The sequence below is a fragment of the Paraburkholderia sediminicola genome (assembly GCF_046027355.1).
Taxonomy (GTDB): domain Bacteria; phylum Pseudomonadota; class Gammaproteobacteria; order Burkholderiales; family Burkholderiaceae; genus Paraburkholderia; species Paraburkholderia sediminicola_B.
Genome location: NZ_JAQQEK010000017.1, coordinates 56533 through 114203, shown reverse-complemented (window position 1 = coordinate 114203; position 57671 = coordinate 56533). Strand labels below are relative to the sequence as shown.

At 63.0% G+C, this 57671-nt stretch carries 52 protein-coding genes (2 of these 52 only partly in view); 30 read left to right on the top strand and 22 right to left on the bottom strand.

The window, feature by feature from the left end; genetic code table 11:
• Nucleotides 1-14: the final stretch of a hypothetical protein gene (locus tag PQR42_RS26830; RefSeq protein WP_408207552.1), read on the top strand. Its footprint begins 946 nt before the window's first position; only the last 14 of its 960 coding nucleotides appear in the window; its start codon lies off the left edge, out of view; the stop codon is at nt 12-14.
• Nucleotides 15-75: 61 nt separating this feature from the next.
• Here the strand turns inward: PQR42_RS26830 and PQR42_RS26825 are convergent, their stop codons facing one another.
• Together PQR42_RS26825 and PQR42_RS26820 are read right to left on the bottom strand one after the other, a co-directional pair.
• A complete protein-coding gene (locus PQR42_RS26825; RefSeq protein ID WP_408388211.1) occupies nt 76-1161 on the bottom strand; it encodes a TIGR03118 family protein in 1086 nt (361 codons plus the stop codon).
• A 121-nt stretch (nt 1162-1282) separates the two neighbouring features.
• Entirely contained in the window at nt 1283-2686 is a 1404-nt protein-coding gene (locus tag PQR42_RS26820) for an aminotransferase-like domain-containing protein (RefSeq protein ID WP_408388209.1), read from the bottom strand.
• A gap of 294 nt (nt 2687-2980) precedes the next feature.
• Between PQR42_RS26820 and PQR42_RS26815 the strand changes: the two genes are divergently transcribed.
• The 4 genes from PQR42_RS26815 to PQR42_RS26800 all read left to right on the top strand — a co-directional run bounded on the left by PQR42_RS26815 (nt 2981) and on the right by PQR42_RS26800 (nt 7721).
• Complete coding sequence (locus PQR42_RS26815) at nt 2981-4411, top strand: amino acid permease (protein WP_408388207.1); 1431 nt, start codon at nt 2981-2983, stop codon at nt 4409-4411.
• A complete protein-coding gene (locus PQR42_RS26810; RefSeq protein WP_408493983.1) occupies nt 4411-5640 on the top strand; it encodes an NAD(P)/FAD-dependent oxidoreductase in 1230 nt (409 codons plus the stop codon). The genes PQR42_RS26815 and PQR42_RS26810 overlap by 1 nt, the downstream gene beginning before the upstream one ends.
• A gap of 133 nt (nt 5641-5773) precedes the next feature.
• Nucleotides 5774-6925 (top strand): branched-chain amino acid ABC transporter substrate-binding protein, encoded by a 1152-nt coding sequence (locus PQR42_RS26805; RefSeq protein ID WP_408207542.1) that lies wholly within the window; start codon nt 5774-5776, stop codon nt 6923-6925.
• A gap of 181 nt (nt 6926-7106) precedes the next feature.
• Nucleotides 7107-7721, top strand: a complete 615-nt coding sequence (locus PQR42_RS26800; RefSeq protein WP_408388203.1) for an HAD family hydrolase — start codon at nt 7107-7109, stop codon at nt 7719-7721.
• Between the two features lie 21 nt (nt 7722-7742).
• On the opposite strand, the gene PQR42_RS26795 is transcribed toward PQR42_RS26800, so the two are convergent.
• Nucleotides 7743-8651, bottom strand: coding sequence for a LysR family transcriptional regulator (locus tag PQR42_RS26795; RefSeq protein WP_408388201.1), 909 nt, complete (start codon nt 8649-8651; stop codon nt 7743-7745).
• A 160-nt stretch (nt 8652-8811) separates the two neighbouring features.
• Between PQR42_RS26795 and PQR42_RS26790 the strand changes: the two genes are divergently transcribed.
• From PQR42_RS26790 to PQR42_RS26765, 6 genes are all read left to right on the top strand, one after another.
• A complete protein-coding gene (locus PQR42_RS26790) occupies nt 8812-9147 on the top strand; it encodes an ArsR/SmtB family transcription factor (RefSeq protein ID WP_408207536.1) in 336 nt (111 codons plus the stop codon).
• On the top strand, nt 9144-9593 hold the full coding sequence (locus tag PQR42_RS26785) for an SRPBCC family protein (protein WP_408388199.1): 450 nt from the start codon (nt 9144-9146) through the stop codon (nt 9591-9593). The genes PQR42_RS26790 and PQR42_RS26785 overlap by 4 nt, the downstream gene beginning before the upstream one ends.
• A gap of 39 nt (nt 9594-9632) precedes the next feature.
• Nucleotides 9633-10271 carry a glutathione S-transferase family protein gene (locus PQR42_RS26780; RefSeq protein WP_408388197.1) on the top strand — a complete coding sequence of 213 codons (639 nt, stop codon included), beginning with the start codon at nt 9633-9635 and terminating at the stop codon, nt 10269-10271.
• 9 nt (nt 10272-10280) lie between these two features.
• Nucleotides 10281-10520, top strand: coding sequence for a hypothetical protein (locus tag PQR42_RS26775; protein WP_408388195.1), 240 nt, complete (start codon nt 10281-10283; stop codon nt 10518-10520).
• Nucleotides 10521-10611: 91 nt separating this feature from the next.
• Nucleotides 10612-11610 (top strand): aldo/keto reductase, encoded by a 999-nt coding sequence (locus tag PQR42_RS26770; protein ID WP_408388193.1) that lies wholly within the window; start codon nt 10612-10614, stop codon nt 11608-11610.
• A 592-nt stretch (nt 11611-12202) separates the two neighbouring features.
• The gene (locus PQR42_RS26765) at nt 12203-14386 is read left to right on the top strand and encodes a M1 family metallopeptidase (RefSeq protein ID WP_408207526.1); all 2184 of its coding nucleotides are present in this window, start codon (nt 12203-12205) and stop codon (nt 14384-14386) included.
• Between the two features lie 101 nt (nt 14387-14487).
• On the opposite strand, the gene PQR42_RS26760 is transcribed toward PQR42_RS26765, so the two are convergent.
• On the bottom strand, nt 14488-15234 hold the full coding sequence (locus PQR42_RS26760; protein WP_408388191.1) for an SDR family NAD(P)-dependent oxidoreductase: 747 nt from the start codon (nt 15232-15234) through the stop codon (nt 14488-14490).
• Between the two features lie 383 nt (nt 15235-15617).
• Between PQR42_RS26760 and PQR42_RS26755 the strand changes: the two genes are divergently transcribed.
• The 4 genes from PQR42_RS26755 to PQR42_RS26740 all read left to right on the top strand — a co-directional run bounded on the left by PQR42_RS26755 (nt 15618) and on the right by PQR42_RS26740 (nt 19425).
• Nucleotides 15618-16562, top strand: coding sequence for a metallophosphoesterase family protein (locus PQR42_RS26755; RefSeq protein ID WP_408207522.1), 945 nt, complete (start codon nt 15618-15620; stop codon nt 16560-16562).
• 33 nt (nt 16563-16595) lie between these two features.
• Nucleotides 16596-16940 (top strand): cupredoxin domain-containing protein, encoded by a 345-nt coding sequence (locus PQR42_RS26750; RefSeq protein WP_408207520.1) that lies wholly within the window; start codon nt 16596-16598, stop codon nt 16938-16940.
• Nucleotides 16941-17591: 651 nt separating this feature from the next.
• Complete coding sequence (locus tag PQR42_RS26745; protein ID WP_408388189.1) at nt 17592-18320, top strand: hypothetical protein; 729 nt, start codon at nt 17592-17594, stop codon at nt 18318-18320.
• 40 nt (nt 18321-18360) lie between these two features.
• Nucleotides 18361-19425 (top strand): GGDEF domain-containing protein, encoded by a 1065-nt coding sequence (locus PQR42_RS26740; protein WP_408388187.1) that lies wholly within the window; start codon nt 18361-18363, stop codon nt 19423-19425.
• Between the two features lie 9 nt (nt 19426-19434).
• Here PQR42_RS26740 and PQR42_RS26735 read toward each other — a convergent pair whose 3' ends face one another.
• Nucleotides 19435-19860, bottom strand: coding sequence for a DUF1289 domain-containing protein (locus PQR42_RS26735; protein ID WP_408388184.1), 426 nt, complete (start codon nt 19858-19860; stop codon nt 19435-19437).
• Between the two features lie 27 nt (nt 19861-19887).
• Here PQR42_RS26735 and PQR42_RS26730 point away from each other — a divergent pair, with 27 nt between their 5' ends.
• On the top strand, nt 19888-20742 hold the full coding sequence (locus PQR42_RS26730; RefSeq protein ID WP_408388181.1) for a phytochelatin synthase family protein: 855 nt from the start codon (nt 19888-19890) through the stop codon (nt 20740-20742).
• A gap of 109 nt (nt 20743-20851) precedes the next feature.
• On the opposite strand, the gene PQR42_RS26725 is transcribed toward PQR42_RS26730, so the two are convergent.
• From PQR42_RS26725 to PQR42_RS26700, 6 genes are all read right to left on the bottom strand, one after another.
• Nucleotides 20852-21514, bottom strand: a complete 663-nt coding sequence (locus tag PQR42_RS26725; RefSeq protein WP_408388179.1) for a glutathione S-transferase family protein — start codon at nt 21512-21514, stop codon at nt 20852-20854.
• A 276-nt stretch (nt 21515-21790) separates the two neighbouring features.
• Complete coding sequence (locus PQR42_RS26720) at nt 21791-23218, bottom strand: DUF1254 domain-containing protein (protein ID WP_408388178.1); 1428 nt, start codon at nt 23216-23218, stop codon at nt 21791-21793.
• A gap of 169 nt (nt 23219-23387) precedes the next feature.
• Nucleotides 23388-23777 carry a VOC family protein gene (locus tag PQR42_RS26715; RefSeq protein ID WP_408388176.1) on the bottom strand — a complete coding sequence of 130 codons (390 nt, stop codon included), beginning with the start codon at nt 23775-23777 and terminating at the stop codon, nt 23388-23390.
• 87 nt (nt 23778-23864) lie between these two features.
• Entirely contained in the window at nt 23865-25454 is a 1590-nt protein-coding gene (gene glgA, locus PQR42_RS26710; RefSeq protein WP_408388296.1) for a glycogen synthase GlgA, read from the bottom strand.
• A 316-nt stretch (nt 25455-25770) separates the two neighbouring features.
• Nucleotides 25771-27243 (bottom strand): sodium:solute symporter family protein, encoded by a 1473-nt coding sequence (locus PQR42_RS26705; protein ID WP_408207504.1) that lies wholly within the window; start codon nt 27241-27243, stop codon nt 25771-25773.
• A complete protein-coding gene (locus tag PQR42_RS26700) occupies nt 27240-27455 on the bottom strand; it encodes a DUF3311 domain-containing protein (RefSeq protein WP_116144978.1) in 216 nt (71 codons plus the stop codon). Before PQR42_RS26700 ends, PQR42_RS26705 begins: the two co-directional genes overlap by 4 nt.
• 362 nt (nt 27456-27817) lie before the next feature.
• On the opposite strand from PQR42_RS26700, the gene PQR42_RS26695 reads away from it, so the two are divergent.
• Nucleotides 27818-28495, top strand: a complete 678-nt coding sequence (locus tag PQR42_RS26695) for a MarC family protein (RefSeq protein WP_408388174.1) — start codon at nt 27818-27820, stop codon at nt 28493-28495.
• A gap of 25 nt (nt 28496-28520) precedes the next feature.
• Nucleotides 28521-29354, top strand: a complete 834-nt coding sequence (locus PQR42_RS26690) for a class II glutamine amidotransferase (protein WP_408388172.1) — start codon at nt 28521-28523, stop codon at nt 29352-29354.
• Between the two features lie 9 nt (nt 29355-29363).
• On the opposite strand, the gene PQR42_RS26685 is transcribed toward PQR42_RS26690, so the two are convergent.
• Entirely contained in the window at nt 29364-31112 is a 1749-nt protein-coding gene (locus tag PQR42_RS26685) for a cobaltochelatase CobT-related protein (RefSeq protein ID WP_408388294.1), read from the bottom strand.
• A gap of 5 nt (nt 31113-31117) precedes the next feature.
• Complete coding sequence (locus PQR42_RS26680) at nt 31118-32347, bottom strand: AAA family ATPase (protein WP_408388170.1); 1230 nt, start codon at nt 32345-32347, stop codon at nt 31118-31120.
• A 299-nt stretch (nt 32348-32646) separates the two neighbouring features.
• On the opposite strand from PQR42_RS26680, the gene PQR42_RS26675 reads away from it, so the two are divergent.
• A complete protein-coding gene (locus PQR42_RS26675; protein ID WP_494478186.1) occupies nt 32647-33753 on the top strand; it encodes a porin in 1107 nt (368 codons plus the stop codon).
• 89 nt (nt 33754-33842) lie between these two features.
• On the opposite strand, the gene PQR42_RS26670 is transcribed toward PQR42_RS26675, so the two are convergent.
• The gene (locus PQR42_RS26670) at nt 33843-36212 is read right to left on the bottom strand and encodes an FdhF/YdeP family oxidoreductase (protein WP_408388168.1); all 2370 of its coding nucleotides are present in this window, start codon (nt 36210-36212) and stop codon (nt 33843-33845) included.
• Between the two features lie 134 nt (nt 36213-36346).
• Nucleotides 36347-36544, bottom strand: coding sequence for a hypothetical protein (locus PQR42_RS26665; protein ID WP_408388166.1), 198 nt, complete (start codon nt 36542-36544; stop codon nt 36347-36349).
• A 196-nt stretch (nt 36545-36740) separates the two neighbouring features.
• Here PQR42_RS26665 and PQR42_RS26660 point away from each other — a divergent pair, with 196 nt between their 5' ends.
• The 5 genes from PQR42_RS26660 to PQR42_RS26640 all read left to right on the top strand — a co-directional run bounded on the left by PQR42_RS26660 (nt 36741) and on the right by PQR42_RS26640 (nt 40971).
• Nucleotides 36741-36986 (top strand): DUF6723 family protein, encoded by a 246-nt coding sequence (locus PQR42_RS26660; RefSeq protein WP_168790408.1) that lies wholly within the window; start codon nt 36741-36743, stop codon nt 36984-36986.
• Nucleotides 36987-37243: 257 nt separating this feature from the next.
• On the top strand, nt 37244-37504 hold the full coding sequence (locus PQR42_RS26655) for a hypothetical protein (RefSeq protein ID WP_408388164.1): 261 nt from the start codon (nt 37244-37246) through the stop codon (nt 37502-37504).
• Nucleotides 37505-37719: 215 nt separating this feature from the next.
• Nucleotides 37720-38265, top strand: a complete 546-nt coding sequence (locus PQR42_RS26650) for a cupin domain-containing protein (protein ID WP_408388162.1) — start codon at nt 37720-37722, stop codon at nt 38263-38265.
• Nucleotides 38266-38525: 260 nt separating this feature from the next.
• Complete coding sequence (tkt, locus tag PQR42_RS26645; RefSeq protein ID WP_408493976.1) at nt 38526-40610, top strand: transketolase; 2085 nt, start codon at nt 38526-38528, stop codon at nt 40608-40610.
• 19 nt (nt 40611-40629) lie between these two features.
• A complete protein-coding gene (locus PQR42_RS26640; protein WP_408388300.1) occupies nt 40630-40971 on the top strand; it encodes a hypothetical protein in 342 nt (113 codons plus the stop codon).
• Between the two features lie 113 nt (nt 40972-41084).
• Here PQR42_RS26640 and zapE read toward each other — a convergent pair whose 3' ends face one another.
• The 4 genes from zapE to PQR42_RS26620 all read right to left on the bottom strand — a co-directional run bounded on the left by zapE (nt 41085) and on the right by PQR42_RS26620 (nt 46495).
• On the bottom strand, nt 41085-42188 hold the full coding sequence (gene zapE, locus PQR42_RS26635) for a cell division protein ZapE (RefSeq protein WP_408388158.1): 1104 nt from the start codon (nt 42186-42188) through the stop codon (nt 41085-41087).
• Nucleotides 42189-42316: 128 nt separating this feature from the next.
• On the bottom strand, nt 42317-44647 hold the full coding sequence (locus PQR42_RS26630; protein ID WP_408388156.1) for a PAS domain S-box protein: 2331 nt from the start codon (nt 44645-44647) through the stop codon (nt 42317-42319).
• Between the two features lie 4 nt (nt 44648-44651).
• Complete coding sequence (locus tag PQR42_RS26625; protein ID WP_408388154.1) at nt 44652-45455, bottom strand: alpha/beta fold hydrolase; 804 nt, start codon at nt 45453-45455, stop codon at nt 44652-44654.
• 137 nt (nt 45456-45592) lie between these two features.
• Nucleotides 45593-46495 (bottom strand): YihY/virulence factor BrkB family protein, encoded by a 903-nt coding sequence (locus PQR42_RS26620; RefSeq protein ID WP_408388152.1) that lies wholly within the window; start codon nt 46493-46495, stop codon nt 45593-45595.
• A 248-nt stretch (nt 46496-46743) separates the two neighbouring features.
• On the opposite strand from PQR42_RS26620, the gene PQR42_RS26615 reads away from it, so the two are divergent.
• The 3 genes from PQR42_RS26615 to PQR42_RS26605 all read left to right on the top strand — a co-directional run bounded on the left by PQR42_RS26615 (nt 46744) and on the right by PQR42_RS26605 (nt 50398).
• Nucleotides 46744-47895: a ligase-associated DNA damage response exonuclease gene (locus PQR42_RS26615; RefSeq protein ID WP_408388150.1), complete on the top strand. Its 1152-nt coding sequence runs from the start codon at nt 46744-46746 to the stop codon at nt 47893-47895.
• The gene (locus tag PQR42_RS26610) at nt 47892-49568 is read left to right on the top strand and encodes an ATP-dependent DNA ligase (RefSeq protein WP_408388148.1); all 1677 of its coding nucleotides are present in this window, start codon (nt 47892-47894) and stop codon (nt 49566-49568) included. Before PQR42_RS26615 ends, PQR42_RS26610 begins: the two co-directional genes overlap by 4 nt.
• A 371-nt stretch (nt 49569-49939) precedes the next feature.
• Nucleotides 49940-50398: a response regulator gene (locus tag PQR42_RS26605; protein ID WP_408207665.1), complete on the top strand. Its 459-nt coding sequence runs from the start codon at nt 49940-49942 to the stop codon at nt 50396-50398.
• A gap of 256 nt (nt 50399-50654) precedes the next feature.
• Here PQR42_RS26605 and PQR42_RS26600 read toward each other — a convergent pair whose 3' ends face one another.
• Nucleotides 50655-51059, bottom strand: a complete 405-nt coding sequence (locus PQR42_RS26600) for a PRC-barrel domain-containing protein (protein WP_408207474.1) — start codon at nt 51057-51059, stop codon at nt 50655-50657.
• Nucleotides 51060-51327: 268 nt separating this feature from the next.
• On the opposite strand from PQR42_RS26600, the gene glgX reads away from it, so the two are divergent.
• The 3 genes from glgX to PQR42_RS26585 all read left to right on the top strand — a co-directional run bounded on the left by glgX (nt 51328) and on the right by PQR42_RS26585 (nt 56082).
• Nucleotides 51328-53544 (top strand): glycogen debranching protein GlgX, encoded by a 2217-nt coding sequence (gene glgX / locus PQR42_RS26595; protein ID WP_408388146.1) that lies wholly within the window; start codon nt 51328-51330, stop codon nt 53542-53544.
• Between the two features lie 148 nt (nt 53545-53692).
• The gene (locus PQR42_RS26590; RefSeq protein ID WP_408493973.1) at nt 53693-53872 is read left to right on the top strand and encodes a DUF2934 domain-containing protein; all 180 of its coding nucleotides are present in this window, start codon (nt 53693-53695) and stop codon (nt 53870-53872) included.
• Nucleotides 53873-54048: 176 nt separating this feature from the next.
• Complete coding sequence (locus tag PQR42_RS26585; RefSeq protein ID WP_408388144.1) at nt 54049-56082, top strand: AI-2E family transporter; 2034 nt, start codon at nt 54049-54051, stop codon at nt 56080-56082.
• A gap of 148 nt (nt 56083-56230) precedes the next feature.
• Here PQR42_RS26585 and PQR42_RS26580 read toward each other — a convergent pair whose 3' ends face one another.
• The gene (locus tag PQR42_RS26580; RefSeq protein WP_408207466.1) at nt 56231-56413 is read right to left on the bottom strand and encodes a hypothetical protein; all 183 of its coding nucleotides are present in this window, start codon (nt 56411-56413) and stop codon (nt 56231-56233) included.
• A 28-nt stretch (nt 56414-56441) separates the two neighbouring features.
• A protein-coding gene (locus tag PQR42_RS26575; RefSeq protein ID WP_408388142.1) for an FAD-dependent oxidoreductase crosses the window boundary here: on the bottom strand, nt 56442-57671 show its 3' portion. It continues 330 nt past the right edge of the window; the window shows 1230 of its 1560 coding nt (coding positions 331-1560); its start codon lies beyond the right edge, outside the window; its stop codon occupies nt 56442-56444.

Below are 57671 nucleotides of genomic sequence, written 5' to 3'. Positions count from 1 at the left end.
GCTGCGCGGCGTGAAGAGCTAGCCGCGTCAGTCACATACGCATTGCGGTGAGCGCCCGCACCGCTCGTGAGTTCGTCACATCTTCACGTCGATACGACCATAGACGCCATTCGTTTCGTCATTCGGTCCGGCGGCGAAAAACAGCGTGTTCACCGGCTGATTGCTCAGTCCATTGCCGAACGCGATTCCCCACAGGCCGTGCTGCACGAATGACGTGTTGTCGGGCAGATTGATGGCGCCGAGAGACGCGCCGCTCGCCGGATCGAAGGCATTGATCGTGCCGTCACCGAAGTTGCCGATCAGCACGTCGCCACTGAACCGTCCAAAATTGGCCGGCGCCTGCGTGACGCCCCACGGCGCATTCAGCACGCCCCCGGAGGCGAAACGCTGCAACAGGTTGCCCGCCGTATCGTAGACATCGACGAAACCGAGGCCCGCGCCGTCGACATTGTCGTGCGCCTCCGCGTCCTGTTTTGCGTAGGTCACGAAGAGCTTCGCGCCGATTGCCTGAATGCCGAACGGCGCAAAGCCTGCCGGAATCGACGTGTCCTGAAACTTGCCCGGTGTTGAAACCTTCGCGAAGGTCTTGTCGAAGACGTCGATTCTGTTGTTGTGAAAGTCGGCGGCGTAGAGGAAGTTGGCGCCGCCGTTGCTGGCCAGCGCGAGGCCCTTGTAGACCGCGGCGCTGCTGCCGCTGTCGAATACGACGAAGGCGGTGGTGGGCGCGACAGCTGGCGCCCACGCGGTGATCGTGCCGCCTTCGCCGGCAAAGATAAATGCGCCCACGCCGGATTTAGCGCCTTGGGTCACGACGAAGTCCGTCGTGCCGTTGAACACGATGCCGGTCGGATTCGCTGGCCCATTGACTCCATTCGGAATGCTGACGACAAGCGATTGTGGCGTGCCGTTGCCGTCATAGAGCGTCGCCAGCGAGGTGGCGTTGTCCGCTACCCAGACGAAACCCTTCGGATTGAACGCAACGCCCCACGCGTTTTTCAGATTCGGGTCCGTATGCGCCGCCGCGACCGCGCCGTCCGATACGAGTGCCGTCGACGTAAACGATTGGTTATTGACCGAATCTGAACCGCCACACGCCACGACGAGACTCACCAATGCCGCGCCGCCCACGACGACGCCCAATGCCTTAAGCACAGATTTCATGGCCGCACCTCTCTGACATGACCGATGGTCATTGCGCCTATTGAACGCACGGCGTTGCGGCTTTATTCCTTCGGCAGAGAAGTTTTTTTGATCCGGATGGGGCGGCCGGTTGGGCGACGCGTCATATCGTGCCGAACAGCGCGCGCGGACGATCCTTGAGCGTGCCGGTCAACAGCCGCAGCGCGCTCACGAGCTGATCGCGGCTGGTCGCGCAGGCGAGGTTGATCCGTACCCCGTGCTCGATCTCCGAGCGGTCCACGGCGAACGCCGACGAGGGCATCACCACGACGCCGCGCGCCTTCGCATTGGCCGCGAAGTCGTCAGCGCGCCACGGCGGCGGCAACTTCAGCCACACGAACATGCAGGCCGGATCGGTCTGCAATAACTCCTGCGGCAACAACTCGCGCGCGAGGTCCTGGCGCGCGCGAATCTCGGCGAGCTGCGCGTCCATGATGTGGCGCGCGGTGCCGTCCTCGATCCAGATCGACGCGATCAGCATCGACATCGGCGCGGGCATCCATGCAGTGGTGCGCACGGCTTCCGCGCATAGCGCGGCGCTGTCAGGTGGACTCAGCAGATAGCCAAGACGCAGGCCGGGGGCGAGGATCTTCGACGTGGCCGCGAGGTGGAAGGTGAGTTCCGGGCACAGGCTCGCGATCGTCGGCAGACGTTGCGAGACGAGCGGGCCATACACGTCGTCCTCGATGATCGCCACGCCGTGCCGGCGCGCAATATCGACGAGCGCCATGCGGCGTTCGAGACTCATGGTCGTGACAGTCGGGTTCTGCAGGTTCGGCACCGTGAAAATCGCCTTCACCGGCATGCGGCGGCAGGCGCGCTCCACCTCGTCGGTCAGCAGGCCGTCGCGATCGCTAGGAATACCGACGATCTCGAACTGGAACACCGGCGCGAGCGCTTTGAGGCCGTAGTAGGTGAGTTGATCGGCGAGGATCACGCCGTCGGTGCCGATCAGGCTGTTCAGCACCGCATACAAGCCATGCTGCGCGCCGCTCGTGACGACCACGTGATCGGCCGCCGGGGCAAAGCCGGGCGCGGCCATCCAGCGCGCGCCGGCCGCGCGTGCCCACGCGGGCCCTTGCGGCGGCTGGTACTCCTGCAATTGCGGGTAGCGCGGATCGCGCGGCAAATCGGCCAGCGTGCGAGCGAGGCAGTTCAGGAACTCGCCCGTGGCCGGACGGTTGACGGTCAGATCGATCGCGGCGTTGCTCGTGGCCTGCGCCGGTTCCACGCTCGGCATCGCGCCACCGGTCACGAGCGAGCCGCGCCGTTTGCTGCCGATCACCAGCCCGCGCAGCTGCAATTCCTTGTACGCCCGCGAAACCGTCGACACGTTGATGCCCAGTTCGGTGGCCAGTTGCCGTTGCGGCGGCAGCCGGCTGCCAGGCGGATAGATGCCGCTGCGAATCTCGCTTTCGATCGAACTGGACACCTCGATATAGGTGGAGCGTTTCGCCTGCTCGGGCGCGCCAGGGGCGGAGCGGGCGGCGTCTTTGTCAGAAGCCATAAGATCAGGTGTCTCCATACAAAACCGGCTTTGTCCGCAATTGTGCGGAGGTTTGCCGATTCTATACCACACATGCCTGACTGCAAGCCTTCAACCGATTGCCCTCGCGACCACCGCGCGCTGGCAAGGAGCGCACCCGCGGCCATCCAGGGAAAATGCCAGGGCCACACAATGCGCGTTTTAATTGCACACAAAAAAATATTGTGTGATTCTAGGTGTCATCATTTGTCTGGTGGCGCGAATCAGGAGGCGTCGCCGGACTGTGTCCAGCAATCTGTCAGCAGGAGTTGTCCGATGAGCTTTCCCCCGTCCTCCGCACCCGACACCACGCCGAAACTCGGCGCCGCGCTGCGTCAGCGGCACGTCACGATGATCGCGCTCGGCGGCATCATCGGCGCGGGCCTTTTCGTCGGCAGCAGCGCGACGCTCGCCACCGTCGGGCCGGCCGCGTGCGTGTCGTATCTCGTGGCCGGCATCGTCGTGCTGATGGTCATGCGCATGCTCGGCGAAATGGCGCTGGCGGTGCCCGGCGTCGGCTCGTTCACCGAATACGCGCGCATTGGCCTCGGCAACTGGGCGGGTTTCACCAGCGGCTGGCTGTATTGGTACTTCTGGGTGATCGTCGTCGCGGTCGAGGCCGTGGCGGGCGCGGCGATCCTGCAGCGTTGGATTCCCGCGCCGGTGTGGATGATCGGCCTGGTGCTGCTCTCCGTGATGACGTTGATCAATCTGCTCTCGGTGAAATCGTATGGCGAATTCGAGTTCTGGTTCGCGTCGATCAAGGTCGCGGCGATCATCGTCTTTATCGCCATCGGCGCGGCGTATGTGTTCGGCTTCGGCCATACCGGCAGCGCGGTGGCGAATCTGAGCAGCCATCGCGGCTTCATGCCGTTCGGGGCCATGTCCATTTTCGCGGCTGTGCCGACAGTGATTTTCGCGGTGGGCGGCGCGGAGATCGCCACCATCGCCGCGGCCGAATCGGATGATCCGGCCAAAAGCGTCGCGGCCATGACGCGCTCGGTGATTCTGCGGGTCATCACGTTCTACGTCGGGTCGATGTTCCTGATTGCGTGCATCGTGCCGTGGGGCAGCATCGTCACCGGCCACTCGCCGTTCGTCGCCGCGCTCGAAACCATGCGGATTCCCGGCTCGGCCGACATCATGAACGCCATCGTGCTGGTCGCCGTGCTCTCCGCGCTGAATTCGGGCTTGTATGTGTCGTCGCGGATTCTGTTCCGTCTCGCCGAACGGGGCGATGCGCCGAAGTCGCTGCTGAAGCTGACCCCGCACAAAGTGCCGCGGCTCGCCGTGCTGCTGAGCAGTGTGGTCGGCTATGTGGCGATCGTCGCGGCCATTGTGTCGCCGCAGGGCGTGTTCCTGTTCCTCGTGAACGCGTCGGGCGCCGTGATGCTGTTCGTTTATCTCGCGACGGCGCTCGCGCAAATCCGCATCCGCCGGCGCATCGAGGCCACCGAGCCGCAACGGCTCACGCTGAAGATGTGGCTGTTTCCGTGGCTTTCGTATGCGGTGGTGGCGGCGATCGTCGGCGTGCTCGTCGCGATGGGCTCCGATCCGTCGCTGCGCCCGCAATTGATGGCGAGCGCGGCGAGTCTCGCGGTGGCGTCGGCGGCTTATATGCTGGTGGCGAAACGTCAGCACAGCGGCGGCACCGCCACGGGCTATCGGTCGCAGATCGGCCAGGAAGCATTTGAAGGGCGCAAGTGATGCCGGAGATTGCCATCATCGGTGCGGGATTCATCGGCCTCGCGAGCGCTGCGGCGTTGATGCGCGACGGCCATCGGGTCACGCTGTTCGATCCGGCCGGCGTGGGGCAGGGCGCGTCGTTCGGCAATGCCGGGACCTTCGCGCACTATGCGTGCATTCCGGTCAACAACCCGTCCGTGTTCCGTGATTTGCCGCGCTTTCTGCTCTCGAACCAAAGTCCGTTCAGATTGCGTTGGGGGTATCTGCCGCATCTCGCGCCGTGGCTCGCGCGCTTCATGATGAGCTCGCTGCCGCGCCGCTACGAGACGAGCGCGGGTGCGCTCGCCGCGCTGCTGGATTGCGCGCAGGACGGCTACGCGCCGCTGCTCGCCAATGCGGAGCTGGCGCGTTTCGTCCGGCCGCGCGAGTGTCTCTATCTGTATTCGAACACGGCTTCTTTCGACGGCGCGCGTCCCGCCCTCGATCTGCGGCAAAAGCTGGGCGTCGCTTTCGATGTACTCGACGGCGCCGCCATTCGCGCACTTGAACCGGGGCTGGCGCCGATCTTCGAGCGCGGCGTGCTGTTCAGCAATAGCTGGCACTTTTCCGATCCGCAAGGCTTTCTGCAGACGCTTTACGAGCAACTCGCCGCGCAGGGTCTGAAGCTCGAACGTTCGACAGTCGATGCGGTGCAACCCGGCGCGGACGGCGCGAGCCTGACCGTCGGCGGCGTGGCGCGGCGCTTCGATTACGTGGTGGTGGCGACTGGTGCGCGTTCGGCCCATTTCGCCAGCCAGTGCGGCGACCCGGTTCCGCTCGACACCGAGCGCGGCTATCACGTGCGCTTTCCCGGCGCGCAGCACCTGGTATCGCGGCCGGTCGGTTGGGCCGAGCGCGGCTTCTACATGACGCCGATGAGCGACGGCTTGCGCGTGGCAGGCACGGTCGAACTCGCCGGCTTTGGCGACACGCGCAACCGCTCGCTGCTCGACCTGCTGACGTTTTCATCGAAGCGGGCGTTGCCCGCACTCGAAACACCGGATAGCAACTGGCTTGGCTTTCGTCCCACGTTGCCCGACGGCGTGCCGGTGCTCGCGCGCTCACGCGCGAGTGAGCGCGTGATTTACGCATTCGGCCATCAGCATCTGGGTTTGACGCTCGCCGGCGTGAGCGGACGCATCGTCGCCGATCTGATCGCACGGCGTGCGCCGCCGCTCGATCTCGCGCCATACGCGGCCACGCGCTTTTGATTGCAATAGGGGACGGGTTCGGAGTTTTTTCAGGCTTTAACGCAAGCATCGCAGAGCGGTTTCGACGCGTCGCGCATCGGATCGGCCAACCTGCACACACACGCGCGACGTCACATCTCGCAAGGAGCGCATCATGAATCGCCGCTATTGGCTGTTGAGTGCCACTGTCTGTGCACTCGCCACGTATATGCCGTTGTCGTGGGCCGCCGACCCCCAGATCGTCAAGATCGGTTTCGTCGGACCGTTGACGGGGCCGGTTGCCCGCGTCGGCAAGGACTTGCAGTACGGCGCGCAGTTGGCGCTCGATGAAGAGAACGCGAAGAACCCGGTGATCGGCGGCAAGCCGGTCAAGTTCGTGCTCGACGTGCAGGACGATCAGGCCGATCCGCGCGTGGCGATTCAGGTCGCGCAGAAACTGGTCGACGACGGCGTGGTCGGCGTGATCGGCCATTACAACTCGGGCTGCAGCATTCCGGCGTCGACGGTGTATCACCAGGCGAACGTGGCGATGATCACACCGGGCTCGACCAATCCGCAATTGACCAAGCAAGGCTTCAAGAACGTGTTTCGTACGATGGGTCACGACGGTATCGGCGGCGTCGTGGCGGGGCATTTCGTGGTCGAGCAGATGAAGGCGAAGCGCATTGCCATCATCGACGATCGCACCGCTTTCGGGCAAGGGCTGGCCGATGCGTTCGAGAAGGGCGTCAAGGAAGCGAACGGCAACATCGTCGATCGGGAATTCACCAACGACAAGGCGATCGATTTTCGCGCCATTCTGACCACGCTCAAGAGCAAGAACGTCGACCTGATTTTCTTCGGCGGCCTGGATGAGCAAGGCGCGATGCTGGTCAAGCAGATGCGATCGCTGGGCATGTCCACACAACTGTTCGGCGCCGGCGCGCTGAAGAGCAACGCGTTCCTGCAGATCGCCGGCACAGCGGGCAACGGGACGCAGGATCTCGAGCCGGGACCGGCGCTCGACAAGCTGCCTGCCGCGCAGGCGTTCGGCAAGCGCTACAAGGCGCGTTTCAATCAGGATGTCGAACTGTACGCGCCGTTTTCCTATGACGCGGCGCTTGCCATGCTGAAAGCGATTCACTCCGCCGACTCGCTCGATCGCGCGAAGATCGTCGACAGCCTCGCCAAGGTCACGGTCACGGGCGTCACCGGCAATATCACCTTCGATCCGTATGGCGACTTGATCAAGCCGCCGTACACCTTGTTCCAGGTTGAGCAAGGCCAATGGAAAAGCGTCAAGACGGTAGGTGGTAGCGGCGCATGATGGCCGGTCCGGAAGCAGCCCCTATTTGGCTGCTTCGCTGAGGTCTGAGAAAAAACCGTGACGCCGGCCGTTGCCGGCACTCATGGTTTTGTCGAGGCACAATAGAAACAGGCAACCGTACGGCGTCATCGCGCCGCGCGGTTGCTTTATTTCTGAAAGCTTTCGACGCGAGGCCGACAGCATGACCGCATCCATCACGCTGGTTCTGTTCGACATGGAAGGTGTTCTGACTCACTACGACCGCGCCGCACGCGTCGATCATCTGGCGGCGACCGCGGGGTGCTCCGCGGACACCGTGCGTCACGCGATCTGGGGATCAGGACTCGAGGCGCGTGCGGACGCTGGCGAGATCAGCGATGACGAGTATCTGCACGAACTGGGATTGCTGTTGAACTACCCGGTCAGCCGTGACGACTGGCTGGCTGCGCGCCACGCGTCGATTACACCAAACCAGGAAGCGCTCGCGCTGGCCGCCAAAGTCGCCGAGCGGCACCGCATCGCGGTGTTGACGAACAATTGCCGCTTGTTGACCGATCACATCGCTTATCTGAATCCGCCTGTCGCGCGGCTGTTCGGCTCGCAGGTTTACTCGTCGGCGGCGTTCGGTGCCGCGAAACCGGCGGCGCAAACTTATCTGCGTTGTCTGGAGCAACTCGGCGTGCCCGCCGCCCAAACGCTTTTCATTGACGACACGGCCGCCAACGTGAACGGCGCGATCGATGCGGGACTGCAAGGGCACATGTTCGTCAGCGTTGGCGCATTGTCGGACGAACTGCAGTGTCGTGGCTTGATATAGGGGAGCCGGTGGCTCTCGCGTTCACTCCCCGCTGAGGTCCGGATCCTGCTGCACCAGTTCGTGCACCCACTCGCTGAACACCCGCACGGACATGCTCGAACGACGGTGCGGATAAAGGATCGAGAGCGGCAGCGGTGCGCAATGGCAGTCGCGCAGAATTTCACGCAGCGCACCGGATTCGATCGCCTTCGCCACCATGAAACGCGGCGTCTGGATCAGGCCTAAGCCTTCCACGGCGGACGCAACATAGACCAGGCCTTCGTTGACCGCGAGCTTGCCTTCGATCGGTCTTCTGATGAGCGCGCCGTCCGCTTCGAACTCCATCGGATAGACGCGCCCTGTGCGCGCGGAAAAATAATTCACCGCGTGATGCCGGTCGAGATCGTCGGGCGTGGTAGGTTCGCCCATCTGCTCGAGATAGGCGGGCGCGGCGCAGATCGTCATGCGCACGCTGCCGAGCGAGCGTGCCACCAGGTTCGAATCGTCGAGTACGCCGATGCGGATCACGCAATCGACGCCTTCCTGCACGAGATCCACGTTGCGATCAGCCAGTCCCAACTTCACCGTGATGTCGGGATAGCGCGCGTTGAAATCGCGCATCACGGGAACCAGCACGTGAGCCGCGAACGTGGCGGACGTGTCGACGCGGACCGTGCCGCGCGGACTCTGGCGTTTGCTCGATAGCGCCGACTCGGCGTCGGAGACCTCGGCGAGAATGCGTGCGCAGTATTCGTAGTAAAGCGCGCCGTCGTCGGTGACCTGCACGCGGCGCGTCGTGCGGTTGAGCAGGCGCACGCCGAGATGGCTCTCCAGATTCTGCACGACCGTCGACACGGAGGCACGCGGCATTTCCAGCGAATCGGCCGCTTTCGAAAAACTGGACGCGTCCACGACGCGCTTGAACACTGCCATGCCTTGAAGAAGGTCCATACGGTGCTGTCCTCTGGAAGCTGAGCGAAGACCTACTCGCGAATCGTTGGAATGATAGCCGCGACGCGTCGATGACGGACAGTGCGACGCGGCCTACGGGTTCACGGAGTCGGCTGCAAAAAACCTTGACTCCCGGATCTCAAGGCCTATAGTTCACCATATGGCAAAGTCTCCAGTCAGTCAACTCGATCGTACGTTTTCCGCCCTCGTGGATCCCACGCGGCGGGCCATCCTCGCGCGTCTCGAGCGCGAGCCCGGTCTGTCGGTCACGGAAATCGCGCGTCCGTTGCCGCTCAAACTGCCCGCCGTCATGAAGCACCTCGACGTGCTGAGCGACGCGGGTCTGGTGGCGCGCACGAAAAACGGCCGAACCGTCTCAGTCGAACTGGTCGCCGGGCCGATGGAGGAAGCGATGGCGTGGTTGCGACGCTACGAACGCTTCTGGTCCGCGAGTCTCGACCGGCTCGCCGATTTTGTTGAGAGGAACGAGGAATGAACGAAAAGCCCAGCCTGACCATCGTGCGGCGCATCAAGGCGCCACCTGCAAGAGTCTACGCAGCATGGACGCGGCCCGAACTGATGGCGCGCTGGTGGGGACCGGACGCCGGGCCGGTGCTGAGCGCCGAAGCCGATCCGCGCGTGGGCGGCCGCTTTCGCGTGGTGTTTCAGACGCTGGATGGCGAAACGCACGACTGCCGCGGCGAGTACCAGGAAGTCGAAGCGGACCGCAAGCTCGTCTTCACGTGGGAGTGGGTCACGCTGCCTGAGCGCCGGTCGCTGGTGACAATCCGGTTTCGTCCGATCGAAGAGGGCACCGAACTGTATTTCACTCACGCGCAGTTCTTCGACGAGGCCGCACGCGACGGTCATCAAACCGGCTGGAACGGTGCATTCGAGAAGCTGGACGCACTGATTGCCGAGCTGGAAAACGAAGCCGAATGAAGCACATTCCACCGAAGTCAACGCATACTGAGGTCGACCATGAAGCTTTACTATGCTGAAACGTTGTCTCCCAGAAAATCCTGCGCACTGGCCAAATATTTAGGCTTGCCAATCGACTACGCCTTTGTCGATCTGGGCAAAGGCGAGCAAACCCGGCCGGACTATCTGGCGATCAATCCGAACGGCAAGGTGCCTTGTCTCGTCGACGGCGAGAAGGTCATCTGGGAGGCCGACGCGATCCTGTGCCATCTCGCGCAGCGCGCGGAATCCCCGCTCTGGCCGCGGGGCGCGCAGCAGCAGATCGACATCGTGCGCTGGTTCAGCTGGAATAGCCAGCATCTGCTCCGGCATGCCGGCGCGCTTTACTTCGAGTATCTGATCAAGCCGCGGGTCGGACTCGGCGACCCCGACCCTGCGAAAGTCGCGGAAGCGCAAGGTTTTTTTCGCAAACATGCAGGCGTGCTCAACCAGCATCTGAAGGGGCGCAAGTGGCTGCTGGGCGATGACATGTCGGTCGCGGATTTCTCGGTCGGCATCGCGCTGCCGTATGCAAAAGGCGCGGCGATGCCGGTTGAAGAGTTTCCGGAGGTGGTGCGCTGGCACGATCAGTTGAACGCGATCGACGCATGGCGCGACCCGTTTCCCGCGCGGCAGGAACGCGCCGCGGCGAACGCCTAAGGAGGAGTCATGTGCTGCGCGATAGTTGCACTCACGATGACCTTGCTGGCCAGTTGGCGCAGCGTCTCGGGCTCGCTTGCCGGCCGCGTCGGATGGCTGCGCCGGGTCGCGATCGTGATTATCGCGATCGGCGCGGTCGCGGGGTCCGCCACGGCTGCCGATCAGTTCGCGGTGGCGGGTGGCGGACAACCATCGTCGTTGATCGCGCGGCTGGGTAGCATGCCGATTTGCGGGCACTTTATCCGCTAGTGCGCGTTGCGTCTTGCGCGGCTTCAACGTGCTGTGCCGATTTGCCGTATCGTACGGAGTCATCGTACTGCGCTCGAATCGAGGGCACGTCATGGCACTTTCGTCGAAAACCACTTTAGAGCTTTCCGCCAGACGCCGTTTTCTGCGCACGGCTCGCAGTACCGCAATCGGCTTGTCGGCGTCGCTCGCATTGCCGCGATTGGCGGCGGGTCAAGCGCCAACGCTCCCTCAGTCGCAAACCGAATCCACCACCGCGCCGCTGCCGCGAATGGCGCAACGCGTGATTCCCGCCACGGGCGAACGCCTGCCCGTGGTCGGCTGCGGCACCTGGCGCACCTTCGATGTCGGCAACGATCCCGCCGGCCGCGCGCAACTCGCCGACGTGCTGCGCATCCTGTTCGAAGCCGGTGGTTCGGTGATCGATTCATCGCCGATGTACGGCTCGTCCGAAGCCGTCGCCGGCGCGCTGCTCACGCAACTGAACGTGCACAACCTAGCCTTCGTCGCCACCAAGGTCTGGACCGAAGGACGCGAGGCGGGCATCACGCAGATGGAAGAATCGCTGCGCCGCTTTCAGCAGCCGCGTATCGATCTGATGCAGGTTCACAACCTGCTCGACTGGCGCACGCAACTCGCCACGCTGTGTGACTGGAAAGCGCGCGGCCGGATTCGCTATATCGGCATCACGCACTACACGTCGAGTGCTTTCTGCGACGTCGCGGCGGTCATGCGCAGCGACAAGCCCGACTTCGTGCAGATCAACTACGCAGCGGACGACCGCGCCGCCGAGGCGCGCATCTTGCCGCTCGCGGCGGAGTTGGGCATCGGCGTTGTGATCAATCAGCCCTTCGGCGGCGGCGGCCTGCTGGCACGCGTCGGCAAAACGCCGCTGCCTGCGTGGGCTGCGGACATCGGCTGCACGAGTTGGGCGCAGATTCTTCTGAAGTTCGTGCTCGCGCAGCCGGCGGTGACGGTGGTGATTCCAGGCACCGGGCGTCCGCAATACATGGCGGACAACGTTCGGGCCGGTTCGGGCCCGTTACCCGACAAGGCGATGTGCGCACGAATCGTGGCAGCGGTGAATGGCTAGTCGATCGTTTGCATATTATTCGCGCTAATTCCTTTGTGAACTCTCCAGCTAGTTAAAATTATTACCTCGTTGGAGGTTATTCGCTCGCGCCATTGCGCCATAACACAATACTGCGCAAAGAAAAATAAAGTTTCCCGTAGTCGGGAAAGATATTGCGATTTTTAGAGGATTAACTCAGTCCCATTACTGCAGCCATTCGGTTTGCATACGCAAAACACAAGTGAAAGAAAGATTGTGAAAGGAAGTTGACACGGGAACGTTTGCCAAACTAGGCTACGCACTGTCGTCAAAAACTGACCTCGGTTTAATCCACCTGCCCGGAGACGCAGGTAAGCCGCCGCTTTGCCGGTCAGCCGGACGATCGAATGAAGGCCGGAATTAATGGCCCAGGCTGTCGCTGTGAAAGCATTGTAATAAACGTGTGTCGCAATTCTAAAATCAGCCAAAAGTGCTGAGGCGCCAACACGTTCCTATATTCTCGCTAGCAATTCGGTGCTAGTGCGGGAGACCTTTTTCGCTGAAAAAAGAGAAAACCAGCTGAAGCACTCATCGCACTTTCTTTAATGCCGATATTGTCAGTCGAGGATTAATCATGCGTATAAATTTCCGATTGCAGATGCAGTGCCTCGCACTCGCCGGAATTGCGGTTCTGGCGGGATGCGGTGGCAGCGACGGCTCGTCGTCCTTGACGAGCAAATCCGGGCAGGCGCCCGCGGCCGCGTCAAGCGCCTCCGAAGTAGCGCTGGCCCCGCCCGCCGCGCCGGTCGTGGCGGACACATCGATCAACAAGACGGTGCCGCCGGTCGAGTTGCCCGACACGGTCACGCCGATCAACTACAGGCTGTGGTTCCGGCCGAACCCCGCGTTGTCTTCGTTCGACGGCCGCGCCGACGTGCAGATCAAGGTGCTGAAGGCCGTCAACGCGATCACGATCGCCGGGCACCGGGTCAAGTTCACCAACGGCACGATCACGCTTCAGCCGGGCAACATCCCGCTGATCGCCACGCCGCAAGACGACGGCGATTTCTATCAACTGCGCCCCGTGAGCGGACAGATCGCCGCCGGCAACTACTCGCTGCACATGGAGTGGAGCGGCATCATCAACTTCAAGACTTATGACGATCCGGTCGCCAAGACCGGCGGCAGTTGCGGCGACGATCCCTATCCGGGTTGCTCCGCGGCCGAAGGCGTGTTCCGCGTCGATCTGAAGTCGACCGACGGCACGACGAGCGGCGCGATCCTCACGCAAGGCGAGTCGAATCTGGCGCGGCAGTGGTTCCCGGGTTGGGACGAGCCGGCTTTCCGGCCCACCTACGAGGTGAGCGCCGAGGTCCCACAGAATTGGAACGTCGTCTCGAACGCGGCCGAGAAACCGGCGGTGAACGTGGATAGCGGCTACAAGCTGGTGTCGTTCGAGAAGACGCCGCCCATGCCGTCGTATCTGCTGTTCTTCGGCGGCGGCCAGTTCGACATTCTCGAAGACGACTTCGCGAGCCCGCTGCCCGATGGCAAGGGATTGCATCTGCGCATCTTCACGCCGCCCGGCATGCGTGACTGGGCCAAGCCGGCGATGCAACAGACCAAGCAGGCGCTCGATTACTACTATCGCTACACCGGCATTCCGTTGCCGCTCACCAAGTTCGACACGATCGCGGCCAACGACGCGTTCAAGGAACAGAAGGACCTGAACTTCGGCGGCATGGAGAACTGGGGCGCGATTCTCGAATTCGCCGACGACATTCTGCCGGCGCCGGGAACAACCATGTCCGACTACGGCGTGACGGTGCTCACGCACGAAGCCGCGCACCAATGGTTCGGCGATCTCGTCACACTCGACTGGTGGGACGACGTCTGGCTGAACGAGTCGTTCGCGACGTTCTTCGAGAACAAGACCAAGGTGCGTTTCTTCCCGGACCGCTTCAGCTGGGTCGACGACGTGAAGAACAAGTACGCCGTGATCAATGCGGATCTGAAGTCCACCGCGTTCCCGGTGCAGCCGAACTTCAACGGCTGGGCGTCGAACGACTTCGTGCTGAGCGCGAGCGCCTTCACGTACGACAAGGGCGGTCACGTGCTGAAGATGCTGGAGAACTACCTCGGCGAAGAAGTGATGCGCAAGGGGCTGCAGTCGTATCTCGCAGACTATTCGTTTGGCAACGTTACGCCCAAGCGTCTGTGGGACGAACTGGCGAAGGCGAGCGGCCAGCCGATGGTGGCAATCGGCGACAGTTTCGTGCGGCAAACAGGCGTGCCGCTGATCTCGCTCGACACGCAGTGCGATCTGACGACCAATCAGACCGTGGTCACGCTGAAGCAGTCGCCGTTCCCGAATCAGAATCAGTATCCGGGCACGCAGTGGACCATTCCGTTGACGCTCGCGTATGGCGACGGCCTGACTTCGCGCAAGACGCTGGCGATGAAGGACACGCAAACGCAGGTGCGTCTGAACGGCTGTTCCGCGGTGCTCGCGGATCCGAGCGGTCTCGACTACTACGTGACCAACTACAGCAACAACGCGTGGAGCCAGTTGCTCGCGCAGGGTAATGCGCTGAAGGATCCGGTCCTGCTGACCAGTCTGCAACTCGAGGCGAAGCTGCTGGTGAACAACGGTCTCGCGGACCCGTCGCGCGTCACCAGTATCGGCTCGCTGAGTCCGGCGGCCACACCGCTCGCACGTCAATTGCTGATGACGGCGCCGACGACGCAATCGCAGCGTCCGACGATCCGCTATCAGGGTAAGTTCAAACTGAAGCCACAGGCGCAGCAGGGCCAATAAGCGGCAGTGTGGGGTAGTTCGGCGGCCCGCATCGTGATGCAGCGATGCGGGCCGCTGTTTCAATGGCACTTCATGTGCCGCAGTGGAGCGAGCCGCCGCGATCAGCCGGCGGTCTTGCCGCCGTCGACGGTCACGATCTGCCCCGTGATGAACGACGCCGCATCCAATGCCAGGAACACGATGGCGCGCGCCACGTCATCCGGCTTGCCGATGCGGCCGAGCGGCACCTTCGCGGCGAGCGCGGCCTTGTTCTCCGGCGTGCCGGTGAAGCGGTCGAGCATGCCGGTGTCGGTCGGCCCCGGCGCGACGGCGTTGACCCGCACGCCAATGGACGCCACTTCGAGCGCCGCCGACTTGGTCATGCCTTCCACCGCATGCTTGCTGCCCGCATACACGGAAGCGAAGGCCGCGCCTTCATGACCGTAAGTCGACGAAACGTTCACCACGCTGCCGCTCTTTTGCGCCGACATCACGCGCAGTTCGTGCTTCATGCTGAGCAGCGTGCCGAGCACGTTGGTGTCGAACGTCGCGGCGTAGCTCTCGACTGTCTGGCTGGTGATCGCGCCGGGCTGGCCTTCGGTGCCGGCGTTGTTGACGGCGGCGTCGATGCGGCCGAAGCGCGCGACCGTCTGGTCGACGAGGCTCGCGACTTCCTCGTCGCGGCGCACGTCGGCCTGGACGAAGTGCGCATCCGCGCCGAGTTCGCGCAGTTCTTTTTCGAGCGACTTGCCTTCGGCTTCACGACGGCCGGAGACGACGAGACGGGCGCCGGTTTCGGCGAAAGCGAGGGCAGTGGCGCGGCCGATGCCGGTGAGTGCGCCGGTAATCAGAATGACGGGTTGGCTCATTTTCAACTCCTGGATGGTATGTATTTGCGGTATGGGGCGGAGGCAGGCGACGTCCGGCTAAGCGGGTTGCGATCTGCCTCAAATCCTTGCCTTGAGTGCAATTTAGTGGCTCGCGAGTCTAAGTAAAAAGACTTTATAAGCTGGCCAACATGCCTGGCAGGCATGGAGAGGGGTTAGTCGACGCAGGCGCCCGACACCGGGCCGGGCGTTGGTGCAGCGACCTGAGCCCTCTGCCAATCCGCCAACACCGCAAGACGATTCATCTGCCGATTGATTGAAGCTGGAATAAAACCGGCGCCGGCTCAGTCATGCCTGACGAACCGACTCGCGAGGGCCGCCGGATGATCCACGGCTCGGCTGCGACTCTTTATCGTGAGGTCAACATGTCGTCAGATCAATCATTCGACGCGTCGCGGCGCGGCGCACTGAAGTGTCTTGCATTCGGTGGCTTGGGCACCGTGTTCGTTCTTTCCGGCGGCATTCTCACGCCGGTGGAGCTGGCACTCGCCGCCGACCAGAAGTCATCCGCTGCTACGGCGGGTGTGCCGCTTTTCCTGCAGATCAGCGACTCGCATATCGGCTTTAACAAGGAAGCCAATCCGGACGTGGCGGGCACGCTGAAGCAGACCATCGAGTACGTCAACGCGATGCCGGTCAAGCCCGCGTTGACCATTCATACCGGCGATATCACGCACCTGTCCAAGCCCGCGGAGTTCGATCTCGCGGCCCAGTTGATGTCCGGCCTGAACATCACCGAACTGCACACCGTGCCCGGCGAGCACGACGTGACGGACGGCCCCGGAACCGAATACTTCAGCCGCTTCGGCAAGGCCTCGGACAACAAGGGCTATTACAGCTTCGACCATCAGGGCGTGCATTTCGTCGGGTTGGTCAACGTGATGCATTTCAAACCGAACGGCTTGGGCGGCCTCGGCGACGAACAGCTCGAATGGCTCGAAAACGATTTGAAGGGGCGCTCGTCCAGCACGCCGATCGTCGTGTTCGCGCACATGCCGATGTGGACGATCTACGAGCCGTGGGGCTGGGGCACCGGCGATGCGGGCCAGGCGATGAGCTATCTGAAACGCTTCGGTTCGGTGACGGTACTGAACGGCCACATTCATCAGATCGTGTCGAAAGTGGAGGGCAACATCACTTTCCACACGGCTCGCTCGACGGCTTATCCGCAGCCGACCGCGGGCAACGGCCCGGGCCCCGGACCGTTGACGGTGGCGAGCGACCAGCTGCCGAAAATGCTCGGCGTGACCAGCATCAAGATCGCGCGGCATCCGCTTAAGGCCACGCTCGACGACACGACGCTGGTTTGATAGCCAGCACTTTTTTATCGCAGGAGATCAGTTATGCAAACTAAAAAAATTCGCCGCGTATTGTTGGCGTTGGCCGCAAGTTCGGCGTTGCTCGCGGCATCGTCCGGGTTTTCCGTGGCGCGGGCGGAGACGCCGAACGCGGTCGTCATCAAGAACTTCATGTTCTCGCCGATGGAGCTCACGGTCAAAGCCGGTTCGACCGTGACCTGGAAGAATCTCGACGGCGAACCGCATACCGTCGTGAATGACGCAGGCATGTTTCGCTCTGCCGCGCTCGACCAGAACGACACGTACCAGTTCAAGTTCGACAAGCCGGGCGTGTACAAGGTGTTTTGCGGCATCCACCCGAATATGAAGGAGACCATTACCGTGCAGTGAGCGTCGTAGGAGACCAATCTAGAGACTGCGGTGGCCAGGGCGCTCACGCATTGCATGCAGCTTCGCTGCGTGTGTTGCCTGTGGCGCCTTCGGCGCATGCAGCAAGGGATCCGATGTCGGGGCATTTGATCAGCAGCGGGCCCCGACGGCATGGCGACGACGTCCGCCACCAAGCGTTTATTAGCATGGCCGATCCGGCCAGAGAACCGGCGGTTTTGGACAGCCGGACAGAGGCGAACCCTCAAAACCGATCCACAGGTCCAGCGCGAGCGCCAGGAACGTCACTTGCGTTTAAAGCGCAACCTTCGAAGCATCAAACACCCTGCGGTGCTCGGGCGTGGTTGTTGCATGATTGACGGCCACCCGCGGCCACTTGCTCGATGCCCGCTGCTCACACCCTGTACGGCTTGACCGACGCACTGCGAAGCTCGCCCGCACTGCGCGCGACTACACGCGGCGTGGAACGTTTTACCTGTTTCTTCCGCGCAAAACCGCCTCGCAAAGACGACGTTTAAAGCGCAGCATTGCCGTGTTGTGGTTGTCGCGCGATGAGCGGGGTACATTCTTCGAGCGGCTTTGCATGGACCTGCAAAATCGTGTGAATAAAGTCGGGCCCACAGGTCAGACGTAAGGATTCCGGAGAGTATTGCGATGTACAACGATACAGACTCGCCAAAATCGGTGCTCGATGGCCAGGATGCCGGCGGCCAGACGAGCGGTCTGTCAATTTCCGCCACGCCGCCGAGGTTCGGACGCCTCGCCATGTGCGTGGCCGCGGCCAGCGCGCTAGTCATCGGTGTGATGGGTACGGTGGCATATGGCGTCTGGTTCAATCACGATCAGCAGGCGTACGCCGAAGCCATGGTCGGCGCGCGGCGAGCGCTCGGCAATAGCGCGTCGGCGAGTGCGGCAGTGATGGCGAAAACCGCGAGCGTGACGGCGTTGCCGGCAGCGGCCGTGCTGGCCAAGCCGCCGCAATCGTTGCCGGCAACGGCTGCGCGCGGTGCGACGGTCGCGGCATCGGCAGCCGTCGTGGATCCGGAAGCGGGCGGGCAGTTCGCGTCCTGGTCCGGCCAGGTCAAGGCATCGGCGGTGCCGCCTGACGTCGTTGCGGATGCGGCACCCGGCACACCGGCATCTGCCGCTACGCCGCCCACGCCCGCTCGCCGTTCGGCAAGCGCGGCCAATCCGCCGACGCACCAACTCGCCGCGGCGCGTGCGGGTAAAGACGGCCGGGCCACGCCTCAGGAGCGCCGTGCCGCGCCCGAGAGTGCGAGGCACAAAGACAATCTGTTCGCCCGCATGGGGCTCTTCTTTCGTCGTGTGAATTATCGGCAGCATGGCAACGCAAATCGGCAAGACCTCTACTCTCATCCGTGAGCGGCGCCGAACCGGGCGGGCCGATTCAAAAGGCGCCTTCATGAGCCGCTTCAGACGCGCTCCTGCCATGCTGGCCGGCGCGTCATTGCTTTGTCTGCTGGTCGGCCTTCTCTATCTCGCCTTGCAGATCAGGACGATCTTCTCCGATCAGTTGAAGCAGGAATACGCCGGGCTCGTGCTCGAAGCGGCGGAGCGGGCGGAAAGTGCTCGCGCGATGGTCGGCGTGTGGCAGCAGCACTCCGCCGACAGTCAAACGCAAACTCAGGGTTACCGCCATGCACGCATCGAACTCGCCGAGCGTCTGAAGTCGCTCGCGGCTTTGGTGAATGCCAGTCCGTCCGCTGCGCCGCGGGTGCCGGCGGCTGCGTTGACGCCCGATGCCAGTCTGAACGGAACCGATGCGTTGCTTGCCACCATCCCGCCGTATTGGCGTGCACAGCGCGATGCCGATGGCGCCGACGTGCGCCTGCGGATTGCCCATGTCGCGAACGTGTTGATCGCGCTGGCCGCGCTGCTGTTCTGTATGTTGCTCACCGCGCTCGGCATGTACGCGAAACGCAATCGTCAGCTGGCGGGCGAGTCGCACGAGTTCGAGTACGCCGCATTGCACGATCCCATGACCGGCTTGCCGAACCGGCGCAAGCTGTTCGCCGCGCTCGACGAGGCGGCGGCGAATTTGCAAGCCGGTCCGACGGCTCGCAACATCGCCGTGCTGTATGTCGATCTGGACGGCTTCAAGCAGGTCAACGACACGCTCGGCCACCGCGTCGGCGATGAATTCCTGATTGCGGTGTCGCGCGCCTTTCGCGAGTCGGTGCGCAAAGCGGATGTTGTCGCGCGCATTGGCGGCGACGAATTCGCGGTGCTGATTCGAGAATATTCGACGGCGGATGAATTGGCCGAGATTGCTCAACGGCTCATCGCGTGTGTGGTCGAGACCGACGAGCAGATAGGCATCGGCTTAGTGCGCGCGAGCATCGGCATTGCCAGCTATCCGGATCTCGTCAGCGATTACCAGCGCCTCGTCGCCGCGGCGGACGACGCAATGTATCGCGTCAAGCGCGGCGGCAAGAACGGTTACGCGTTTGCGGCGCAGGCTGATTGAGCGGGGCGCTTAGGACGTTTGCGTCTGTGGTGTCGCTTGCATCGCTTGCGTTTCCGTTTCCGTTTTCAGCATCGCTTCCCGGCCTGGCCGTTCATTGATGACCGCGAGACGCACGTCATCGCTCATGGTCTTCCACGCGCGAATTTCGTCGCGCGTGCGCAGACAGCCGATGCAGAAGCCGGTTTTGCCGTCGAGTTTGCAAATGTCGATGCAGGGTGACTGGATTGTCATGTTCAGACCAGCGCTTTCCGTTGGATTGACTTCGGCGGTGATGTGCGAGAGTCGGTTAAAAAATGCTGCAGCATTGTAGGGGAGAAGCGCGCTTCGCGGGTCGAAGCTCGCGCACCGTCGCGCACGCTGAACTTTGTTTCGTGTTACAAAATCGGGGCTTGCCGATGCGCGCTGTTTTTTATACCCCGGCACAGCGGCAGTCACCCGGGTTCATCCACAGCGGAAAGATCCATGTCCAGATATTCGTTGATGCGCGCCGTTGGGCGCTTGAGCCAGCCTGAGTGGATCGTCGCCGTTGTGGCCGCGGCGCTGGCCGCCTGTGCGCCGGTGCCGCCGGCCAGCAGTCAGGCCGCCGTTCCGCCTGCCGTTATTCAGCCCGCTGTTCAGCCCGACAGCGAGGCTGGCGCACAAGCCACCGCACGCCCGGCGGACGGCCCGCTGCCAGTGCCGCCGAACCTCGTCGCGTTGGCGCAGCCGGCCGGCCAGAAACGGCTGACGAGTTCCACGTCCAATCAGTCGTACTGGCCTCTCTCGCAGTATTTCGAAACCCAGCGCAACCAGGCCTATTGCTCCGTCGCGACCTCGGTCATGGCGCTCAACGCATTGGGCATCCGCCGGCCCCAGTCGACGCAGTACCCCGACTTCCCGTTTTTCTCCCAGGAAGATTTCTTTCACGGCATCGATCCGCAGGTGGCTAACGCCGCGCGGGTCTCGCAAGAGGGCATGACGCTCGATCAGCTCAGCACGGCGCTGAACGCCTTTCCGGTCGAAGTCAGGAAATACCACGCGGCGGACCTGTCGCTCGGCCAGTTTCGCGACCTCGTGCGCGCGACCACGGGCCACAGCGACCGCTTCGTGCTGTTGAATTTCAGGCGGGTGGAAATCGGCGAGACGGGCGGCGGACACTGGTCGCCGCTCGCGGCCTACGACTCGGCAAGCGACAGCGCGCTGCTGCTCGACGTGGCGCGCTACAAATATCCGGCTGTGTGGGTACCGCTCGCACAGTTGTACGCGGGCGCGCTGGCGGTGGATAGCGTGAGCGGACTTTCACGCGGCATCGTGATCATCGGCAAGCGGCCGAGTTGATCGCTGCTTGCCGATGCGGCCACGACATTCAAGCGCGCGACACGAGAAATGGCTCACGCGAGTGCGGCCACAGCAAGTCGGCGCCCGCACGATCCCGGTCAATCGCGCGTCAATCTTCCTGGTTACGCCATTCGGTCAGTCCTTCGCGCGCATTCAATTCGATGAACGAAGGCAGCGCACGTAGCTTTCGAATATAGCGGGCAAGATTCGGCCAGCCGAGCGCCGGACGCGGCATATTGCGGGTCCAGCGCATCAACATGACGGCCATGAAGTCGGCCGTGCTCAGCTTGTCGCCGATCAGATAGTCATGACTTTCGCCGAGATGAGCATCGAGCTTGTCCCACGCTGCGTCGAGCCGACGGCATGCGAGCGCGCGAACCGCTTCGGCGCCGGCAGGGTCGCCATCGGAGTCCGCATAGAACCAGTCGCGCATGGCGGGCAGAACCGTGTTGGCGAGATAGACCATCATTTCGAGCCACGCGGCGCGATCGACGGAGTTCGGCTTGGGGGCGAGCGCGGCATCGGGATGCCGTTCGGCCAGCAGTATCAGCAACGCGGCCGACTCGTGGCGCGGCGTGCCGTCGATCATCAGCGTGGGCACCCGTCCCGCAGGATTGAGCCGCAGATATGCCGGGTCGTGCTGCTGGCCCGCGTCGATGTCGATCAACTGCGCGTCGAAAGCGATGCCCAGTTCTATCAGCATCCAGTGCACGGCCATGCTCGCCGCGCCGGGCGAATAGTAAAGCACGTAAGGTGTGGAATCGCTGTGCATAGTGGGTTGATGTCCGGTTTCGATCCGGCGGACAGTCTACCGCCGTTGCTGACGGATGCCCATGCGCAAACGCCCAGGGAACGCGCAGTCTCGTAGTGGCGCGCTCGCGTTTTCGCGACTGACATCCCTCACTCATTTTGCCGTCCGATAGCGACGGCCTGTTCTTCGTCCATCACGGCGTGAATTCGGAAGCGTGGAGCGCTGAGCCAGATAACGACATGCCCGACCCAGCGGCGTGAGCCAGTAACGGCTCACGCCACGCACACTCGATTCCAACTACTTCACCCGCTTGACCACCGGCGTCTTCCACTTGCCATCCAGCAGCACCGGTTTCGGCCAGTAAAACCGCAAGGTGATCATGAACGGTCCTTCCGGCGCCGGCAGCCAGTTGGCCTCCTTGGCCTTGCCCGGCGAATTCGCCTGGATGTAGATCGTCAGGCCGCCATCGCGATCCTTCCTGAGTTGCGGCAACATCGGCGAATTGATCAGATACCGGTCGATCGGATTCTTCACGAGCAACTGGCTGGGCAACGCATACATGGTCACCGACCAGAACGCATTCACAGGCGGCAACTGTCCTTTCGGAAAACGCAGCACGTAGCGATGCTGGCTGCCGTCGAGCGGCTGTCCGGTCGAATCCTTGTCGAGCACCGGATACAACGCTTCCTCACGCGAATTCGCGCCAATCCCGACCTGGGTGCCGGTGGCGCGCGCCACGTAGTCGTTCTTCAGATACTCGCGCGAGCCAAATAGCGTATCCGTCTTGCCGCCGAGCGACGCGCGCTTGTCGTCGATCGCTTTCTGGCCATCCTGCATGCCGGCCTGAAAAGCCGCTTTCTGTTCCGGCGAGAGCGCGTTCGCATCGAACCGCTTGCCGGGCACGACTCCGATCTGCGCGAAGCGGCTGCGCAGTCCAGCCTCACCCGGATTGACCGGCGCGAACTGCAACACGAACGCAAGTTCATTGAAAAATTCGAGCGATGTCCGCGCGGTGGCCGGCGCGAGCGGCTTGATCCACTGCACCGGCGGCGCGGTGGGCGCGGGCTTGCTGCCGGTGAACGCCGAGAGCGTTTGCACCTTGTAGCCCGCCTGAATCTGCTTGACGTTAGCAAGGTCGTCGGGATTGAACAATTGCGTGCGTCCGACCACGTTCACGAGATCGGTCTCGGAGCGGATCACCTGAGTGATGCCGTTTGGCGTCTGACCGTTCCAGCGTGGTCCCGCGATCAGGTACTTGCCGCCGTTGTTGCCTGTGGTGCGGCTGCCGATATACGCGAAGTTGAAGGTATAGAGATCCATCAACTGAAACACGAAGTAGCGCTTCGCGTCCATCGGCGGGACCGTGATGACGACGGGTTCCGCGCGCAGATCGAGGCCGGCGAACGAATAGGGCGTGTCGGAGTTGGGCGTGACGAAGGCGGTGTCGTCCGGCGTGAAGACGCGCGAGATGTTCAGGATGGAATTGAACGGACCTTTGTATTGCGGGTTGGTGGCATCCACCGAAAACGCATACATGATGCTGTACGTATCGACCATCGGGGTGCCGTAGAGATACGCGTCCCTGGCGATCGAGCGGATGTCGGCGCTGTTGGCGCTGACGGGTGCGACGGGGGCTTTGGAGAAGTCGTTGGTAGGCGCCGTATGGCAGGCCGTGAGGACGATGGCAAGTAGCGCGGCAGCAGCGATGGTTCGTGTTCTGTGCATTGCGATCCTCGGGAATGAGCCGTGGACGACGGCAGCGTGATCGTTCGTTCGTACGGCGCATTCATACGGCGCGGTACAACAGGCGCAACAGGAAACGGGACTCGTAGTGCAAGCTTCTGCACGCCGCAGCTTGCCTAACGGTGGTGATAGCTGTCAAGCAGCTTTCTGTTCATCCCCACGCCGCATTCTGCAAAACAATCCGATATCCATCCGGATCTTCGAACGTTTTGCCATGACGGTCCCAGTAAGGATTCTCCGATTCGCACGCGGGCACGCCGAGCGCTTCGAGCCGCTCGACGGCCGCGCTCCATGCATCGTGTTCGGGAAGATAGAGGACGAGAAGGTGCTCGGTGGTCGGCGCCCGTTCGACGGTCACGCCGTGCTGGTGTGTGAACTCGATATGCCAGGGGCAGCCCCGCCGGCCGACAATGACGCCATCGAAGCCCTCGTGATTCTCGAAGCTCGCCAGGACTTCGAAGCCCAATCCCCGCGTATAGAAATCGGCGACCTTATGCAGATCGTTAGTAGGGCGGGCGACTCGGAGAACGGGCGGCTGCATCGGCAACTCCATAACACGTTGAGATGCCGCACAGCATAACGCGCGGCAGCCCGCCCGGTAACACCCAAGCCGAACGCCTCAAGCGCTTCACGCGCTGCGCGCCATCTCCCCGCTGCCCGCGTTGAACTCTTCCCTGCGCGTGACTGCGGAGGCCGCCGTCCGCGCCCGAACCGCGGTCTTGCGAACCCGTGTATCGCGCAGCGCCGGACGTGCATCGACCAGATCCGCATACAACGCGAGATAGTTCGAGGTCGACGCGTCCCAACCGAAGTCGCGGCTCATCGCATTCCGCTGCAACACGTGCCACGACGACGGCTGCACAAACGCAGCCAACGCACAGCCGAGCGCATGCATCACGTCGTCCGGACTTTCGCCGTCGAACAGAAATCCCGTCGCCTTCTGTTCGCCACGAGGATCATGCGGCACATAGTCGACGATCGTATCGGCCAGGCCGCCGACGCGCGACGCGACCGGAATCGTGCCGTAGCGCATCGCATAGAGCTGCGTCAGTCCGCAGGGTTCGAAGCGGCTGCCGTGCAGCAGAATGTCCGCGCCCGCGTGCAGCATGTGCGCGCGCTGCTCGTCATAGCCGATCTGCACGCCGACGCGTCCCGGCCATGCGGACGCGACATCCTGCAGCGCCTGTTCGAGACCGTGCTCGCCCTGGCCGAGAATCGCGAACTGCAGCCGCGGATGCCGTTCGAGCAGCGCCGGCAGCGTATGCACGACGACATCGGCGAGCTTCTGTTCGGTCAGCCGGCTGCCGATGGCCACCAGCGGCGCGAACGGATCGCGCGTCAGACCGAAGGCCTGTTGCAGTTCGCGTTTGCAGGCCTGCTTGCCGGCGGTGTCGTCGACGGAATAGGGGCGGGCGATCTGTTTGTCGGTGGCCGGATTCCATGCTGCCGTATCGATGCCGTTGACGATGCCCGACAGCTTGCCGGCCTGCGCCTGCAACACGCCTTCCATGCCGTGCCCGAAGTGCGGCGTCAGGATCTCGCGTGCATAGCGCTGGCTCACTGTCGTGACGCGATCCGAATGGACGATGCCCGCTTTCATCATGCTCAGCGAGCCGTAGAACTCGATGCTGCGTTCGTCGGAGAGCGCGGGCGCCAGCAATTCGGACGGCACGCCGATCCAGCCGCCCATGGCGAGCGGATGGTTGCCCTGGAACGCCAGGTTGTGAATCGTGAAGACGCTTTTCGCGGCGACGCCCGCGAGCCGCAGATAGAGCGGTGTCAGTCCTGCATGCCAATCGTGCGCGTGCACGATGTCGGGGCGCTTGACGTTGCGCACGCCGCGCGCCACTCGCGCGGCCGCCGCCGCGAGCGAGGCGAAGCGCGTGAGGTTGTCCAGGTAGTCACGCCCTTGCGGATCGCGATAGAGGCCTTCGCGCGCGAACAGGTGATCCATCTGCAGCAGCAGCACCGGCACGCCGGTATCGGGCATCTGGCCGCGCAGCAGCCGGGCGTCGCCGCCGGGCAGGCCGGTCATGCGCGCGACGGGCGCGACGTCGGCTGCGCGTTCGAGCGCGGCTGGATAAGCGGGAATCAGGATCGAGACGTCGACGCCGGCATCGCGCAGAGCGGCGGCATATGCGCTGACCATGTCGCCGAGGCCGCCGGATTTGGCGAGCGGCAAGGCTTCGGAAGCGACGAGAAGAACGTTGAGCGGCAAAGTGGCCCCCAAAGGACGGGATTTTTTGCACTTGCACAGTGCGGTGGGATTCGCGGACGCGTCAGTTCAGCAAGGGATGTGCCTGAGGTTCGCGGATTTGCAAGGACCGCGAGGAGGGTTTGTGTTGCAGTGCGGGTGAGCGATTCTTTGGCCTGGAAGGCCTATTTATTTGTCTTGACGCTTCGCTGCCCGTCGGGCGGTTTTTTCATTCATGGGTAGATTTGACTTCAATTCCAAACGCCGGCGCGGGACATAAAAAAAGGTTGTCGCCGAAGCGACAACCCTTTCATTCACTGCGCAAGGAAGCAAGCCTGAATCAATGCACCGGCGCGGGCGTCTGCTCGACCGGCCGCGGCTGCGTCACCGCGCTCACCGCCGCGAAGACGATGATGTTCACCGCCAACGCCAGGAAGCCGATATTGATGTCCTTCAACGCATCGGGCAGGAACGGCATCAGCTGACCGATGCTCAGGTGCATCGTGGTCGTCACGGCCACCACCGCGACGCCGGCCAGAATCCCGCAAAACGCGCCTTGCTTGGTCGCGCGGTTATGTGGACGCAGGCTGCAGATCACCGCCGGGAAGAGCTGGGTCACGAAGCTGTAGCCCATCAGCAGCAACGCGACGATGGTTTCGCCGCCTTGCAGCGTGAAGCCGACCGCCACCAGCGCCACCACCGGCACGAGGAATCGGGCGAGCTTCGTCACCGTGGCGTCCGATGCTTGACGGCTCACCATGCCGCGATACACGTCGTTGGCGAGCAGCGTCGACGCGGACGTCAGGATCATCGAGCCCGGCACCAGCGCGGTCAGGATACCGGCCGCGCCGATCACGCCGACGAACCACGGGTCGAAGGTCTGCAACGACAGGCGGAACAACGACAGGTCGATGTCGCCGCCCTTCAGACCCGGCACCTTCAGCGTCGCCGCGAAGCCCACGAAGAACACGAACAGCAGAATCAGCTGATACAACGGCAGCACCATCGCGTTGCGGCGGAAAATGCGTTCGTCCTTCGCGGTGAAAATCGACCCGAACGTATGCGGCCACATGAAGAAGCCCAGCGCCGTCAGCAGCACGGTCGACTGGAACCACGTCACGCTCGAACCCTTGGCCGGGAAGGTGAGGAAGCCGGGGCGCGCGGCGTCGATCGCGCGGAACATGTCGCTGAAGCCGCCGTAGTAGTGCAGCGGCAGATAGATGCCGAGAAACAGCACGATCGCGAGGATCAGTAGATCCTTCACCACCGAATTCCACGCGGAGCCGCGCACGCCGGAGACGATCACATAGGCGGTCACGACACAGGCGCCGATCCATACGGCCGCCGTCGACGAAATCGCGCCGTACGAGGCCGTCGCCACGATGATGCCGAGACCCTTCAACTGCAGCACGAGGTAGGGAATCAGCGCGGCCACGCCGACCAGCGCGACGAGCGTGCCGAGCGCCGGGCTGTCGTATTTGCGCGTGAAGAAGTGCGGCTGCGAGACGAGGCGATGATTCTTCGCGTAACGCCAGATTGGCGGCAGCATCCAGTACGAGAGGATGTACGCGAGCGTGCCGTACGCGAGAATGTAATAGACCGGCGCGCCCTTGCCATAAGCAAAGCCGCTGCCGCCGAGGAAGGTGAAGGTCGTGTAGATTTCACCGGCCATCAGCAGGAACACGAAGGCGGTGCCGAAGCTGCGGCCGCCCACGGTCCATTGCTCGAGACTCATGTCGTGGCCGCGTTTGGCGCGCACGCCCAGGTAAAGCGCAAACAGCGTAATCGCAGCAATGATGATGAGTGCGCTCATGAACTGACCTCCTCGCCATCGGCGGCGAGCTGACGGTTGGACGGATCCAGACGGTAGACGATCGCCATGATGATCGAACTGAGCACCACCCACATGACGATCCAGGCCAGCACGAACGGCATGCCGAGCATCAGCGGCTCGACACGATTCACAAACGGAACACCGAGCAGAATGCCGATGAACGGCAGCGCGGCGAGTACACGAAGCAACATGGGGGCAACTCCTCGAACTGGTAAGTACGTCTCGTTGAAAGTGCGGCTTCGCTGGGGACTGTATGCCGGATGCTTTGGTCCCGTAAAGCAGGTCAAAAAAGTGTAGGCTTTCTGAAAGTTGCGGACGCATCTTTATGGGGCCGGTTGCTGCGCTGCAAGGCGGCGCGCGCAGCGTGGCGCGCCGCGGCACGCCCGCCGGCGCCTGGCTTTTTTAGGGCTTTGCCTGGCGCGCCGCGATATCATCTCGCCACGCAACGCGAGCATCATCGGGATCGCCGGAGAGAGTCCGGCTTCATCAACATGGCGCGGCATGCCGGGTGCGCAGTGGAGCGACCCGATGCGCCGCTCGACACGGAACGCATATGGTCGAAAGTCTGATCTCGGACATTCTGTTTGGCTTTACCGGGCTGATCAGCATCATCAACCCAATCGGCATTGCTTTCGTCTTCCTGGACCGGACTGCTTCGTTGACCACGGAGGAGCGCACCGGGCTGGCCCGCAAAATCGCCATCAACGTGATGTGCGTGCTGCTGGTGGCGTTTTTCATCGGTACGCCGATCCTGCATTTCTTCGGCATCTCCATGCAGGCGCTGCGCATCGGCGGAGGGCTCGCCGTCGCAGTGGGCGGCTGGCAGATGCTCAACGCGCCCGACACGCAACCGGCCGAGCAGCCGGCGGTCAAGCGGGTGGACGCGGACAATGCGATGTCGAAGGCGTTTTTTCCGTTCACTATTCCGCTGACCACCGGGCCGGGTTCGATCGCCACGGCTGTCGCGCTGACCGCGAACCGCACGCATAAGCTCTCCGAGTTTGTGATTTCGAGCATCGCGTCGGTGGTGATCTCGCTGGCGGTGGCCGTGACGGTTTATCTGATCTATAGCCGCGCGGTGGTGTTCGCGAAGTACCTCGGCGTGGAGGGCACCAAGGTCGCCATGCGTGTATCTTCTTTTCTGCTGCTGTGCATCGGCGTGCAGATCATGCTGACCGGCTTCTCCGAATTCCTGATCCCTATCGCGACGATGCAGCCGGTAGTGAAGTAGACGCGACTCTCACCGGGAGAACCTCATGTGCCGCTGGCTCGCCTATACAGGCAACCCGATTCAGCTCGAAACAGTGCTGTTCAATGCCAAACACTCCCTGATCGACCAGAGCCTGCATTCGCGGCTTGGCCAGACCACGACCAACGGCGACGGCTTCGGCATCGGCTGGTACGGCCAGCCGACCGATATCCCGTTCCGCTACCGCTGTATTCAGCCGGCGTGGAGCGACCGCAATCTGCGCGAAGCCGCGCGGGCGATCCGTGCGCCGCTGTTCGTCGCGCACATACGCGCGGCGACGGATACGCCTTCGCAGGAAACCAACTGCCATCCGTTCCGTCATGGCCGCTGGCTCTTCGCGCATAACGGCCTGGTACGCAACTATCCGTCCGTGCGCCGCGATCTGATGGTGGCGATCGACCCCGATCTGTTTCCATCCATTGAAGGTTCGACCGATTCCGAGGTGATGTTTTTCCTCGCGCTGACTTTCGGCCTGGAAGTGGCGCCGGTTACCGCGCTCGAGCGCATGGTGGCCTTCGTCGAGGACACCGGCCGCAAGCATGGCGTGGACGAACCGCTGAACATGACTGTGTGCGCCACCGACGGCGAGCAGATCGTCGCAGTGCGCTATTCGAGCGAAGGGCAGTCGCGCTCGCTCTTTCACAGCAGCTCGTTTCAGCAACTGCACGCGTTGTATCCCGACGATCCACGCATCGAGGCGGCCGGCGAGAATGCGTTTCTGGTGCTGTCCGAACCGCTCGCCGACCTGCCGGGCTGGTGGCAAGAGATTCCGGAGAGCACGGCGGTGGTGGCGCGCGGCGGTGAAATCGAACGGTATCCGTTCAGGCCGCAGTCGGCGTGAGCGGCGCCGTCAACGTTTGAGCAACATCGCACTCAGCACTGAGAACACCGTCGACGGCAGTTCGGCGAGGCGGCTGACCACCACGTTGTGCGGATAGAAGTCCTCGACCGCGTCCGTCAGCACGCCGATCCCCACCAGTTCGATGCCGCGCTTGCCGATCGCCGCGACGCGTTCGCGCAGATCGCGGCGCAATACCTGCGGATCGCCGTCGCCGGTCGACGGGTAGCCATCGGAGAACATCATCAGGATGCGCCGTTCGGCCTGATGGTCGGCAAGCCGCGTCGCGGCCCAGGCCAGCGCCTCGCCGTCCGGATTCTCGTGGCCGCAGTCGATCGCTGCGATCCCGCTCAGGTCCGTTGCGCCGAAGCGTTTATAGACCTTCAGATCGAGCCGTTCGACGAAGCGGTTATAGCGCCGCAAATCCGCGCCGGCGGCGCGTTGCCGCTCGTAGAGCTGCTTCATGGGCGCGGATTCGACCGAGCAATAACCGAGCACTTCGCAATCGAACGACAGCTGCGTCAGCGCATCGCACAAGGCGGCCGCGCACTGGCGCGCGAGTTCGATCTTGCGGCCGGCCATCGAACCGCTGCGGTCGATCAGCAGCGTCACGGCGACGTCGCGTCCTTTGGAAGGCCGCTGCGTGCGAAACGGCGTGCGATAACCGGGCGAGGTCGCGAGCTTCGCCAGCGCGGTGCGATCGATCTCGCCGCGCTCCTGCTCGCGGCGCCAGCGCGTGCGCTCGTCGGCGCTCAGCGCGCGTTCGAGCTTTTCCTTGAGCGGCGCGGTGTCCGCGCGAGCCTGCGCCCGCAGTTCTCGCCACGCGGCGCTGTCGCCCTGGCCCGTGAGATCGCGGATGTCGTCGAATTCGGTGGCGAGGGGAATCGACAGCGTGGCTTTCAACGCATCCCTATTCGCACTGCCCGCTTCGCCTTCTGAAGAACGCGTGGAAGGCTGCTGCGCGTCGGCCAGCGATTGACCCATGCCGACCGCGTTGTCCGCCTGCGCGCCACCGCTTCGATCGGACGGCGGCGAGTTCGCGCTGTCCTGATCGGGCAGCACGGTGTCGTCGTCTTCGGGCCGCGCGGACGATGCCGCGGCCGTTTCCGTATCGATGTCCTCAACCGGATCCGCAGTGAACGCCATGCTGTTCACGTCGCCCGCCGACAACGCGCGCACGCGCGCCACGAGCGCCTGCGCCGCCGCGATGCTCTGCGCGGTCGAGCCGCTCACGCGGGCTTCGTGCAGCAGATCCTGCGAGGCATGCAAGGCGGCGAGCAGCGAATGACTCGCTTCGGTCCGGGTGGGCGGTTCATCCCACAACGCGCGTTCCACAAGCCAGACCAGACGGTCGCGCCAATGCAGCTTCGGCCAGCGCTGCCGCACGCGTTCGGCCGCATGCAATCGCAGCTTGCCGATGAACCAGCGCGCCCCCGGATATTCGTCGAGCAACTGCCCGCAAACGCGGCGGTCTTCGATCACTTGCGCGAGATTCGCCGCGACGCCCTTGGGCAGCGCGTCGAGTTGCGCGAGCGACGCATGCTTGGCGCGCGCGACCAGCAGATCCAGGTAGCCGATCAGCACATCGCGCTCGACCTCGCCGTTCAACTCGTAGTCGGGAATCACAATGCGGCCGGGCTCCACGCGCGGACCGTCCGGACTGAACGCGACCGTCGCGCCGTATTGCCCGGTCAGCACGCGGGCGACCTTGCTGAGCGTGGATTCGAAGGCGAAGCCGCGCGTGTCGCGCGTTGCGTGCATCGCGCTCACGCTTCAGGAGCCGGCGCGATGTGATGGCGAACGATGCCGCGAATCAACGCGGCGTCTTCCGGGCTCACCTTCGCGTAGATGGCCGGCCCGGCGGCGCGTTCGGGGTCGCCCGTGCGCAGCATCAACTCGGCCCAGTCGAGCAGGCGCCGGGTCGAGAACGCGCTCGAGAGATCTTCGCGGGCGAACGCCGCGCGGCAGTCGGCGGCGATCGCGGCGAGCGTGGTGGCGAGCGCGCGCGTCATGTGCGGGGCGAGGGTGGCGATCAGCACGTCGGCTTCTTCGGCGGGCGTCAGATAGTCGAGCAGATACACGCGCCAGCGGTCCAGAAACGCCTCGTTCATCAGATTGGCGCCCTGATACAGATGCCGGAACTGACTCATCGCGCCGACCGCATTGGCGGTGGCGAACAGCCGGAAGGCCGGATGCGGCGCGACGATCTCGTTGCCTTTTTCCTTCAGCACGAGGCGGCCGTGCGGTTCGAGCACGGCGGTGAGGGCGGCGAGAATCGACGGTTCGGCAAAATCGATTTCATCGACGATCAGCCAGATCCCTTCGCGCATGGCCGTGGGCAGCACGCCGTCGACCCACAGCGTCTCGCCGCCCTTGACGGTCCAGAAGCCGACGAAGTCGCCGACGGTGGTCTGCCCGTTCATGTTCGAGCGCAGCACGCCGTGACGCGAACGCGCCGCGACCTGTTCGATCAGGCTGGTCTTGCCGGCGCCGGTGTGGCCGATCAGCATCACGCGCCGGTTCTCGACGATGTCCTCGACAATGTCGTTGAAGCGCTCGGAGAACAGATAGGCCGGATTGATGCGCGGCACGAGCGGATTGTCGAAGCCGCAAGGCACCTCCACATGACCGATGCGCACGGTCTCGCCCGTGCCTTCCGCCTGCCGGTGTTTCGCCGCTGAGGCCCGCGCCGCGACGCGCTGCAATTCCGGCATGAAGGCGACGCGTCCGGCCGCGGACTGCTCGCCCGCGACATCGTCCATATCGATAGCGAAGCCTTCGCGGCGCCATTTCTTCAGCTTCGCCCGCAGATTTTCCGCGTCCACCACGAGGTCGATATCGACAGCGCCAGGGCCGCTGCCATTGTCGACGCCATGTTCGAGCCGATAGTTTTCCGGCCGGTCGGCCACGCTCACACGCCACCATTCCGCGCCGTTTTCCGTTGCGCGTTGGTAAAGGCCAAGGTTTTCGTCTTCGGTCAGTTCGGGCGAGTTCATGGCGAAGGTTGAATAGTCAATAACGAATCATGCATTGCAATTTGGCTGAGGCCGAATGAGCGACTATCTTATCTTGAGCGGCTTTCGATCTTCCTATTCCATTGGAACCCGGCCCTTGTCGAGCGCATGCCGGGCAAATATTTATTGCGTCAAACGAATAGGCTATGAAGCGCGTATCGCCTATAGTTCGACGGACCCAGCGCTATAGTTTTACAAACATCTTTCTCGCCGATCGTGTTTTGCAGCATCCGCAGTCCTCTTTGCCCTACATCGCAACACAAAAAATTGACGGCAAAACAATGAGACTACATACAAAACTAATGGCGGCCCTCGCCGTGGCAAGTCCGCTGGCATATGGTCAAACCAGCGTGAGCTTATATGGCCGACTCGACGCCGGCCTGGAATACCTGAATCACATCAACAATGGCGCGGGCGGCAGTTCGAGCCGCTGGAGCGCGGAAGGCGGCGATTGGGGCACCAGCATGCTCGGGCTTAAAGGCAACGAAAATCTGGGCGGCGGGCTCAATGCGATCTTCAACCTCGAAACCGGTTTGCAGGTGATGAACGGCACGACGAGCGGCGGGCGGCTCTGGTCGCGGCGCGCGTTCGTCGGTTTGAAGAGCGAGCAGTGGGGCACGTTGCAGGCCGGCCGTAATCTGTTTATCGACAGCGACGGCGTATGGGAATTCGATCCGTTCGTGCAGCAGGCGTTTTCGTCGGCCTCGCTCGTGCGTGGGCGCAACTGGCAGCAAACCAGCAACAACGTCGAGTATCACAGCCCGGTGTTCTGGGGCTTCGATGTGCAAGCGCAATATGCGTTCGGCAATCAGGCGGGCGCCTTCAACAGCGGCGCGCCCGGCGAATTCGGCCGCTCGGACGGCATCATGCTGACCTATCACTCGCCGCTCTTCGACGTGCGCGGCATCTACGACGAACTGCGCGACGTCAACGGCCGCTTCAGCAACATCTTCCAGGCATCGCGCGAATATTTCGCCGGCGTCAACGTGCATTTCGACTCGGTGAAGATCCAGGGCGCCTACACGCATTACTCGGCGCCCGATTCGCCGGTCGGCGTCGCCGACTCGGCCGATCACTACTGGCTCGGCGCGACCTACAACTTCCTGCCGCGCTGGGCGATGACGGCGGGCGGCTTCTACGTGAAGGTCGGCGACGGCTCGGGCGATGCCGCCCACGACCCGTCCGGCCACGCGATGATGTACGTGCTCGGCACCACCTACAACCTGTCGAAGCGCACCTTCCTGTACGGCACCGTGGGCTACGTGCGTAACGGCAGCAACTCGAATTTCTCGCTCGAAGCGTCGCCGCGCGATGCGAGCAACAATACGAGTCCGCTCGTGGGTGAATCGCAAACGGGTGCTTATGTCGGGATGCTGCATCAATTTTGACGCGGCGTAGGCAGCAGCTAGAAGTTCAAGGCGGCCAGCAATAAAAGAAGGGCGCCCCGGTGCACGCCGGCGCGCCCTTTCTGCATTTCTCACGCCGCTAAATCCTCGATCACCGCCGACTTGCGCAGCCGCACCGGAATCGACTTCGACGCCGGCACCTGACTCGATTCCGCGTGATGCGAGAGCGGAATCAGGCGATTGCATTCCGGGTAGTAGCCCATGATGCAGCCCAGCGGAATGTCGAACGCATGAACATGCATGCCGTCGACTTCGCGCGTCACGTCATCGTTCGACACGGTGCAGATGCAGACTGTCTCGCCCTCGGCGAAGCCGCGCCGCGTCATGTCGTCCTGATGCATGAGCAGCACGTTGCGGCTGCCATGCACGCCGCGAAAGCGGTCGTCGAGACCGTACACGGTGGTGTTGAACTGGCTGTCGCCGCGGGCGGTCATCAGACGCAGCACGTCTGGACCTCGTGACGGCATGTCCGCGTCTTCGTCGAGCGTCTCAGGCACGATGAAATTCGCCTTGCCGCTTTCCGTGTTCCATTTGCGCTCGCAAGCGGCGAGTGGCCGATGAAACCCGCCTGGCTGCTTGAAGCGCCGGTTGAAGTCCTTGAACTGATCCGGATAGGTGCGTTCGATTGCGTCGCGGACCAGCGAGTAGTCGTCCACCCACGCATCCCAGTCTATCTTCGGATTGCGCGGCAGCAGCGCCTTTGCAATGCCCGCGACAATGGCGGGTTCCGACAGCAGCATGTCGCCGGCCGGTTCGGCGAGTCCGTGCGAGCCGTGCACACAGGCCGTGCTGTCCTCCACGCTGACCCATTGTTCGCCGCTCGCCTGACGGTCGATCTCGATGCGCCCGAGGCACGGCAACAGATACGCGACCTCACCGTGCAGCAGATGGCTGCGGTTGAGTTTGGTGGCGATCTGCACCGTGAGCCGCAGACGCTGCCACGCGGGGTCCATCACATGATGATCGGGAATCGCCACCTGAAAATTGCCGCCCAGACCGATGAACGCTTTGACCTTGCCATCGAGCACGCCGCGGCAGGCTTCGACCGTGGTCATGCCTTTGTCGCGCGGCGGCTCGAAGCCGTAGAGCTCTTTCAGCTTGTCGAGCGGCGCGAGTTCAGGCTTTTCCGTCATGCCGACCGTGCGCTGTCCCTGCACGTTCGAGTGACCGCGAATCGGGCAGATGCCCGCGCCCGGCCGGCCGATATTGCCGCGCAGAAGCAGCAGGTTCGACAGCATCTGCACATTGTGCACGCCGCTGCGATGCTGCGTGATGCCCATGCCGTACAACACCATCGCGGCATTCGCTTTCGCGTAGACACGTGCCGCGTCTTCGAGCGCGGCGCGGCTGAGTTGCGAATGGTGTTCGATCTCTTCCCATGAAGTCGCGCGCATGGCGTCCGCGAAGGTTTCGAAGCCATGCGTATGTTCCGCGATGAAGGCGGCGTCGAGCACCCGTGGCTCACCGTTGCGTCGCGCGTCGTCGTCCCATTCGATCAGCAGCTTGCAGAGTCCGGCAATCGCCGCCGCATCGCCGCCGATCTTCACTTGATGGTATTGCGTGCTGATCCGTGTGTCGGCCGGAGTGAGCATGTCGAGTGGCGACTGCGGGTTCGCAAAGGTGACGAGCCCGCGTTCCTTGAGCGGATTGAAGGTGATGATTTCCACGCCGCGTTTGCGCGCATCCTGCAACTGATGCAGCATGCGCGGCGCGTTGGTGCCGGTGTTGTGGCCGAAGAACAGCATGCAGTCGGTATGCGTGAAGTCTTCGAGTTGGACGGTCCCGACCGGCACGCCGATCGACTTCGGCAAGCCGACCGAGGTGCTCTCGTGACACATGTTCGAACTGTCCGGCAGGTTGTTGGTGCCGTACAGGCGAGCCAGCAGCGCATACATGTACGACGTTTCCAGCGACGCCCGGCCCGATGCGTAGAACACCGCTTCATTCGGATCGAGCGCTTGCAGTTCGCTCGCGATTTCGGCGAACGCATGTTCCCAGGTGGTCTGCACATAGCGGTCGGTCGCCGGATCCCAGCGCATCGGCGCGGTCAGCCGTCCGCGCGATTCAAGCTCCAGGCCGCTCCACGAGCGCAATACGCTTAGCGTATGGTCGGCGAAAAATTGCGTATCGATGCGTTTGCTGGTGATTTCCCATGCGGTCGCCTTCGCGCCGTTTTCACAGAACTCGAAGAGGTGCGGGTCCGCGGGTTTGGCCCATGAACAGCTCACGCAGGCAAAGCCGTCAGGCTTGTTCTGCTGCGCGAGGATGCGGCTGCCGTTCAACGTCACGTGTTCCTGAACGAGGATCGACGCGACCGCTTTCACCGAACCCCAGCCGCCCGCGGCGTTGCGGTACGCCTTGATGGGCGCGCTATCGGCTGTGCCGGGTGTGCCCTTCGATGCGCTCTCCGGCGCGGTTTCGGCAATGTGATCGGTATTCATGGTGGCTCCTGGCGGGTTGCCGGTCCCTGCGCGCCGGCTTGCCCGAAGAGTCCGCAATTACCGGACCACTGGATTAATTTGCGCTTACAACCATCTCACGCGACCTTCGGTGTGCAAGACCGCTTGCGAGAGGATCACACGGCGCTGACCGGCGGCGGCCTGGCAGGCGGATCGCCTTCGGGCGCACGATCCGGATCATTCGGTGGCACGTCGTCGGGCGGCGGCGACGGATCGGGATCGCTGGTCGGGGCCGGAGCGTCGGGGTCGACCTCCGGTGGCATCGGCGTATGCAGATGCAGACTTGGTATGCAACGCGTGCTCGTCATCGTCATCGTGGTCTCCGTGATGTGCATGCCTGTCGATCGCAACCAGCATGCCACCCGGCTGTATCCGCCACGAATGCGGGCCTGCGCCGTGTGGAACAGCTATTGCTCGACCACAGCATGCGTGTGGCGCCACAACGGCGGTACGCGCCGCGATATCTCACCGGACATGACGCACTGAAGTGCAGGGATAAGGGAAAGACAAATGGCGCGACATAAGGCCGACGTTGCTGACGATGACTTCGAGATTTACGCCAGCTATCACGGAACAGGCGACGGCCGTTACGTAGGTGGACTGAAGGTTGTCAGAAAAGCGGACAGAAAAATTCTGTTTCCATTCGATGGCGCGCCCGAAATCGGGCCCTACGCGACCGCCGACGAGGCGCGCCGCGCCGCGATCGACTACGGCCGGGAGATCGTGGCCGCGGATCGCGCGAGCCCTGAAAAGTGACGGATGGCGGCGCGTCCGCGTCGTTTTTTTGCGCGAACGTGTAGAGCGTGCGTTCGACCTGCACTTAGGTATCGGATACGCGAATTGTCGTCATCGTCATGAGGTTCTCCTTTTTACAAATGTCGGTCCCAGACCTCCACCGCACTTGCCGCAACGGCCGTGCCCAGCTTGCCTTTCGCGTGCAGTGGGGCGACCTGACGGAGAGGGACCGGATGTTGCTGCATCGAAGACATATCCGACATCAGGAGGAGGGCGACATGCAGGGCACCAAATCGCAGGACGAGCTGGACGCGTTGGTCACTGAGGAGGTGAAACGGCGCAACAAGCCGAGCGGCACGCACTATGTCGAGCCCAGTCCACTCGGTATCGAACCCGTCGAGCAGACCGGCGTGGACAAGGCGACCAATCCGCCACGCTCGAACGAGCGCCCGCCACAGACCGCCGAAGTGCCGCTCGGCACGGGCTCGCATGCCGAGCCACCCGGCGGCGGCGGACGCGAATCGCAGCGCAAGGAATGATGCCGAGGTAAACAGGCCAGCGAGCCATACTTCATATGTTTGCGAAATTCGTCCACCGCCACGGCGGTGCGCACAGAACGGCTCAAAAAGAAGCGCGTGCGAAAGCAGGCGCGCTTTATGCCGCGCTGAAAAGATCGCCCGAGCCGGCACGCATGTTGTCTTCAACGCCGGCTTCAGGGGAGCCCTGCGATCTTCAGGACGTAAAGGAACAAACCATGTACAACGATTCAAAGCATGGATTCGACGCCGCCAAGACCGAGTACGAAGCCTTCATGCTTGAGCCGCACGATTGGGTGCCGAATAACAGCAAGTTGCCGGTGGTGATTTACAGGCGCGCTCTCATGCCGGATAGCGGCGACCTCGCGGCCGCCTTCGAAATCCTCTTCGAACGCAATGCGTGGCCGCCGCAATGGCGCGACGGCATTTTCGACTACCACCATTTTCACGCCACCGCCCACGAAATACTGGGCGTGACGGACGGCTCCGCGCAGGTGATCATCGGCGGTCCAGGCGGCAAGGTAGTGACGCTGTCCGCCGGTGACGCGATCCTGCTGCCGGCAGGCACCGGCCATTGCCTGCAATCGTTCGCGCGGCATTTTCGGGTCGTCGCCGGCTATCCGGAGGGCCAGCAGTGGGACATCCGCCGCGAGGCGCTCACGTCGGACGAACTGGCGGCCATGGAGGCGTTGCCTTTTCCGCCGCTGGATCCGATCGACGGAAAGCATGGTCCACTGGTCGAGTATTGGCTGCGCGCGGCTTGACGTTGGCGCACGCCGTTTCTCCCTTCGTGCCCGCGCCGATCGGAACGGGTTCGCATCGCAAGCCCTCTGAAAGATCCGTTCCCCGCAGCGAGCCCGCCCGACGCCGCGTGTAACGCTCCGTGCAGATTTGCGCGCATCGGCGCATCATCGTTGAGCCTCGCAGCGGTTCCTCATGCGTTCTTCCACGTAACACGGTTCGCCGGGTGCGCCGAAGCAGTGCGTCCCGGCTCTCTCCTCAACCGCCGAACAAGGAGTGTCCCATGCAAAACGATCCCGCCCTCGATCAGCTGTGCATCAACACGATCCGCACGCTGTCGATGGACGCTGTGCAAAAAGCCAATTCCGGCCACCCCGGCACGCCGATGGCACTGGCACCCGTTGCCTATCATCTGTGGCAAAACCATCTTCGTTACGATCCGGACGAGCCGTTATGGCCGAACCGCGATCGCTTCGTGCTCTCGGTGGGGCATGCGTCGATGCTGCTGTATTCGCTGCTGCATCTGGCCAACGTGAAGGCGGTGGACGACGAGGGCAAGCCGACCGGCGCGCCCGCCGTCTCGCTCGACGACATAGAGCATTTCCGCCAGATCGACAGCAACACGCCGGGGCACCCCGAGTACCGCATGACCACCGGCGTCGAGACCACGACCGGCCCGCTTGGCCAGGGACTCGGCAACAGCGTCGGCATGGCGATGGCGGGGCGCTGGTGTGAGAGCCACTTCAACAAGCCGGATGCGCCGCTCTTGGATCATCGCGTCTACGCGCTGTGCGGTGACGGCGACATGATGGAAGGCATCTCGCACGAGGCGGCTTCACTCGCCGGGCATCTGAAGCTGTCCAATCTGATCTGGATCTACGACAGCAACCGCGTGACGATCGAGGGCCATACCGACCTCGCATATAGCGACGACGTGGAAAGCCGGTTCCGCGGCTACAACTGGCACACGCTGCGCGTGAACGATGCCAACGACGCCGCGGCGCTCGAAGCCGCTTTCGTCGAGGCGAAGAGCATCACCGACAGGCCGACGCTGATTGTGGTGCACAGCATCATCGGCTGGGGTTCGCCGCACAAGCAGGACACCTCGTCGGCCCATGGCGAAGCGCTCGGCGTCGAAGAGGTGGCGCTCACCAAGAAGGCGTACGGCTGGCCGGAGGACAAGTTCTTCTATGTGCCGGACGGCGTGCATGAGCGCTTCGCGGCGGGCATCGGCGCGCGCGGCAAGGCGGCGCGCGAGCAATGGCAGGCGCAGTACGACGCGTACAAGACAAAGCAGCCGGAACTCGCGCGTGAATTCGCGCAGATGGAGGCGCACGAATTGCCGGCGGGCTGGGACAGCGACATCCCCACGTTCGACGCGGATCCGAAGGGCGTCGCGTCACGCGATTCGTCGGGCAAGGTGCTCAACGCGATTGCCGCGCGCGTGCCGTGGATGATCGGCGGCTCGGCGGATCTCTCGCCGTCCACCAAAACCAACCTGAAATTCGAGGGTGCCGGCAGCTTCGAGCACGATAGCTACGGCGGCTGCAATCTGCACTTCGGCATCCGCGAACACGCGATGGGTGCGGCGGTGAACGGCCTGGCGTTGTCAAATCTGCGGCCGTTCGGCTCCACGTTCCTGATTTTCAGCGACTACATGAAGCCGCCGATCCGCCTCTCGGCGATCATGGAAGTGCCGTCCATCTTCGTGTTCACGCACGATTCGATCGGCGTGGGCGAGGATGGTCCGACCCATCAGCCGATCGAGCAACTGGCCTCGCTGCGCGGCGTGCCGGGGCTCACCGTGCTGCGTCCGGGCGATGCCAACGAAGTGGCCGAGGCTTGGCGTGTGGCGCTGTCGGATCCGCGGCGGCCATCGTGCATCGTCGTGTCGCGTCAGGCGTTGCCGACGTTGGACCGCAGCCGCTATGCCGCCGCCAGCGGCACGCGGAAGGGCGCTTATGTGCTCGCCGACGCACCCGATGGACAGAAGCCGCAAGTGATCCTGATGGCGACGGGCAGCGAACTCTCGATTTGCGTCGACGTGTACGAGAAACTCAAGGGCGAGGGGATCGCGGCGCGCGTGGTGTCGATGCCGTCGTGGGACATCTTCGAGCGCCAGGACGAGGCGTATCAGGACTCGGTGCTGCCGCCGGACGTCGATGCGCGTGTCGCCGTGGAACAGGCTGCCTCGCTCGGTTGGGACCGCTATGTGGGCCGTCTCGGCGCGCAAGTGGTGATGCATACGTTCGGCGCGTCCGCGCCGCTCGCCGATCTGAAGAAGAAGTTCGGCTTCACGCCGGAGCGTGTGTATGAAGCGGCCAAGCAGCAGATCGAGCGGGTGAAGTCGAAGCGCAGCCAGGAGTAAAGGCACGAAAAGGTGCGCAGTGAAAAACCGGCGGTTTGTTGAAAACCGCCGGTTTTTTTACGTCACGCCGCAAATTCGCAAACCGCTGCTATCGCACGATCAATTCGCCGGAATGGTCACCACCGGCGCCTTGCTGCTCGTATCGGCTTCGCGCATAGTCGACCTGGTCGGCTTTGAGGCGGGATGGTCCGATGTGCACGCAGGCGGAAGTGAGGCAGGCCGCGCACAATGCCGCGGCGACAGAAGCGGTTCTGATCATGAGGACGGGAAGAGCGGAACGCTATCCGCTGAAGAATGGGCCCGCGACGGCGTAGCAGGTCCTATTCCGAATGGCGGTGTGGGGGCGCCATTCGCCGTTTGATCCTATGAATAGCGGGGTTTTCTCTCGACAGTGGCGATTCAAAAGGGTGCGCAGGATTTGCGATTGTTTTGCAAGATTTGCAGAATACGCACGTCAGTTGCCTGCCTCGCAGCTTACGAGGAACCGTCCACTGCATCTGCCGGCGTGTCCGCCGACACCTCGCCCGTTCCATCGAGCGTGTTGCGATAAGCGCGCGATTGCATTTCAGCGAGCCGGCTCAACGTGCGCGACAGATCGTGCGCGCCTTCCAGGCCGCTGAGCGCCGCCTCGATCGGTTCATCCGACGCGATGAACAGCGCGCGCTTGCGGTCATAAAAGATATCGACCAGCCAGATCAGCCGTTGCAGCGTGTGGGATTGGGTCAACCATTCGGTGCGCAGATTGTCGAGAATCAGACCATGCCACTGCTCGGCGAGATCCAGATAGTCGAGATGCGAGCGGCGCGCCACGCACAGATTCTCGAAGTCCGCCCACAGCAATGCCGCGCCGGCCGCGCGTGCGGCAAGCGGACGGCCTGCCGCGCTCACCGTAACCGGATCCAGCGTTTCGCTGCCTTCGTAGCGCACGAAAATCTGGCGCATCGCTTCACGGTTGGCGTCATCGAGCGGCGCGAAGAAATGCGGCACCTGCGCTTCTTCACCACCGAAACGGTAGTCGCGCGCGCCGTCGAAATGAATCACGGTGAAGCAGCGTTTGATCTGCTCGATGGTCGGCAGAAAGCGTTCGTGAAACTCCGGGTCGGATAGCAGGCCGTCCGGCGCGTAGTTCGAGGTGAGCACGATGCGTGTGCCAAGACCGATTGCCGTATCAAGAAAGCGGCCCATCAGAAACGCGTCGGCGATATCGTGTACGTGGAATTCATCGAAGCACAGCAACTCGGTGCCGTCGAGCCATTGCCGCGAGACCGAGCCGAGCCGGTCGTCGCCGCGCGGCTCGCTCACGAGCCTCCGGTTCATCTCGCGCAGAAATTCGTGGAAGTGCAGACGCCGCTTGCGGCAGGTCGCCAATTCGAACACGGTATCGACCACCAGACTCTTGCCGCGCCCAGGCAGTCCGTGGCAATACACGCCTCGATGCGCCGCTGTCGAGTTGGACCGCGCGCGCCGGCCATTCGCGCCGAGCAGTGCGACGAGCGCGGCGATCGCTTCGCGCTGGCTCGCGTCAGGCACGATGCCGCGTGCGGCGAGGGTGCGTGTGACCTGAGCGTCGTCAAGCATGGGCGGGCGTGCCGGTGCATGGCGAAGCGGTTTCGCAAGAGGTGTCGGCGAATGCGGCAGCTGTGTCGAGGGGCATAAAGGGGCGGCGGGGCGGAGATCGCGTCAGTTTAACAAGGCGCGCTCGGCGCTCATACCCGCTGCCGGCTCAACACCCGTTGCAACTCGCCTGGATCGACCGGTTTCGTGAAGTGATGGTCGAAGCCGGCGGCCACGGCCGTCTGCTTGTCCTGCTGCTGACCCCAGCCGGTTACGGCAATCAGCACAATGCCGGCGTCCTGGTAATCCTGGCGGATGCGCCGCGCGACTTCATAGCCGTTCAGAAGCGGCAAGCCGATGTCGAGAATCACTGCCTGCGGCGCGAACGCGCCGATCAGTTCAAGACCGGCGATACCGTCGCCCGCCGTGCGCACTTCGTGGCCTTCGAGTTCGAGCACCATCGCGAGGCTATCGGCGGCGTCCGCATTATCGTCGACGATCACGACGCGCAGGCCGGCCGCGTGCGGCGTCTCGGCCGGCGCGCTGTCGGACGGCAGCGACGCGGCTTTCGTCAGCGGCAGCCGGATCACGAACTCGCTGCCTTTGCCGGGTCCCTCGCTGAAGGCCGCGACCGTGCCGCCGTGCAGTTCCGCGAGGCCGCGTACCAGCGCGAGGCCGATGCCGAGCCCGCCTTGCGAGCGGTCCAACGCCGGCGCGAGTTGCGAGAACATTTCGAATACGCTGTTCAGATGCTCGGCAGGAATGCCGATGCCGGAATCGCGCACGACGATCACCGCTTCATCGCCCTCGCGTTCCGCGGCGAGTGAAATGTTGCCGCCGGGCGGCGTGTACTTGGCGGCGTTGTTCAGCAGATTCAGGATCATCTGCGACAGGCGCGTGGGATCGGCGACCAGATAAAGCGGCTCGCGTGGCAGCGTCACGCTCAGGTGATGCGACGAGGCCTGCACGGTCGGCCGCGCCGCTTCCATTGCTGATTGCATTGCGCGCGCCAGTTCGAGACGTTGCTTGCGCAACTCGAGCTTGCCTTGGGTGATGCGCGAGACTTCCAGCAGATCGTCGACCAGATGTGTCATGTGTTGGAGTTGCCGGTCGAAGACGTCGCGCGACCAGTTCAATTGTGGATCGGCGAATTCCTTCAGGCGCAGAATCTCGAGCACGTTGCGCATCGGCGCAAGCGGATTGCGCAGTTCGTGCGCGAGCGTGGCGAGAAATTCGTCCTTGCGACGATCGGCCTTCGAGAGTTCGAGATTCAGTCGCGTGAGTTGCTGCTCGGCGCGCCGCCGCTCGGTAATGTCGCGATTGATGCTGACCGCGCCGTAAATATCGCCGCGCGCGTTCGCGAGCGGTTTGACCACGGTTTCGCACACGCCGCGCGAACCGTCGCGCCGCACGAAGGGCAACTCGCCGCGCCAAGTGCCTTCGGCGGCGAGCGCCGCGAGCGTTTCCCGACGAATGTTCAGCGCCTCTTCCGGCGGGAGGAAGAGCGCGACCGGCTTGCCGAGAATCTCGCGCATGCGATAACCCAGCATGCGTTCGCCGCCCACGTTGAAGTCGGTGATATTGCCGCGCAGGTCGGTGATCACGATCGCGTCGCTCAGGTGCTCGAAGATCGCCGCCTGGCGCAACAGGACCGTCTGCGCTTCCTTGCGTTCGGTGATGTCGATGCCGAGGCCGTAGATCATCAACGGCTCGCCGTGGCGGTCATAAGTGGCGCGGCCGCGGCCTTCCATCCAGCACCAGTCGCCGCTCGCATGCAGAAAGCGAAATTCGGCGACGTAGTCGTCACCGATTTCCACCGCGTGGTCCACTGCCTCGTTCAGCGCGATCAGATCGCCCGGATGAATCAGTTCGAAAAAACCGCCGGGCGTGTTGGCAAAGCGGCCTTCGGCGTAGCCCGCGAGCGCTTCCAGTTCGCGGCTCCACCAGAACTTGCCCGACTTCGGCTCGTGCGACCATGCGCCCATGCGCGCGCCGCGCATGGCGAGACTCAACACGTCGCGGCTTTCCTGCAACTCGCGCTGCGCGAGTTGATGCGCGGCCACCGACGCCTCGGCATTGCGCCGCGCGAGCAGCAACTCCTGCTCGTACTTATGACGATCGGCCACGATCAGCACTGCCACTTCGAGGTAAGTCACGTCGCCATGACGGCGGCGCACCGCGTTGAGCAGCATCGGCACCGTGTGGCCGTCGCGATGCATCATGTTCAGCTTGACCTCGGCCACCGAACCCTGCATTTGCAGGAGCGGCGCCCAATGCGTCTGATAGAACACCTTGCCGCCGGTGCTCAGCAGATCCTGGATTTGCCTCGCCTCGGCGAGCTCCGCGGTCTCATAGCCGAGCCAGCCGCAGAAGGTCGCGTTCACGCGCAGGATGCGGCCGTTGGCATCGGTGACGAGCAGGCCGCAGGCGGCGTGCTCGAACAACGCGTCGGCTGAGGGCAGCGGGCGGTCCGTGCTGTGCATCGTGCTACAGGCTCATCGGCCCGAGAAAGGCGTTCATCGCGTCCGCGCTTGCGCTCGGTGAACTCAGGTGCGGACAATGGCCGACGTTCTCGATGAGATGCAGCGTGCTGCCAGGGATCATGCGGTGCAGGTATTCGCCGACCGCGCACGGCGCGATGATGTCGTCGCTACATTGCAGAATCAGCGTGGGCGTGGTGGCGCGCGACAGTATCGCGCGATGATCGGAGAGAAACGTGACGCGCGCGAATTGCCGTGCGATCTCCGGATCGGTGCGGCAGAAACTGTTGGTCAGTTCGACGCCGAGCTCCGGCTGCTCCGGCGCGCCCATGATGGCCGGCGCCATCGTGCTCGACCAGCCGAGGTAGTTGCTTTCGAGGGTGCGCAGCAGGTCTTCGATATCCTCGCGCGAGAAGCCGCCGACGTAGTCGCCGTCGTTCACATAGCAGGGCGACGGGCCCACCATGATATGAGCGGAGAAAAGCTGCGGCGCCTTGAGGCTCGCGATCAGGCCGATCATCGCGCTAACGGAGTGGCCGACGAATACCACCGGGCCCTCGGCGACTTCGCGGATGACCTCGATCAGGTCGCTGGCGTAGCCGTATAGCGAGTCGTACTTGTCGATGTCGTAGGCGCTCAGATCCGACGAGCCGCTGCCGACGTGATCGAACAGCACGGTCCGGTATTCGTCATGAAACGACGGCACGAGGTAGCGCCACATGCTTTGATCGCAACCGAAGCCGTGCGCCAGCACCATGGTCCGATTGCCGTTGCCGGAAATGTGTATGTTGTTGCGCTGGGTGATGCTCATTGTCGGGTCCTGAAGCCTGCCGGGGTAGAAGCGGCGGTTACGCCAGGCGTGCGCCTCGGCCGGTATTCAGGAGAATGTTACCCCAGTCTCGCCGTTAAGCCACGGTGCCGCGCCGTAAGGCGCACCGCGGCGAGCACTCAATCGGTCTTGATGTCCGGCTGCGGCGCCTGAATCGGCTCGCTGCCGAATCGTTCGTATTGCGAAATCACCTGGGCCCCGAGCAGCAGCAAGGTCGCGAGCCATTCCAGGCTGAACAGGATCACGATGGCCATGGTCAGCGACCCGTACACCACACTGACCTGCGAGAGAGTGGCGAAGTACCAGACCAGCACGTGCCGCGTAATCTCCCACAGCACCGCGGCGACCACGCCGCCGAACAGCGCATGTTTGAGGGAAGGGCGCCCGACCGGCATCACCATATAGATCGAGGTCAGTACGAACACCTCGCCCGCGAGGCCGAGCAGATACAGCACGACGCGCGCGAGTCCCCGCAACGAAACATGCAGGCCGAACAGATCGATGCCTTCGGCGCCGATCGCCTCGAGTCCGCTCGACACGAAGGTGACGATCAGCAGGCCGACGCCGAGACACAGAATGTAGCAATACGGCAGCATCGCTGAGAGCAGGAAGTGCCGCCGCCTTACCACCACGCGGTGGACGAAAATTAGCGACATCGCGTTCTCGAGCACGGTGAAGGCCAGCGAACTGAAGAAGATCATCGTCAGCAACAAGACCCAGCCGATCACCGCACGATGCGCGAGAAAATTGGCCAGCTCGCGCACGAGTGCATTCGACTGGCCCGGCACCAGCCATTGTAATAGATGCGCGAGCGCCGCAAGTAGAACAGGTTGGGGCACGAAGCGCGACAGGGCGATCACGATCAGGATCATGAGCGGCACGATCGACAGCAACGCGTAATACGCGACCGCGCCCGCGAGCAGCAAACCCTGGTTGGCGCGAAATGCCTTCAAGGTTTGCAGCACGAATGTGCCGGGATGTTTCGCCACATACAACGCGTGGTCGTCGATGATGGATTGCATGGGACCTCACAGCGCGCGTGACTGGCCTGCTGGAATGCTGGTTCTGCCGACGCGCTTGCCTTGTTGCTGCTGCATACTTAAGCAAGAATGCAACCACGCCGGCATTGCAGTTTTTCTCTGGCGCGCCGATTCGCTGCGACATGCCAGGAATGCAGTTTGCTTGGCGGCTGTATCGACGTTGCATCGACATGCTTCAACACGTATGAAAGACGCCTGTTGTCATATCGACATACCCTTCGGAACCACCATTGACTATAGCCTCTGACGAAGCAGATCTCGCGGACCTGGTGGTGGCACGGCCGGAGGGGTTGTATTGCCCGCCCGGCGACTTCTATATCGATCCGTGGCGTCCCGTGGAACGCGCGGTGATTACGCACGCGCATTCCGATCACGCGCGCTTCGGGCATCGGCACTACCTCGCGTCGCAAGCGGGGGCGAACGTGCTGCTGTCGCGTTTGCCCGGCATATCATTGCAAACCCTGGCGTATGGCGAGCAGCTCGATCTCAACGGCACGACGGTGTCGCTGCATCCCGCGGGGCATGTGCTCGGCTCGGCGCAAGTGCGGATCGAATACCGGGGGCGCGTATGGGTGGCGTCAGGCGACTACAAGCTCGACCCGGACCCGACCTGCGATGCCTTCGAGCCGGTGCGCTGCGATACCTTCATTACCGAGTCGACCTTCGGCCTGCCGATTTATCGATGGGACGCGCCGCAAGCCGTGTTCGACGGTGTCGATTCATGGTGGCGTCACAACGCTGCCGAAGGACGCGCGTCCGTGCTGTTCTGCTATTCGTTCGGCAAGGCCCAGCGCGTGCTGGCGAGCGTCGATGCCGGCATTGGGCCAATCTTCTGCCACGGCGCCGTGGAGCCGCTCAATCGTGCGTATCGGGAGGCCGGCGTGCGCTTGCCGCCGGTGCGTCTTGTGAGCGAGATACCGCTCAAGGACAAGGCGATGTTCCGGCAGGCGTTGATCGTGGCGCCGCCGTCCGCGCAGGGCAGCGCATGGCTCAAGCGCTTTGGCGACTATAGCGATGCGTTCGCGTCGGGCTGGATGCGTCTGCGTGGCGCGCGCCGCAGGCGTGGCGTCGACCGTGGCTTCGTGCTGTCGGATCACGCCGATTGGCCCAGCCTGCAAACAGCCATTCAGGCGACGGGCGCCGAACGCGTGATCGTCACGCACGGTTCGGTCGAGCCGATGGTGCGCTGGTTGCGTGAGCAAGGTCTCGAGGCCGGCGCGTTTGAAACGCAATACGGCGACGATACGGTCGACGCCGACGCCGCGGGTGCGGATGAAACCGCCGCGACGGGCAGCGTGCCGCTCGAGTTCGAACAGGCCGCCGAGCCAGACGCCGCCACTGATGACACGGTCAACGCCGCCGACCCGTCGAGCCGCGCATGAAACGCTTCGCCGCCCTCTACACTGCGCTCGACGCGACCACGTCCACGCACGACAAACTCGAAGCGCTCACGAGCTACTTCGCCGTAGCCGAGCCGGAAGATGCCGCGTGGGCATCGTATTTTCTGGCCGGTGGCAAACCGCGCCAGTCGGTGCCGACGCGTCTACTGACCGAGATTGCCCGCGAGCGTGCCGGTTTGCCGGCGTGGTTATTCGAGGAGTCCTATCACGCGGTGGGCGACCTCGCCGAAACCATCGCCCATATCCTGCCGCCCGCGCAACGCAGTTCCGAACTGGGCCTCACGCAATGGATCGAGCAACGCGTGTTGACCTTGCGTGGCGTGGCGCCGGAAGAGTTGCGCACGCGTTTGATCAGCTACTGGGACGAACTCGATTGGGGCGGCCGCTTTCTGCTGACCAAACTGATCGGCGGCGGGTTTCGGGTCGGCGTCGCGCGGCAGTTGGTGGTGAGGGCGCTGGCGGAAGTAGCGGGCGTCGATCATAAACGGATCGCGCAACGCATGGTTGGTTGGACCGACTCGCAACAGAAGCCCGATGCCGTGCGCTATCTGCGTTTGATCGCACCCGAAGCGACAGGCGACGAAACGCAGCCCGGCGAGCACCAGCAGGAGAGCGATCTCGGCCTGCCGTATCCGTTCTTTCTCGCGCATCCATTGCAGGCCGATCCGGCGACGCTCGGCGATCCGTCGCAATGGCAGATCGAATGGAAGTGGGACGGCATTCGCGCGCAACTCGTCAAACGCGGTGGACGTGTGTGGTTGTGGTCGCGTGGTGAGGATCTGATCACCGATCGATTCCCCGAAGTGGCGGCTTTAGGCGAAGCTTTACCGGACGGCTGCGTGATCGACGGAGAGATTCTCGCGTGGGAGCCGGGCGCCATGGCGCCCTTGCCGTTCGCGCGCCTGCAACCAAGAATCGCCCGCAAAACACTGACTAAAAAAATCCTCGCCAATTCGCCTGCCACGCTGCTTGCCTACGATCTGCTCGAAGCGCACGGCAAGGATCTGCGCATGACGCCGCTCGCCGAGCGGCGGGCGCAACTGGATGCGCTGGCCGTTTCCATCGACGGCACGCTCGCCCGCGATCTGCTGCGTGTGTCGCCGCTAGTGCGCGCCGCGGACTGGCAGGCGCTCGCGTCGTTGCGCGACGAGAGCCGGTCGCGTGGCGTGGAAGGGCTGATGGTCAAGCAACGCGAATCGATGTACGGCGTGGGCCGCACCAAAGCCTCAGGCACATGGTGGAAATGGAAGATCGATCCCTATGCGGTCGATGCCGTGCTGCTTTACGCGCAACGCGGGCACGGCCGCCGTGCGAGTCTCTACACCGATTTCACTTTCGCGGTCTGGGACGAAGCGAACGGCGTGCGCACGCTGGTGCCATTCGCGAAGGCTTATTCCGGACTAACCGACGAAGAGATGCGTCAGGTGGATGCAATTGTTCGCAAGACCACGATCGAAAAGTTCGGGCCTGTGCGCAGCGTGACGCCCACCCTGGTATTCGAAATCGGCTTCGAGGGCATTCAGGCAAGTCCGCGTCATAAATCCGGGGTGGCGGTGCGCTTTCCGCGCATGCTGCGCTGGCGCACCGACAAACATATCGACGACGCCGATACGCTTGCCATGCTCAAGGGTTTCATCGACGACCCTGCGGGATAACCCGCTGAGTACAAATCCCTAAAAGGGTGCCGGGTTTTTCTCGACAGGATTCCTGCGTTATCGATGTTAGCCTCAAGGCGTGCCATCCAGCGCACGCCACAAGGGCGGCCTGCACGGCGCAAATGCGTCTCGTCGACGCGCAATCGCTCGTTCTCACTGCCTCCACGCACTTAAATCAACCAGCGGCGTTTTATTGCGTGAGCTATGGTGGTGAGGTAAGGCGTACGCTGCGGCGCTGCGAGCTCGACGCGACGCAAACAGAAAACATCGTCTGGCGAACGATGAACTTTGTCCGCGCGTCGGGAGCGAATCTTGCGCGCATGTTCCGAAGTGCCCGCGAGTGGCGCATGGAAAAAGCCAAGGAGAAGATGGTGACGTTCGACGACCGAATGGACGATAACGAAGACGTCGTAGTGTGGCGGCCTATCCAGTACGCGATGGCGTCGCACAGGCGCGTCCTCGTGGTGGACGATTACCGGGAAGCGGCAGAGGCATTGCAGATGTTGCTGACTGCCGACGGCTTCGAGTGCCGCGCGCTCGAGGATCCATTTGCCGTCTGCGCGATGGCCCACGAATGGCAGCCGTTCGCGGTGGTGCTGGACATCAAGATGCCGGGCCTGGATGGCCTGGAACTGGCGCGGCGCCTGCGCGCTCATCCTTCGACTTCGCATATGTTGCTGGTGGCGTGCACCGCATTTGCCTCGCGCGACGACCGGGCACGTGCCAAGGCCGCCGGTTTCGATGCGCATTGCGCGAAGCCGCTGACGCCCGAGCGTCTGTTGCGGGTGCTCGAATCGGCGGCGGCGCTGCATGTGGCCGGTCCCCCGTAAAGGCCGCGTGCGCTTTGAAAGAAATTCTCCATGCGGCGACTATGGAATTCGCGGCAGATTGAAGCAGATGCAGAGTGACGAAGGCGTGACTTCAATCATCGTTTTTGCTGTACCGGGATTTAAGCGGCACGCAAATTATTTAGGTTTATTGAATATATCGCCGCGCCGGATGGTTGGCCTGTTACCTTTAACAGCGCAACTAACCGGTCTGCAAGGCCAGATCCTTGCAGCCGGTCAATTGAATCAGGAACGCCGCTTAATCCGGCGCGTACTTGAACTCAGGTAGCGCCTCGAGCGACTTTTTGGTGGCCTCGGGTAGCACCACACGGCGGTTATTGATCTGCAGATCGTTGAACGGCACGGCGATCAGGTGTTTGCCCATGCCCAAAAATCCGCCCACCGACAGGATCGCGTACGTGCTGCGATCTCCGCTTGGCGAGACGATCAGATCGTCCAGCGTGCCGATGGTGTCCTTGTTCTTGTTATAGACATCGGCGCCACTCAACTTCGACGCGCGGTAGCCGCTTGCGAGTTGCACCACGTCAGTACGTTTTTCCGTAATCGCCTGAGGCGCGCCCTGAGCGTACGCATTGCCGTACGACGCCAACGTGGCGAGGAGCAGGGCGGTGGCGGCCAGTGGCTTGATCTGTATTCGTTGCATGATGATTTTTCTCCCTGATGACATGTCCGGCGCTTCTTATGCCGCGCCGCTTCATTGAGTCAGTTGTCACCTTGCCTGCTGCAAGAGTTGTGCCGCGCAGCGCAAATACCCACGCCGATCCTCCCAGGTCCGGAACTTGCTATTTCAGCGGGCTTGCTGTTCGAAGTTCCGCTGGTGCAATCCATGCGGACGGAAATCCTGCATCGACTGATTCACTGCCTACACTAAAACACGCGCTTTAGCGCCTCTTGCTTCCACAGGAACCACTATGTCATTCCAGGCCAATTACTCGACGCGCATCTCGGAAGGCACGCCTTTTCCGCTTGGCGCGACATGGAACGGAAGCGGTGTCAATTTCGCGCTGTTCTCGGCGCACGCCACCAGGGTCGAACTGTGTCTGTTCGATGAAACCGGCGAAAACGAAATCGAACGCATCGAACTGCCGGAATACACCGACGAGGTGTGGCACGTGTTCGTGCCGAACCTCAAACCGGGCGCGGTCTACGGTTATCGCGTGCACGGCCCTTATGAACCGGAGAACGGGCATCGCTTCAATCCGAACAAGCTGCTGCTCGATCCGTATGCGAAGGCACATATCGGCGAGCTCAAATGGGCGCCGGAAATATTCGGCTATACGCTGGATTCCGAAGAGGGCGATCTGTCTTTCGACGAGCGCGACAGCGCGCCCTTCGTGCCCAAGTGCAAGGTGGTCGACGCCAATTTTTCGTGGAGTCATCCCGAACGCAACGCGCTGCCGTGGGAACGCGTGATTTTTTATGAAACCCATGTGCGCGGATTTACCAAACGGCATCCGGAAGTACCGGAAAATCTGCGCGGCACCTTCGCCGGACTCGGGCAACAGGTGGTGCTCGACTACATCAGAAACCTCGGCGTGACGTCGGTCGAACTGATGCCTGTCCAGACCTTTGTTAACGACAGCTATCTGCTCGATAAGGGCCTCACCAACTACTGGGGCTACAACACCATCGGCTTCTTTGCAGCCGATCCGCGCTTCTTCGCGTCGTCGATCGATTCGGTGGGCGAGTTCAAGGAGATGGTGGATCGCTTTCACAACAACAATCTGGAAGTCATTCTCGACGTGGTCTACAACCACACCGCCGAAGGCAACGAGCGTGGTCCGACGATCTCGTTCAAAGGCATCGACAACGCATCGTACTATCGGCTGATGCCCGACGAGCCGCGCTATTACATCAACGATACCGGCACAGGCAACACACTGAACCTGTCGCATCCGCGCGTGCTGCAAATGGTGACCGACAGCCTGCGTTACTGGGTGACGGAAATGAAGGTGGACGGTTTCCGTTTCGACCTCGCCACGATTCTCGGCCGTGAACTGCATGGCTTCGACGAAGGCGGTGGTTTCCTCGACAGTTGCCGGCAGGACCCCGTGCTCTCGAGCGTGCGGTTGATTGCCGAGCCGTGGGACTGCGGCCCCGGCGGCTATCAGGTGGGCGGCTTTCCACCCGGCTGGGCCGAGTGGAACGATCGCTTTCGCGACACGGTGCGCGAATACTGGAAGGGCGACGAAGGCAAGGTGGCCGATCTCGCCACGCGCCTCACCGGCTCGGGCGACAAGTTCAATCGTCGCGGCCGCCGCCCGTGGGCCAGCGTGAACTTCATCGCCGCGCACGACGGCTTTACATTGAACGATCTGGTCTCGTACAACGACAAGCACAACGACGCCAACGGCGAGGACAACAAGGACGGCCACTCGGACAACAAGTCCTGGAACATGGGCGTGGAAGGTCCGACCGACGATGCGGAAATCCGTCAGCAGCGCGAGCGCCAGAAACGCAATCTGCTGGCCACGCTGCTGCTCTCGCAAGGCACGCCGATGATTCTCGCGGGCGACGAATTCGGCCGCACGCAGAAGGGCAACAACAACGCCTATTGCCAGGACAACGAAATCAGTTGGGTCGATTGGGAGGCCATCGACGACGACGGCCGCGCGCTTACCGAAGTCGTCAAGAATCTGACCACGCTGCGTCACCGTCTGCCGGTATTGCGGCGTGGCCGCTTTATCATCGGTGAGTACAACGAGGCGCTGGACGTGACTGACGCACGCTGGCTCTCGCCGGACGGCACGGATCTCTCGCAGGAGCAGTGGGACGATCCGTCGATGCGCTGCTTCGGCCTCGTGATCGACGGTCGCGCGCAGGCGAGCGGCATTCGCCGGCCGGCCTCGGACGCGACCTTGCTGCTGGTGCTGAATGCGCATCACGATGTCGTCAACTTCACGCTGCCCGATATTCCCGAGGGCGATCAGTGGACCTGCCTGCTCGACACCAACATGCCGGTGCGCTCCGAGCTGCCGCTATTCAGCGCCGGCGACGCGTATCAGGTGACGGGTCGTTCGCTGCTGCTGTTCGCGCTCGACGCACCGAACCGCGCGACGCAGCGTGTATTCGACCGCCTCGAGGAGCAGCTCACCACTGACGAAAGGGAACCCTCCGCCGAGACCTGACGCACCAAGGCGTAAAACGCCGTCGAGCAGGCGGCGCCGGGTATAGCACTTGCTCGATTGCAAGGGACTGCGCGCCATGCCGCTCTTTTTGCGGCGGCCGCGCAGCGCAGCCGATATCGGCCCACGCCAGGTTTAATCGAGGTGATCAATGGAACAGGAAGAAACCTCTGTAGAGGAACAGATCCGCATGCGCGCTTATTACCTGTGGGAGCAGGCTGACGATCCGAAAGGCACGCCTGACGAGTATTGGGACCAGGCACGCGCCGAGATAGAGAAGGAAGCACCGCCGATAGAAAGTGGGCCTGTCGCTGGCGAGCCCTTAAAGTAAGTGCGCTATGCAATGGAACTTCGACGCTAGCCCGATTGACCGGCATATTGACCAAAAGATTAATGCATGACCGAGGTAGAGCAGCGAGTTGCGACGTCGACACCATCGGCGTGCGCACCTCATCTCACCCGCCACGCCTGACAAGAACGGGAACGGAACCGGACAGATTTGCGCAAATGAAGGACATACCCGAACCGCGCGGCGTGAGGCCGGCCGCCCGCATTCAAGCACCTGCCACGGCTTTCGGCCTGGACAGCCTGATCTCGCTTGCGGTGGGCGTCACGGTGGTCGCTTGCCTTTACTTCGCGAGCGCCGTGCTGATTCCGATGACGCTCGCCATCCTGCTCAGCTTCCTCGTCGCGCCGCTCGCCGATGCGCTGACGCGTTTGCGGCTCGGCCATGTGGCGTCCGTGTTCGCCGCGGTGCTGATCTCGGTGTCGGTGATCGTCATGCTCGGCGCGGTGATCGCCACGCAACTCACTGATCTTGCTGCCGGCATGCCGCGCTATCAGGCGACCGTCGAGCAGAAGATGGAAACGGCGCACAACCTGACCATCGGCAAACTCAACCGGTTTGCCAGCGCGGCGGGCCAGGCGCTGCAACGCGCGACGGTCGAGCCGCCGCAACCCGCACCGCAGGCCGGCCCGGCGTCTCGTGGCAGTGCGCATCCGGCGGCCAGTGAACCCGCCGCCGTGCCCGTCGAAGTGCGCGAGCCGGTGCCGACGCCGTTCGAACTCGCGAGACGCGTGTTGTCGCCGGCTATCAGTCCGCTCGAAACGGCGTTTATCGTTTTCGTCGTGATGGTGGTGATCCTGCTGCAACGCGACGATCTGCGCGACCGCGCAATCCGTCTGTTCGGCTCGCGCGACCTGCATCGCACGACCACAGTGATGGATGAAGCCGCGCGCCGTCTGAGCCGTTACTTCGTGTCGCAACTCGGCCTGAATGCGGGCGTCGGCGTGGTGATCGGCACGGGGCTTTTTCTGATCGGTGTGCCGAGTCCGATTCTGTGGGGCATTCTTGCGGCGCTGCTGCGGCTCGTGCCTTACGTCGGCATCTGGATCTCGGCGACGCTGGCCACCGCGCTCGCCGCCGCCGTGAGTCCGGGCTGGGCGATGGCGATCTGGTCGCTGGCACTGTTCGCCACCGTGGAACTGCTGGTGGGGCAGATCGTCGAGCCGCTGCTATATGGACGCAGCACGGGGCTCTCGCCGTTTTCGGTGGTGGTGGCCGCGATTTTCTGGAGCTGGATCTGGGGGCCGATAGGACTGATTCTGTCGACGCCGCTGACGCTTTGCCTGCTCGTGCTCGGCCGGCATGTGCGGCGTCTGGAATTTCTCGACGTGCTGCTGGGCGACCAGCCGGCGCTGACGCCCATCGAAAACTTCTATCAACGTGCGTTGGCAGGAGACCCGGATGAAGCGATCGAGCAGGCCGAAGTCCTGCTGCGTGAGCGCTCATTGTCGGCGTATTACGACGAGGTCGCGATCAAGGGCTTGCAACTCGCGGCCAACGACGTCGTGCGCGGCAGTGTCACGGCGGCGCAGCTTGCACGTATCGAGGCGACGACGAATGACCTCGTGGATGGCCTCGACGGTTATGAGGACCGCGAGCCGGCGACGTCCGCGGCGGAAGAAATTTGGAGTGCGGTGGGACCGTTGGCGCCTTCCGCTTCCGACGCTTCTAACGATGCACGAACTGAAGCAGCGAATCCGCAGCCCGTTTCTCCAGGCAATGCGAAAGAAGAACGTGCAACGAACCAGTCGCCACTCGCAGCCAGCAACCGTGTGTTGTGCATTCCCGGACGCGGCCCGCTCGACGCATTAGCGATAACGATCCTGTTGCAGTTGCTTGGCAAGCACGGCTTCACGTCGCGTGCGTTGCCGCATGAGGCCGCATCGCGCGCGTCGATCGATCAACTCGACGCGGACGATGTCGGCATCGTCTGTATCCTTTACTTGCAGATCGACGGCATTCCGTCGCATTTGCGCTATCTGGTCAGGCGCATTCGCGCGCGACTGCCGAAGGTGTCGATCGTCGTCGGATTGTGGGTGGCGGAGGATACGGAGAAGTGGAGCGCGGATTTGCAGAGCGCCATGGGTGCGGAGTGTTATGCCACCTCATTGCAGGAAATCCTCGCTGCTTGCCGGCGTGTCGAAACGGCCAGAGCCCAGACCGAGGAAGACCTGCCGCTTGTGGTCACCAGCTAGCGCGCTACGAATCCTTGAACGTCATCCACTCGATGCGGCGTGCCTTGCGTGTGGCATTGACGCGAGGGTGGTGAGGGTTGCCATTGCAGAAGTGGAGAAAACCGCCCGTCGGCAGTGCGTCGGGCGGTTCACATTCGATCAGCGAGGCCTAGTGCCCAGCCGGCTTTTTTGCGGCCGACTTGTCTTTCGAAGCAGCATCCTTGTCGGGGACGATCTTCGTGGTGCCGCCGGTGGACGGCGGATCGCTCGCGGGGAAGCTATCCTCGACCTCTTTGTCGATCTGCTTTTCGCTCTTGTTCGAGTTCGGGTGCTTTTCCTTGTGTTGTGTCATCGCGTTTCTCCTTCAGGTTACCGGGTGTTCATTTCGTGACGCACGATGCGCCGCCGACAATTGCCATTGCATCCGCGCGCGACACGCCGCCTCTCATCGCATCGATCAGGCGCGCGGTCTGCGCTTCGCGTTCGCAGGCGAGCACGGCGACCACCTTGTCGTTCTTCACGTACAGCGAGACGAATTGCTGGTTATCGAGTTCGCCGTCGGTCACGATCTCGTCCCACTCGCTCGCGTGGCCGAGATATTCGAAGTTCTTGCCGAAGTGATAGGTCCAGAAATAGGGCACGCCGACGTAGCGATGACGCGCGCCACACATGTTTTCCGCGGCGATGCGCGCATGCTGCTGCGCGACGCGCCAATGTTCGATCCGCAACGGTTCCTGATCTTCATGCAACGGAAACACGGCGATATCGCCCGCTGCATAGAGACCAGGCGCAGCTTGCATGCCCGCGTTGACGAGCACGCCGCCGTCTTTTTGCAGCGGCAGTCCTTCGATAAAACCCGTGGCCGGTGCGACGCCCGTGCCTAACAGCACGATGTCGGCGGCGATATGCTCGCCGTTTTCGAGCATCACCTGATGCACGTTGCCTTCATCGCCTTCGAGCGAGGTGACCTTTGCTTCGAAATGGAACACCACGCCGTTGCGCTCGTGAAGCGCGCGGAACATGGCGCCCGCGCGTTCACCAAACTGCCTCGCGAACGGCACTTTCTCCGGCGAAATGACGGTCACTTGCGTGCCGCGTTTGCGCAGCGAGGAAGCCGTTTCGAGTCCGATGAAGCTGCTGCCGAGAATGACGACCTGGCTGGCATCGTCGCCGATGGCGTCGACGAGCGCGGCGGCATCGTCGAGACTGCGCAGCACATGCACGCCGCCGAGTTCCACACCGGGAATCGGGGGAAGCTTCGGCACGCTGCCGGTGGCGAGCAAGGCGGTGTCGTAAGTCAGTTCGCCACCGCTTTCGAAATGAATCGTGCGGGCGGGCACATCGAGCCGCGCAACTTTCCCGACCATCCGCTCGATGTCGTGCCGCTCGAGCCAGTCCGGCGCGAGAAGCGGCGGCACATCGGCGGGCGCCATTTCACCGGACGGGACGAATTTACTCAGCGAAGTGCGGTCGTAGGGCGCGTGCGGCTCATCGCCTACGAGCGTGATACGGCCGCCAAAGTCACACTCGCGCAGCGCCGCGCAAGCGGCGGCGCCCGCAGCGCCCGCGCCGATCACCACGTAATGCGGTTCTTTCGCGCTGGCATTGCG

Coding starts and splice junctions, on each gene's coding strand:
- PQR42_RS26630 (WP_408388156.1), bottom strand. CDS start 44,647: ATGCACAGCACGGACCGCCCGCTGCCCTCAGCCGACGCGTTGTTCGAG.
- PQR42_RS26680 (WP_408388170.1), bottom strand. CDS start 32,347: ATGAACTCGCCCGAACTGACCGAAGACGAAAACCTTGGCCTTTACCAA.
- PQR42_RS26650 (WP_408388162.1), top strand. CDS start 37,720: ATGTACAACGATTCAAAGCATGGATTCGACGCCGCCAAGACCGAGTAC.
- PQR42_RS26790 (WP_408207536.1), top strand. CDS start 8,812: ATGGCAAAGTCTCCAGTCAGTCAACTCGATCGTACGTTTTCCGCCCTC.
- PQR42_RS26705 (WP_408207504.1), bottom strand. CDS start 27,243: ATGAGCGCACTCATCATCATTGCTGCGATTACGCTGTTTGCGCTTTAC.
- PQR42_RS26700 (WP_116144978.1), bottom strand. CDS start 27,455: ATGTTGCTTCGTGTACTCGCCGCGCTGCCGTTCATCGGCATTCTGCTC.
- zapE (WP_408388158.1), bottom strand. CDS start 42,188: ATGCTTGACGACGCTCAGGTCACACGCACCCTCGCCGCACGCGGCATC.
- PQR42_RS26775 (WP_408388195.1), top strand. CDS start 10,281: ATGTGCTGCGCGATAGTTGCACTCACGATGACCTTGCTGGCCAGTTGG.
- PQR42_RS26795 (WP_408388201.1), bottom strand. CDS start 8,651: ATGGACCTTCTTCAAGGCATGGCAGTGTTCAAGCGCGTCGTGGACGCG.
- PQR42_RS26800 (WP_408388203.1), top strand. CDS start 7,107: ATGACCGCATCCATCACGCTGGTTCTGTTCGACATGGAAGGTGTTCTG.
- PQR42_RS26755 (WP_408207522.1), top strand. CDS start 15,618: ATGTCGTCAGATCAATCATTCGACGCGTCGCGGCGCGGCGCACTGAAG.
- PQR42_RS26720 (WP_408388178.1), bottom strand. CDS start 23,218: ATGCACAGAACACGAACCATCGCTGCTGCCGCGCTACTTGCCATCGTC.
- PQR42_RS26600 (WP_408207474.1), bottom strand. CDS start 51,059: ATGCAACGAATACAGATCAAGCCACTGGCCGCCACCGCCCTGCTCCTC.
- PQR42_RS26770 (WP_408388193.1), top strand. CDS start 10,612: ATGGCACTTTCGTCGAAAACCACTTTAGAGCTTTCCGCCAGACGCCGT.
- PQR42_RS26820 (WP_408388209.1), bottom strand. CDS start 2,686: ATGGCTTCTGACAAAGACGCCGCCCGCTCCGCCCCTGGCGCGCCCGAG.
- PQR42_RS26750 (WP_408207520.1), top strand. CDS start 16,596: ATGCAAACTAAAAAAATTCGCCGCGTATTGTTGGCGTTGGCCGCAAGT.
- glgX (WP_408388146.1), top strand. CDS start 51,328: ATGTCATTCCAGGCCAATTACTCGACGCGCATCTCGGAAGGCACGCCT.
- PQR42_RS26765 (WP_408207526.1), top strand. CDS start 12,203: ATGCGTATAAATTTCCGATTGCAGATGCAGTGCCTCGCACTCGCCGGA.
- PQR42_RS26620 (WP_408388152.1), bottom strand. CDS start 46,495: ATGCAATCCATCATCGACGACCACGCGTTGTATGTGGCGAAACATCCC.
- PQR42_RS26585 (WP_408388144.1), top strand. CDS start 54,049: ATGAAGGACATACCCGAACCGCGCGGCGTGAGGCCGGCCGCCCGCATT.
- PQR42_RS26685 (WP_408388294.1), bottom strand. CDS start 31,112: ATGCACGCAACGCGCGACACGCGCGGCTTCGCCTTCGAATCCACGCTC.
- PQR42_RS26690 (WP_408388172.1), top strand. CDS start 28,521: ATGTGCCGCTGGCTCGCCTATACAGGCAACCCGATTCAGCTCGAAACA.
- PQR42_RS26825 (WP_408388211.1), bottom strand. CDS start 1,161: ATGAAATCTGTGCTTAAGGCATTGGGCGTCGTCGTGGGCGGCGCGGCA.
- PQR42_RS26695 (WP_408388174.1), top strand. CDS start 27,818: ATGGTCGAAAGTCTGATCTCGGACATTCTGTTTGGCTTTACCGGGCTG.
- PQR42_RS26665 (WP_408388166.1), bottom strand. CDS start 36,544: ATGACGATGACGAGCACGCGTTGCATACCAAGTCTGCATCTGCATACG.
- PQR42_RS26810 (WP_408493983.1), top strand. CDS start 4,411: ATGCCGGAGATTGCCATCATCGGTGCGGGATTCATCGGCCTCGCGAGC.
- PQR42_RS26655 (WP_408388164.1), top strand. CDS start 37,244: ATGCAGGGCACCAAATCGCAGGACGAGCTGGACGCGTTGGTCACTGAG.
- PQR42_RS26740 (WP_408388187.1), top strand. CDS start 18,361: ATGAGCCGCTTCAGACGCGCTCCTGCCATGCTGGCCGGCGCGTCATTG.
- PQR42_RS26815 (WP_408388207.1), top strand. CDS start 2,981: ATGAGCTTTCCCCCGTCCTCCGCACCCGACACCACGCCGAAACTCGGC.
- PQR42_RS26670 (WP_408388168.1), bottom strand. CDS start 36,212: ATGAATACCGATCACATTGCCGAAACCGCGCCGGAGAGCGCATCGAAG.
- PQR42_RS26580 (WP_408207466.1), bottom strand. CDS start 56,413: ATGACACAACACAAGGAAAAGCACCCGAACTCGAACAAGAGCGAAAAG.
- PQR42_RS26725 (WP_408388179.1), bottom strand. CDS start 21,514: ATGCACAGCGATTCCACACCTTACGTGCTTTACTATTCGCCCGGCGCG.
- PQR42_RS26780 (WP_408388197.1), top strand. CDS start 9,633: ATGAAGCTTTACTATGCTGAAACGTTGTCTCCCAGAAAATCCTGCGCA.
- PQR42_RS26715 (WP_408388176.1), bottom strand. CDS start 23,777: ATGCAGCCGCCCGTTCTCCGAGTCGCCCGCCCTACTAACGATCTGCAT.
- PQR42_RS26610 (WP_408388148.1), top strand. CDS start 47,892: ATGAAACGCTTCGCCGCCCTCTACACTGCGCTCGACGCGACCACGTCC.
- PQR42_RS26625 (WP_408388154.1), bottom strand. CDS start 45,455: ATGAGCATCACCCAGCGCAACAACATACACATTTCCGGCAACGGCAAT.
- PQR42_RS26785 (WP_408388199.1), top strand. CDS start 9,144: ATGAACGAAAAGCCCAGCCTGACCATCGTGCGGCGCATCAAGGCGCCA.
- PQR42_RS26590 (WP_408493973.1), top strand. CDS start 53,693: ATGGAACAGGAAGAAACCTCTGTAGAGGAACAGATCCGCATGCGCGCT.
- PQR42_RS26760 (WP_408388191.1), bottom strand. CDS start 15,234: ATGAGCCAACCCGTCATTCTGATTACCGGCGCACTCACCGGCATCGGC.
- PQR42_RS26730 (WP_408388181.1), top strand. CDS start 19,888: ATGTCCAGATATTCGTTGATGCGCGCCGTTGGGCGCTTGAGCCAGCCT.
- PQR42_RS26660 (WP_168790408.1), top strand. CDS start 36,741: ATGGCGCGACATAAGGCCGACGTTGCTGACGATGACTTCGAGATTTAC.
- PQR42_RS26745 (WP_408388189.1), top strand. CDS start 17,592: ATGTACAACGATACAGACTCGCCAAAATCGGTGCTCGATGGCCAGGAT.
- PQR42_RS26675 (WP_494478186.1), top strand. CDS start 32,647: ATGAGACTACATACAAAACTAATGGCGGCCCTCGCCGTGGCAAGTCCG.
- PQR42_RS26805 (WP_408207542.1), top strand. CDS start 5,774: ATGAATCGCCGCTATTGGCTGTTGAGTGCCACTGTCTGTGCACTCGCC.
- tkt (WP_408493976.1), top strand. CDS start 38,526: ATGCAAAACGATCCCGCCCTCGATCAGCTGTGCATCAACACGATCCGC.